The sequence below is a fragment of the Mycetohabitans endofungorum genome (genome assembly GCF_037477895.1).
In the GTDB taxonomy this organism is placed as follows: Bacteria; Pseudomonadota; Gammaproteobacteria; order Burkholderiales; family Burkholderiaceae; genus Mycetohabitans.
In genome coordinates this window covers 1,960,832-2,018,502 of sequence record NZ_CP132744.1, presented here as the reverse complement: position 1 = coordinate 2,018,502, position 57,671 = coordinate 1,960,832, and the positions used below count along the sequence as shown (strand labels likewise).

51 protein-coding genes, 3 tRNA genes and 3 pseudogenes (1 of these 57 cut by a window edge) are annotated in these 57,671 nt (G+C 61.5%); 44 read left to right on the top strand and 13 right to left on the bottom strand.

Going from position 1 to position 57,671, the window contains the following annotated elements:
• The first annotated feature begins 83 nt into the window (after nt 1-83).
• From RA167_RS08740 to RA167_RS08730, 3 genes and pseudogenes are all read left to right on the top strand, one after another.
• Nucleotides 84-1,505, top strand: a complete 1,422-nt coding sequence (locus RA167_RS08740; RefSeq protein ID WP_076785248.1) for a sodium:proton antiporter — start codon at nt 84-86, stop codon at nt 1,503-1,505.
• A gap of 31 nt (nt 1,506-1,536) precedes the next feature.
• Nucleotides 1,537-1,692, top strand: a pseudogene (locus RA167_RS08735) (D-glycerate dehydrogenase); the annotation flags it as partial.
• Nucleotides 1,693-1,763: 71 nt separating this feature from the next.
• Nucleotides 1,764-3,260: a DNA recombination protein RmuC gene (locus RA167_RS08730; protein ID WP_139336984.1), complete on the top strand. Its 1,497-nt coding sequence runs from the start codon at nt 1,764-1,766 to the stop codon at nt 3,258-3,260.
• Nucleotides 3,261-3,302: 42 nt separating this feature from the next.
• Here the strand turns inward: RA167_RS08730 and RA167_RS08725 are convergent, their stop codons facing one another.
• From RA167_RS08725 to RA167_RS08700, 6 genes are all read right to left on the bottom strand, one after another.
• A complete protein-coding gene (locus RA167_RS08725) occupies nt 3,303-3,437 on the bottom strand; it encodes a hypothetical protein (protein WP_255710674.1) in 135 nt (44 codons plus the stop codon).
• Nucleotides 3,434-3,709, bottom strand: coding sequence for a hypothetical protein (locus RA167_RS08720; protein ID WP_076785246.1), 276 nt, complete (start codon nt 3,707-3,709; stop codon nt 3,434-3,436). The genes RA167_RS08725 and RA167_RS08720 overlap by 4 nt, the downstream gene beginning before the upstream one ends.
• A 140-nt stretch (nt 3,710-3,849) precedes the next feature.
• The gene (gene glp / locus RA167_RS08715) at nt 3,850-5,145 is read right to left on the bottom strand and encodes a gephyrin-like molybdotransferase Glp (protein WP_076785245.1); all 1,296 of its coding nucleotides are present in this window, start codon (nt 5,143-5,145) and stop codon (nt 3,850-3,852) included.
• A gap of 57 nt (nt 5,146-5,202) precedes the next feature.
• Nucleotides 5,203-5,823 carry a molybdenum cofactor guanylyltransferase MobA gene (gene mobA / locus RA167_RS08710; RefSeq protein ID WP_235090200.1) on the bottom strand — a complete coding sequence of 207 codons (621 nt, stop codon included), beginning with the start codon at nt 5,821-5,823 and terminating at the stop codon, nt 5,203-5,205.
• Between the two features lie 81 nt (nt 5,824-5,904).
• The gene (moaA, locus tag RA167_RS08705) at nt 5,905-6,996 is read right to left on the bottom strand and encodes a GTP 3',8-cyclase MoaA (protein WP_076785244.1); all 1,092 of its coding nucleotides are present in this window, start codon (nt 6,994-6,996) and stop codon (nt 5,905-5,907) included.
• Nucleotides 6,997-7,222: 226 nt separating this feature from the next.
• Nucleotides 7,223-10,558 (bottom strand): Rne/Rng family ribonuclease, encoded by a 3,336-nt coding sequence (locus RA167_RS08700; protein WP_076785243.1) that lies wholly within the window; start codon nt 10,556-10,558, stop codon nt 7,223-7,225.
• A gap of 714 nt (nt 10,559-11,272) precedes the next feature.
• Between RA167_RS08700 and RA167_RS08695 the strand changes: the two genes are divergently transcribed.
• The 4 genes from RA167_RS08695 to RA167_RS08680 all read left to right on the top strand — a co-directional run bounded on the left by RA167_RS08695 (nt 11,273) and on the right by RA167_RS08680 (nt 14,425).
• A complete protein-coding gene (locus RA167_RS08695; protein ID WP_076785241.1) occupies nt 11,273-12,283 on the top strand; it encodes an RluA family pseudouridine synthase in 1,011 nt (336 codons plus the stop codon).
• Nucleotides 12,264-12,923, top strand: coding sequence for an HAD-IA family hydrolase (locus tag RA167_RS08690; RefSeq protein WP_076785240.1), 660 nt, complete (start codon nt 12,264-12,266; stop codon nt 12,921-12,923). The genes RA167_RS08695 and RA167_RS08690 overlap by 20 nt, the downstream gene beginning before the upstream one ends.
• 90 nt (nt 12,924-13,013) lie before the next feature.
• Nucleotides 13,014-13,412 carry a Rieske (2Fe-2S) protein gene (locus RA167_RS08685; protein ID WP_076785239.1) on the top strand — a complete coding sequence of 133 codons (399 nt, stop codon included), beginning with the start codon at nt 13,014-13,016 and terminating at the stop codon, nt 13,410-13,412.
• Nucleotides 13,409-14,425 (top strand): S49 family peptidase, encoded by a 1,017-nt coding sequence (locus RA167_RS08680; RefSeq protein ID WP_076785238.1) that lies wholly within the window; start codon nt 13,409-13,411, stop codon nt 14,423-14,425. The genes RA167_RS08685 and RA167_RS08680 overlap by 4 nt, the downstream gene beginning before the upstream one ends.
• A gap of 108 nt (nt 14,426-14,533) precedes the next feature.
• On the opposite strand, the gene RA167_RS08675 is transcribed toward RA167_RS08680, so the two are convergent.
• Nucleotides 14,534-15,244, bottom strand: a complete 711-nt coding sequence (locus RA167_RS08675; RefSeq protein ID WP_076785237.1) for an SAM-dependent methyltransferase — start codon at nt 15,242-15,244, stop codon at nt 14,534-14,536.
• Complete coding sequence (locus RA167_RS08670) at nt 15,241-15,888, bottom strand: Maf family nucleotide pyrophosphatase (RefSeq protein WP_076785236.1); 648 nt, start codon at nt 15,886-15,888, stop codon at nt 15,241-15,243. Before RA167_RS08670 ends, RA167_RS08675 begins: the two co-directional genes overlap by 4 nt.
• Before the next feature lie 240 nt (nt 15,889-16,128).
• Here RA167_RS08670 and RA167_RS08665 point away from each other — a divergent pair, with 240 nt between their 5' ends.
• From RA167_RS08665 to nagZ, 22 genes are all read left to right on the top strand, one after another.
• Nucleotides 16,129-16,803 (top strand): YceD family protein, encoded by a 675-nt coding sequence (locus RA167_RS08665; RefSeq protein WP_237574229.1) that lies wholly within the window; start codon nt 16,129-16,131, stop codon nt 16,801-16,803.
• A gap of 118 nt (nt 16,804-16,921) precedes the next feature.
• Nucleotides 16,922-17,101 carry a 50S ribosomal protein L32 gene (rpmF, locus tag RA167_RS08660; protein WP_076785234.1) on the top strand — a complete coding sequence of 60 codons (180 nt, stop codon included), beginning with the start codon at nt 16,922-16,924 and terminating at the stop codon, nt 17,099-17,101.
• 117 nt (nt 17,102-17,218) lie between these two features.
• Nucleotides 17,219-18,361 carry a phosphate acyltransferase PlsX gene (plsX, locus tag RA167_RS08655; RefSeq protein ID WP_076785233.1) on the top strand — a complete coding sequence of 381 codons (1,143 nt, stop codon included), beginning with the start codon at nt 17,219-17,221 and terminating at the stop codon, nt 18,359-18,361.
• Nucleotides 18,361-19,350, top strand: a complete 990-nt coding sequence (locus RA167_RS08650; protein WP_076785232.1) for a beta-ketoacyl-ACP synthase III — start codon at nt 18,361-18,363, stop codon at nt 19,348-19,350. Before plsX ends, RA167_RS08650 begins: the two co-directional genes overlap by 1 nt.
• Before the next feature lie 81 nt (nt 19,351-19,431).
• Nucleotides 19,432-20,364, top strand: coding sequence for an ACP S-malonyltransferase (fabD, locus tag RA167_RS08645; RefSeq protein WP_076787299.1), 933 nt, complete (start codon nt 19,432-19,434; stop codon nt 20,362-20,364).
• Nucleotides 20,365-20,413: 49 nt separating this feature from the next.
• Nucleotides 20,414-21,163, top strand: a complete 750-nt coding sequence (gene fabG / locus RA167_RS08640) for a 3-oxoacyl-ACP reductase FabG (RefSeq protein ID WP_076785231.1) — start codon at nt 20,414-20,416, stop codon at nt 21,161-21,163.
• A 132-nt stretch (nt 21,164-21,295) separates the two neighbouring features.
• Complete coding sequence (acpP, locus tag RA167_RS08635; protein WP_041754094.1) at nt 21,296-21,535, top strand: acyl carrier protein; 240 nt, start codon at nt 21,296-21,298, stop codon at nt 21,533-21,535.
• 102 nt (nt 21,536-21,637) lie between these two features.
• Nucleotides 21,638-22,876, top strand: coding sequence for a beta-ketoacyl-ACP synthase II (gene fabF, locus RA167_RS08630; RefSeq protein ID WP_076787297.1), 1,239 nt, complete (start codon nt 21,638-21,640; stop codon nt 22,874-22,876).
• On the top strand, nt 22,876-23,394 hold the full coding sequence (locus tag RA167_RS08625; RefSeq protein WP_076785230.1) for a protein YgfX: 519 nt from the start codon (nt 22,876-22,878) through the stop codon (nt 23,392-23,394). Before fabF ends, RA167_RS08625 begins: the two co-directional genes overlap by 1 nt.
• A 122-nt stretch (nt 23,395-23,516) precedes the next feature.
• Nucleotides 23,517-24,116 carry an RNA polymerase sigma factor RpoE gene (rpoE, locus tag RA167_RS08620; protein ID WP_041753171.1) on the top strand — a complete coding sequence of 200 codons (600 nt, stop codon included), beginning with the start codon at nt 23,517-23,519 and terminating at the stop codon, nt 24,114-24,116.
• Nucleotides 24,117-24,170: 54 nt separating this feature from the next.
• Nucleotides 24,171-24,845 carry a sigma-E factor negative regulatory protein gene (locus RA167_RS08615; RefSeq protein WP_076785229.1) on the top strand — a complete coding sequence of 225 codons (675 nt, stop codon included), beginning with the start codon at nt 24,171-24,173 and terminating at the stop codon, nt 24,843-24,845.
• A 4-nt stretch (nt 24,846-24,849) separates the two neighbouring features.
• Complete coding sequence (locus tag RA167_RS08610) at nt 24,850-25,896, top strand: MucB/RseB C-terminal domain-containing protein (protein ID WP_076787295.1); 1,047 nt, start codon at nt 24,850-24,852, stop codon at nt 25,894-25,896.
• 31 nt (nt 25,897-25,927) lie between these two features.
• A complete protein-coding gene (locus tag RA167_RS08605) occupies nt 25,928-27,424 on the top strand; it encodes a DegQ family serine endoprotease (RefSeq protein ID WP_076785228.1) in 1,497 nt (498 codons plus the stop codon).
• Nucleotides 27,425-27,440: 16 nt separating this feature from the next.
• A complete protein-coding gene (locus tag RA167_RS08600) occupies nt 27,441-27,737 on the top strand; it encodes a glutaredoxin family protein (protein ID WP_076785227.1) in 297 nt (98 codons plus the stop codon).
• A 99-nt stretch (nt 27,738-27,836) separates the two neighbouring features.
• Nucleotides 27,837-29,630: a translation elongation factor 4 gene (gene lepA / locus RA167_RS08595; protein ID WP_076785226.1), complete on the top strand. Its 1,794-nt coding sequence runs from the start codon at nt 27,837-27,839 to the stop codon at nt 29,628-29,630.
• 18 nt (nt 29,631-29,648) lie between these two features.
• Entirely contained in the window at nt 29,649-30,560 is a 912-nt protein-coding gene (lepB, locus tag RA167_RS08590; RefSeq protein ID WP_076785225.1) for a signal peptidase I, read from the top strand.
• A gap of 50 nt (nt 30,561-30,610) precedes the next feature.
• Nucleotides 30,611-31,768, top strand: coding sequence for a ribonuclease III (gene rnc / locus RA167_RS08585; protein WP_217697086.1), 1,158 nt, complete (start codon nt 30,611-30,613; stop codon nt 31,766-31,768).
• Nucleotides 31,769-31,890: 122 nt separating this feature from the next.
• Nucleotides 31,891-32,793 carry a GTPase Era gene (gene era, locus RA167_RS08580; protein WP_076785223.1) on the top strand — a complete coding sequence of 301 codons (903 nt, stop codon included), beginning with the start codon at nt 31,891-31,893 and terminating at the stop codon, nt 32,791-32,793.
• Complete coding sequence (gene recO, locus RA167_RS08575) at nt 32,780-33,691, top strand: DNA repair protein RecO (protein WP_076785222.1); 912 nt, start codon at nt 32,780-32,782, stop codon at nt 33,689-33,691. The genes era and recO overlap by 14 nt, the downstream gene beginning before the upstream one ends.
• A complete protein-coding gene (pdxJ, locus tag RA167_RS08570; RefSeq protein ID WP_076785221.1) occupies nt 33,688-34,452 on the top strand; it encodes a pyridoxine 5'-phosphate synthase in 765 nt (254 codons plus the stop codon). Before recO ends, pdxJ begins: the two co-directional genes overlap by 4 nt.
• Nucleotides 34,449-34,940: a holo-ACP synthase gene (gene acpS / locus RA167_RS08565; protein WP_237574231.1), complete on the top strand. Its 492-nt coding sequence runs from the start codon at nt 34,449-34,451 to the stop codon at nt 34,938-34,940. Before pdxJ ends, acpS begins: the two co-directional genes overlap by 4 nt.
• Before the next feature lie 29 nt (nt 34,941-34,969).
• Nucleotides 34,970-35,974: a beta-N-acetylhexosaminidase gene (gene nagZ / locus RA167_RS08560; RefSeq protein WP_076787291.1), complete on the top strand. Its 1,005-nt coding sequence runs from the start codon at nt 34,970-34,972 to the stop codon at nt 35,972-35,974.
• Nucleotides 35,975-35,989: 15 nt separating this feature from the next.
• Here the strand turns inward: nagZ and RA167_RS08555 are convergent, their stop codons facing one another.
• From RA167_RS08555 to earP, 3 genes are all read right to left on the bottom strand, one after another.
• Nucleotides 35,990-37,348: a sigma-54-dependent transcriptional regulator gene (locus RA167_RS08555; RefSeq protein WP_076785220.1), complete on the bottom strand. Its 1,359-nt coding sequence runs from the start codon at nt 37,346-37,348 to the stop codon at nt 35,990-35,992.
• Between the two features lie 285 nt (nt 37,349-37,633).
• On the bottom strand, nt 37,634-38,191 hold the full coding sequence (gene efp, locus RA167_RS08550; RefSeq protein ID WP_076785219.1) for an elongation factor P: 558 nt from the start codon (nt 38,189-38,191) through the stop codon (nt 37,634-37,636).
• Nucleotides 38,192-38,288: 97 nt separating this feature from the next.
• Nucleotides 38,289-39,500 (bottom strand): elongation factor P maturation arginine rhamnosyltransferase EarP, encoded by a 1,212-nt coding sequence (gene earP, locus RA167_RS08545; RefSeq protein WP_076785218.1) that lies wholly within the window; start codon nt 39,498-39,500, stop codon nt 38,289-38,291.
• Nucleotides 39,501-39,601: 101 nt separating this feature from the next.
• Between earP and uvrC the strand changes: the two genes are divergently transcribed.
• The 7 genes and pseudogenes from uvrC to RA167_RS15665 all read left to right on the top strand — a co-directional run bounded on the left by uvrC (nt 39,602) and on the right by RA167_RS15665 (nt 43,740).
• Complete coding sequence (uvrC, locus tag RA167_RS08540; protein ID WP_076785217.1) at nt 39,602-41,707, top strand: excinuclease ABC subunit UvrC; 2,106 nt, start codon at nt 39,602-39,604, stop codon at nt 41,705-41,707.
• Between the two features lie 98 nt (nt 41,708-41,805).
• Nucleotides 41,806-42,393: a CDP-diacylglycerol--glycerol-3-phosphate 3-phosphatidyltransferase gene (gene pgsA / locus RA167_RS08535; protein ID WP_076787289.1), complete on the top strand. Its 588-nt coding sequence runs from the start codon at nt 41,806-41,808 to the stop codon at nt 42,391-42,393.
• A gap of 136 nt (nt 42,394-42,529) precedes the next feature.
• A tRNA-Gly gene (locus tag RA167_RS08530) sits at nt 42,530-42,605 on the top strand.
• Nucleotides 42,606-42,627: 22 nt separating this feature from the next.
• Nucleotides 42,628-42,703: transfer RNA gene (locus tag RA167_RS08525), tRNA-Gly, on the top strand.
• Between the two features lie 8 nt (nt 42,704-42,711).
• Nucleotides 42,712-42,785: transfer RNA gene (locus tag RA167_RS08520), tRNA-Cys, on the top strand.
• A 142-nt stretch (nt 42,786-42,927) separates the two neighbouring features.
• A pseudogene (locus RA167_RS08515) lies at nt 42,928-43,321 on the top strand (GNAT family N-acetyltransferase).
• Between the two features lie 17 nt (nt 43,322-43,338).
• Nucleotides 43,339-43,740, top strand: a pseudogene (locus RA167_RS15665) (MarR family transcriptional regulator).
• On the opposite strand, the gene RA167_RS08505 reads toward RA167_RS15665, so the two are convergent.
• Entirely contained in the window at nt 43,673-44,302 is a 630-nt protein-coding gene (locus RA167_RS08505) for an SCO family protein (RefSeq protein ID WP_235090157.1), read from the bottom strand. The pseudogene RA167_RS15665 and the gene RA167_RS08505 overlap by 68 nt on opposite strands.
• 268 nt (nt 44,303-44,570) lie before the next feature.
• Here RA167_RS08505 and otsB point away from each other — a divergent pair, with 268 nt between their 5' ends.
• A complete protein-coding gene (gene otsB / locus RA167_RS08500; protein WP_076785215.1) occupies nt 44,571-45,350 on the top strand; it encodes a trehalose-phosphatase in 780 nt (259 codons plus the stop codon).
• A gap of 37 nt (nt 45,351-45,387) precedes the next feature.
• The gene (gene otsA, locus RA167_RS08495; RefSeq protein ID WP_076785214.1) at nt 45,388-46,788 is read left to right on the top strand and encodes an alpha,alpha-trehalose-phosphate synthase (UDP-forming); all 1,401 of its coding nucleotides are present in this window, start codon (nt 45,388-45,390) and stop codon (nt 46,786-46,788) included.
• 146 nt (nt 46,789-46,934) lie between these two features.
• Here the strand turns inward: otsA and RA167_RS08490 are convergent, their stop codons facing one another.
• On the bottom strand, nt 46,935-48,797 hold the full coding sequence (locus tag RA167_RS08490; protein WP_175972404.1) for an ABC transporter ATP-binding protein: 1,863 nt from the start codon (nt 48,795-48,797) through the stop codon (nt 46,935-46,937).
• Nucleotides 48,798-49,481: 684 nt separating this feature from the next.
• On the opposite strand from RA167_RS08490, the gene RA167_RS08485 reads away from it, so the two are divergent.
• From RA167_RS08485 to RA167_RS08460, 6 genes are all read left to right on the top strand, one after another.
• Nucleotides 49,482-50,546 carry a glycosyltransferase family 4 protein gene (locus RA167_RS08485; RefSeq protein ID WP_076785213.1) on the top strand — a complete coding sequence of 355 codons (1,065 nt, stop codon included), beginning with the start codon at nt 49,482-49,484 and terminating at the stop codon, nt 50,544-50,546.
• Between the two features lie 195 nt (nt 50,547-50,741).
• On the top strand, nt 50,742-51,506 hold the full coding sequence (locus tag RA167_RS08480) for a hypothetical protein (protein ID WP_076787286.1): 765 nt from the start codon (nt 50,742-50,744) through the stop codon (nt 51,504-51,506).
• 342 nt (nt 51,507-51,848) lie between these two features.
• On the top strand, nt 51,849-53,219 hold the full coding sequence (locus RA167_RS08475) for a hypothetical protein (RefSeq protein WP_076785212.1): 1,371 nt from the start codon (nt 51,849-51,851) through the stop codon (nt 53,217-53,219).
• 323 nt (nt 53,220-53,542) lie between these two features.
• Nucleotides 53,543-54,298, top strand: a complete 756-nt coding sequence (locus RA167_RS08470; RefSeq protein WP_076785211.1) for a papain-like cysteine protease family protein — start codon at nt 53,543-53,545, stop codon at nt 54,296-54,298.
• Between the two features lie 158 nt (nt 54,299-54,456).
• A complete protein-coding gene (locus RA167_RS08465; protein ID WP_076785210.1) occupies nt 54,457-55,263 on the top strand; it encodes an IS5 family transposase in 807 nt (268 codons plus the stop codon).
• 934 nt (nt 55,264-56,197) lie between these two features.
• Nucleotides 56,198-57,671, top strand: partial view of a Tc toxin subunit A gene (locus RA167_RS08460; RefSeq protein ID WP_076785209.1) — the beginning only. 2,054 nt of this gene lie beyond the right edge of the window; the window shows 1,474 of its 3,528 coding nt (coding positions 1-1,474); it begins with the start codon at nt 56,198-56,200; its stop codon lies beyond the right edge, outside the window.

Sequence of the window (57,671 nt, the reverse complement as noted above, 5' to 3'; positions counted from 1 at the left end):
ATTGTGCTAGGTGCGCATGATCCTTATTGCGTTCATGCAGTCGTTGTGCGTGACGCATAATTCCTGTTTTTCTGATACGACACATGACGAGGTTTTTTGCTGTTCTGCCGGCGGGTGTAGTACTCGCCTGTGTCCCGCTTGCCGTGTACGCGGCCGACGTCGATGGCTCGCAACTGGGCCTGCATTGGGCACTGCCATTTGCGGGCATGCTGCTGTCGATCGCGTTGCTGCCGCTGCTGGCTCCGACGTTTTGGCACCGCCATTTCGGCAAAGTCGCAGCGGTTTGTGCGCTGGCATTTCTGGTGCCGTTCGCCGCGTCGTTCGGTGCCGGCGCAGCGCTCGCGTCGCTCGCCCATGCCGTAATTGCCGAGTATGTGCCGTTCATCGTGTTGCTGGCCGCGCTGTATACGGTGGCTGGCGGCATCTGCGTGCGCGGCAATTTACATGGATCGCCCGCTCTCAATACCGGCCTAATCGCGCTTGGCACGCTGCTAGCAAGCATCATGGGAACGACGGGCGCGGCGATGCTGCTGATCCGGCCGTTGCTGCGGGCTAATGACAACCGCCGACATGCTGCGCATGTGGTGGTGTTCTTTATTTTCCTGGTCGCAAATGCGGGCGGTGCGCTGTCACCGCTCGGCGATCCACCATTGTTTCTTGGCTTCCTGAACGGTGTCGATTTCTTCTGGACGACCGTGCATTTGGCGTTGCCGGCCCTGTTCGTCACCGCCACGGTGCTGTCGGTGTTCTATGTGCTGGATAGCTATTATTTCAAGCGTGACGGCAACCCCGGGCCGGCGCGGGTGGCCCTGACACCGGACTTGCGCGGCGTTGCGATCGACGGCAAAGTGAATTTCGCACTGTTGGCGTGCATCATCGTCCTGGTACTGATAAGCGGCGTCTGGCAACCTCGCGTGCAATTCGACGTTTTCGGCGTGCCAGTCCAGTTGCAAAACATGCTCCGTGACGCCGGACTGCTGGTCGTGCTGTTCGTGTCGCTGCGCGTGACGCCATCCTCCGCGCGCGAGGGCAATGGTTTTAGCTGGGCACCAATCGATGAGGTCGCCAAGCTCTTCGCCGGCATCTTCGTGACGATTGCACCGGTAATCGCGATGCTGCATGCCGGACAGCGGGGTGCGTTCGCCGACGCGGTGCAGTGGACGCTGCAGGACGAGCAAGCCACCGTACCCCTATACTTCTGGGTGACAGGGTTGTTGTCATCGTTCCTGGACAATGCGCCGACTTACCTAGTGTTCTTCAACATCGCGGGTGGCGACGCGCAGACGTTGATGACGTCCGGTGCGTCAACACTCGCGGCGATTTCTGCCGGCGCGGTATTCATGGGAGCGAATACGTACATTGGCAACGCGCCGAACTTCATGGTCAAGGCCATTGCCGAGTCGCGTGGCGTGCGCATGCCGAGTTTTTTTGGCTTCATTGGATGGTCGGCCTGCGTACTGCTACCGGTATTCGTCATGACGACATGGCTCTTTTTTTGGCATTGAGCGCTGGGCGCAAACTTGGACTGGAACGGTGATGAAGCAAAAGGCTTGGGTGGCGCGGATGAACTTCCCGGATGTACGCGAAACGCTTGAGCAATATTTCGATGTCGATGTGAATTGCGACGACCCTCTGCTCACGCACGACGAACTGACCGCGCGCGTGGCGGATAAGGATGGCGCATTGAGCGCGTGTCGCGCCGCAAATCGAAGCCCAGTTGAATGCGGCTTATGGACCCAGGACGAGCTGGGGGTAATGCGCGCATGCTGACGATCATCCTAGCAGTCGCAGTAGCCGTATTGGCCGCCGCGCTGCTCGTTGTCGCGGCCACGATGCGGCAACGCGATGCCGGCAACGTGACCGACGCATCGCTGCAAGCGCTCGCGCAGCGGGTGTGCGAATTGGGCGATACGCACGCGCGCTCCCAGGAAAGGCTAGAGCGCGAGTTGCGCGCGGAGCTGATCGACAGCGCCCGCGTGTCGCGCGCCGATGCCGGCGCCGGCGTCACGCAATTACAACAGGCGCTTGCGGCGCAACTCACGAGTATCGCTACGGTGCAAAACAACCAGATTGATGGCTTCGCGCAGCAATTGGCCAAACTTACGCAGAGCAATGCGCAGCAGCTTGATGCGTTTCGTTTGTCCGGCCAACAGCAGGCGCAACATGCGCGCGAGGAGCAGGCTGCTGCATTGAAGCGATTCGGCGATACGCTAAACCAGCAATTGGCCGTGCTGTCGGAGAGCAACGAGCGGCGTCTTGCCGAAGTGCGGGCGACGCTCGAGCAAAAACTCAAGGATATTGAGGCAAACAATGCGGCCAAGCTCGATGAGATGCGGCGTATTGTCGATGAAAAGCTTCATGCCACGCTGGAGCAGCGCTTGGGCGAATCGTTCAAGCTAGTGTCAGACCGGCTCGAGCAGGTTCATCGTGGCTTGGGCGAGATGCAGATGCTCGCTGCGGGCGTCGGGGACCTAAAGAAGGTGTTGACCAATGTCAAGACGCGCGGTACCTGGGGCGAGGTTCAGCTCGAGGCGCTGCTCGAACAGATGCTCACGCTCGATCAATATGCGAAGAACGTGGCGACGGTGCCGCGCAGCAGCGAGCGCGTCGAATTCGCGATCCGGCTACCGGGCCGGGGCGAAAGTGAGCAACGTAATGCGCAGCCGGTATGGCTGCCGATTGATGCGAAATTCCCTCGTGAGGACTACGAGCGGTTAATCGACGCACAGGATCGGGCTGACCCCGTTGGCGTCGAGGAGGCGGCCCGCGCGCTGGAAACGCGTATCAGGCTGGAGGCCAAGGCGATTGCAGACAAGTATGTGTCGCCGCCGCATACGACGGACTTTGCCCTTCTGTTTCTGCCGACCGAGGGGCTCTATGCGGAAATTCTGCGCCGGCCTGGGTTGACCGACGCATTGCAGCGCGACTATCGGGTCACGATTGCCGGACCCACCACGCTGACCGCGTTGCTGAACAGCTTGCAGATGGGTTTCCGTACGCTGGCGATCGAAAAGCGCTCGAGCGAAGTCTGGCAGGTGCTCGGCGCGGTGAAAACGGAGTTCGGCAAGTTCGGCGACGTCCTGGCGAAAACGAAGAACCAGCTTGCGACCGTTGCGCGGTCTATCGAACTGGCTGAGACCCGGACACGGCAGATGCATAGGAAGTTGCGCGACGTCGAGGCGCTACCTGGCGAGCAGGCTGCCGAGCTGCTGGGCGATGAAGGGCAAGCGCAAGCGACGCCAGACGAGGGCAGTAAATAGGCCGGTGCGGCTGTGGTAGCGAGCGTAGTGGAAGCGGACCCGTCAGATCGACGAATTGTCAGGTGGCGCTTGCAGACCCGTGAGACGGTGCAGGGCTTCTCCGGTCACGCGCACGACGCGCCACTCGAAACGGGCGCATTGTCGCTCGATGGTGAGCGTGGCCAATGGTGACGTCATGCCTCCTCCGGTGCATCGGAGAGCACGATCTCGATGCCGCCGCAGCGCGATGCTACCCAGTTGTATGCGTGACATGCGATCCATAGCAGGACGAAGCCAAGCACGGCGTTGAGTATCAACGCGCTGAACAACGTTGATAGCTCAACAGCGCCGTAGCGCACGAATGCTACTAGCATACCGAGTAGGACGATCGGCACGCTGAAGGTCAGGTACACGAAGATCAGCGCCTTGGCAGTTTGCCCTGGGGCAATGTACGAGATTTGTTTTTTCATATCGAAGCGTCGGCGGTCATTCGCGAAAAGGGTCGCGCGGGGCGCGTGCTGAAGTTGTATGAAAACGGCGAGTATGCGTGAGTCCATCCGTCAAAAGGTGAGAGCAGCCCGCCAAAAGACCAGATCAGTCCGCCAAAAGCTTAGATCAGTCCGTCAAAAGGCATGATATCGACCGTGTCGCCCACGGCCACCGGCCCTCGTTGATGATCCAAAATAACGAAACAATTGGCATCGCTCATCGAGCGTAGGATACCGGAGCCCTGCGCGCCGGTCAGCGCGACTTCCCAGCGCCCGTCGTCGCGCCGGCGCGCAATGCCTCGTTGATATTCGGTCCGTCCGGGGCGTTTGCTGATCGGGTCCAGCGCGCTCGCCGTGATCAGCGGCACGGGCCGGGGCAGTGCACCGGTCATCGAGATCAGTGCGTCGCGCACGATCTGATAGAAGGCGACCATCGTGGCAACCGGGTTGCCCGGCAAGCCGAAGTAGAGCGCATCGTGGCCTTCGCCCACACGTTTGCCTGACCAAATGCGGCCAAACGCGAACGGGCGTCCCGGTCGCATCGCGATACTCCAGAATGCGACGTCGCCCAGCCGACCCATCAGTTCACGCGTGTAGTCCGCATCACCGACCGATACGCCACCGGAACTGAGTACGACGTCCGCTGACGCCGCCGCGTTGCGCAGCGCGGCTTCCAGCGCGTGCCGGTCATCGGGCACCACGCCGAGATCGATCGCCTCCACATTCAGGCGGCGCAGCATCCCGTACAGCGTATAGCGATTGCTGTCGTATACGCATCCCGGCGCAAGCGGTTGTCCCAGCGAACGCAATTCGTCGCCGGTCGAAAAGAAGGCGGCACGCAGGCGGCGCCGGACCGGTACTTCGCCGAGCCCGACGGAGGCGAGCAGGCCCAGATCGGACGCGCGCAGCACACGTCCAGCCAATAGGGCCGCATGTCCGCTGCGCAGGTCTTCGCCGGCGCGTCGGCAGTGGGCGCCGCGGGCCAGCGCGGCGGCCGAGAATTGGATCGAGCCGTTGCCGTTGATTGCAACCTGCTCCTGCGGGACTACGGTATCGCAGCCGGCCGGCAATATCGCACCGGTCATCACGCGGATGCAATCGCCGCTGCGTACCCGCGCATCGTATGCGCGTCCGGCCAGCGCCGTGCCCGCCACGCGCAACCGGATCGTGCCGCCGCGCTCGAGGGCGGCGCCGTCGAACGCATAGCCGTCCATGGCGGAGTTGTCGTGTGCTGGCACGTCTAGCGGCGACACCACGTCGTCAGCCAGCACGCGGTCCAGTGCGTCACGCAATGCGAGTCGCTCAATGGTGGCCACCGGCGTTGCCCACTGGGCCACAATAGCCCGGGCGGCATTTACCGGCAGTGCGTTTGGATCATAGTCGGCGATACAGCTTGCGATGGTTTGCAGCGAGGTCATGGCACGGGGACGGCGAAAATGGGGCGGGCGCAACCGGGCAAAGGATGCCGGGCACGCTCATCGCCCGGTGTCCGGCCGCTCGAGTTTGTATAATTCTTGCAGCGAGTTGACATTGTAAAACGCGTGCTCGTCGGCGAACGGCACTTGTACCGCCATGTGGCGTGCGTACCACGTGCGCACCCGGCGCTCGCCTTGGGCCAACTGCGTCGCCAGATCGCCTGCCAGCCCGGTGCGCAGTAGCGCGAATACGAAATGAGCACGCCCGGCTGCCGGCGTGTCGGCCGACGATAAAGGCGTGGCGGGCGTGCCCGGCGCAGTGGCATCGGGCGATGCGGTGCAGGCATAGGCAATCGGTGCGTGCGTGACTTCCAGCGCCTGGGCAAGGCGCTGAGCCAGGTTCAACGGCACGAACGGAGAATCGCATGGCGCGACCAGTAGCGCGCCGTGCATCAGCGCTTGGCTGTCGAGCGCATATAGCCCTTCGAGAATGCCGGCCAACGGGCCGGGGAAATCGGGCGTGGTGTCCGTTAGCACCTGATCGGCAAATCGAGCATACTGATCAACATGGCGATTGGCGCTGATTAGCAGGCGCGACACCTGTGGCCGCAAGCGCTGTGCGACATGCTCGACGAGCGGGCGCCCATGCAGCAGTTGTAGCCCCTTGTCTCGTCCACCCATCCGTGCGCCGCGGCCGCCGGCGAGAATCAGCCCGATGGTGCTGGCGCGCGAAATCACGTGCGGATCGTGCTGTGCATCGGTCTAGCCGCCGATGTATGACATTTCGACGCGCGGGCCGCCAGCGGCTTGCCCCCGCAGCTGAGAATAGCGGTCCTCGCGAGCTTGCCACAGTCGCGCGATCGCATCGGAGATCTGCTCATCGGTGACACCGCCGCGCAACAGCGCGCGTAGATCGTGGCCCGCGCTGGCGAACAGGCATAAATACGCCTTGCCTTCAGTGGACAGCCGTATGCGCGTGCAACTGGAGCAGAATGCACGCGTGACACTGGAAATCACGCCGATCTCTCCGGCGCCGTCCGCGTATCGCCAGCGTTGCGCGGTCTCGCCCGGATAATGCGCGTCCAGGGGCACAAGCGGCCAATGCGCATTGATTCGATCGATGACGTCGGCGGACGGCAGCACTTCGGCCATATTCCATCCATTGGAGCAGCCCACGTCCATGTATTCAATGAAGCGCAATACGGCGCCGGATCCGCGAAAATGTCGGGCCATCGGCACGATTTCGCTGTCGTTGGTGCCGCGCTTGACGACCATGTTGATCTTCACTGGGCCAAGGCCTGCCGCGTGCGCGGCCTCGATCCCGTCCAGCACACTCGAGACCGGGAAATCGGCATCGTTCATGCGTTTAAACAAGGTATCGTCCAGTGCGTCGAGGCTGACTGTCACGCGCGTGAGTCCAGCGTCTTTCAGCGCACGCGCTTTGCGGGCGAGCAGTGCGCCGTTCGTCGTCAGCGTCAGATCGAGTCCCCGTGCATCGGACGTGCGCAACGCAGCAAGGCGTTCGACCAGGTGTTCAAGGTGCTTGCGCAACAACGGTTCGCCGCCGGTTAGGCGGATCTTCTCGATTCCCTGTGCGACGAACAGCCGTGCCACGCGCTCAATTTCCTCAAAGGTCAGCAGCGCGTTGTGTGGCAGAAAGGGGTAGTCGCGGCCAAAAACGGTTCGCGGCATGCAGTACGTGCAGCGAAAATTGCAGCGGTCGGTGACTGAGATACGCAAGTCGCGCAGCGGGCGGGCGAGCCGGTCGACGACATACCCGCGCGGCGCTCCAGGGGCGCTCGAGAACGCCGGGACGGCGCTCAGTTCGTTCAGCGGGATGACACGTCGATTCATGGTTGCCGCACAGGCCAGTTCAGCTAAAGATTTTATCCGAATGCGCCGAGTACGGCGTTGCTGCGGTGCAATGTTGTCCTATATCGCGGTTGCGATGATCGGCGGCACGGCGAGTAGCGAGCTCGCCGGATAACCGGGAAAGGCCAATAAAAAGCCCTCGCCGAGGCGAGGGCCATCGATTATGAGCCGCAAAGCGGCGCACGACGGGTGCGACGTGCCCGTCCGGTTACACCTCGTGTCGGGTCTCGACCTGCTGCATCGGTTCCGTGGACGGCGGGGGCAACGGCTTGCGTTCACGGCCGATGCGCAACGGTTCCTGGGCAGCTTGCGCGGCTTGCTGCGCCGCGCGCAGCTTGTTGGCATCGGTGTTGACCCACACCAGTCCAGCGGACTCTAGGATTGGCGCCAGCGTGTCGATTGATAACGCGCCTGCCGATGGAGCCATTGGGGCGCGGGTGGCGACCGGGGCCGATTCGTCGGCATTGCGCGGTTGGGACGGCGCTTCGTGCGCGCCCGCCGGCGTGTTGCTGACGACGGCTTGCCTATGGCCCGCTTCGGCGCGGCCGGTTACCGTATCGTCCGATTGCGCGGCCGGGACCTGAACTAACGCAGCCGACGCGTGGGCGTGCGCCGGCATCGCCGATACCGGCTCGTCTGCCTTCTGCGGGCTTACCGGTGCCGGCTCATCACCTCGTACCGAAACCGGCTCGTCGCGTTGCGCCGGCGCTGATTCGAGCGGATCCGCTGTCGTGGCGGTGGTCACCACCGTTGACGTCACCGACGGCTGAGGAAGAGGCGTTTGCTGCCGAGTAACCTCGCCGCTGATGCTGGAGCCTGCACCTGAATCATGCGCCGGCTCGACAACCCGCGGCTGCGGCTGCGCCGCGACCGCAGCTGGTTGCACAGGCGTGGCTACAGGCACCTGCACCGTTGCCCGGTGTCCGCCAGCTTCGTTGGCTTCCCGCGACGCAGGGGATCGGGCCGCGGCGTGTTCGACCGCCGCTTCTGATCTTGGCACTGGCACGTGCTCGCGAGCCGACACTGCGTCATCTGTCATCGCGGTGGGGGCGCTAGCCGCGGCGTTCGGTGCAGTGGCATCCGCTTCGCCTTCTCCTTCGGCCACGTCTGCGGCATGAGTCAGGTTGATGCCGTCCTCGTCGCGTTCGCGGCGACCGCCGCGGCGTCCGCGCCGACGGCGGCGCCGCTCCTCGCCCTCACGGAGATCGGTTTCCGGTGCCGCGCCGGCACTCGGCGCCGCCTCTCGGCCCTGTTCGACCACCTGCTCGTCGCGTAGTGACTCGAACGGCGGCTGCTCGAGCTGCTTGCGCTCGCCACGGTCGGCCCGGTCAGGCCGCTCGACGCGCTCGTGGCGTTCACCGCGTTCGCCCCGATCCGCCCGTTCACCGCCACGCTCACCCCGGTCCGCCCGTTCGCTTCGTTCGGCGCGTTCACCGCGCGCTGCCTCGTTGCGGTCACGGCGCTCGCCGCGCTCGGTACGCTCGAAACGTGGCGGCCGTTCGGTGCGCGCTGGTTGCTCTGCCTCCACGCGGGCATCGGCTTGCCGTTCCTGGCGGGGGGCTCGCGTATCGCGCACGCTCCGCTCGTCGCGTGCAGCGCGTTCGTCCCGCGTATCGCGTTCATCGCGACGTGGCCCACGACCCGATTGCGCAGTGACGTCGCGTGGTGCCGCGTCACGGCCACCGGATTGCTGGCCGCGCCGATGGGGCCGGTTGCGTTCTGAGCCTTGACGAGCCTCGCCGCCGGCACGTTCCCTGGTCGGCCGTGCCGGCGTGGCTTCGCCAGTGGCCTGGGCCGGCGGGGCGGAAGGCTCGCTACTGAAGATGCGCTTGAGCCATCCGATGAATCCGCCACTTGCCACGGCTGCCGGTGCGACTGGTGTGCGCGGCTGGACTGTTGACACCGAGCGTGGCGCGGCGATGGGCGCCGGCATGTCTGGCGTAATGCCCTTGACGGCGGCTTCCTGCTTCGGCTTTGCGTTGCCGTCGCGCTTGCTGTAGCCGGTTTCCGATTCCAGTTCGCGCGCCGCTTCTTCGGCCATGCGCCACGACGCGCGCGGCTCGTCGAGTCGCACGTCGTCATGACGCAGTCGCTCGAGCTTGTAGTGCGGTGTTTCAAGGTGCTTATTGGGAATCAGCACCACGTTGACCTTGAAGCGCGATTCGATCTTATTGATTTCCTGGCGTTTTTCGTTCAACAAGAAGGCGGTCACTTCGACTGGCACCTGGCAATGGATTGCCGCAGTGTTCTCCTTCATCGCTTCTTCTTGGATGATTCGCAGCACTTGCAGCGCGGACGATTCGGTGTCGCGGATGTGGCCGGTGCCATTGCAGCGCGGACAGGTCACATGGCTGCCCTCGGACAGCGCCGGACGCAGCCGCTGACGCGATAGCTCCATCAGGCCGAAGCGCGAGATCTTGCCCATCTGGACCCGGGCACGGTCGTGCTTGAGCGCGTCCTTGAGCCGTTGCTCGACTTCACGCTGGCTCTTGGCCGACTCCATGTCGATGAAGTCGATCACAATCAGCCCGCCCAAGTCGCGCAGCCGCAACTGGCGCGCCACTTCATCGGCCGCTTCCAGGTTCGTGCGCAGCGCTGTTTCCTCGATGTCGGCGCCCTTAGTCGCCCGAGCCGAGTTCACGTCGATGGCCACCAACGCTTCCGTGTGGTCGATTACGACGGCGCCGCCGGAGGGCAGCGGCACGGTGCGGGAATAGGCGGTCTCGATTTGGTGCTCGATCTGGAACCGGGAAAACAACGGCACGTCATCATGGTAGCGCTTGACCTTGCCAAGATTGTCCGGCATCACCACTTCCATGAACGCGCGAGCCTGATCGTGGATATCCGGTGTATCGATCAGGATCTCGCCGATGTCGGGTTGGAAGTAATCCCGGATCGCGCGGATCACTAAACTCGATTCAAGATAGATCAGCAGTGGCCCGCGCGTGCCGTTCGCCGCTGCTTCGATCGCACGCCACAATTGCAACAGGTAGTTCAAGTCCCACTGTAGCTCTTCGGCAGAGCGACCGATGCCCGCGGTGCGCGCGATCATGCTCATGCCGTCCGGCAATTTGAGCTGCGCCATCGTTTCGCGCAATTCTTGCCGGTCGTCGCCCTCGATGCGTCGCGACACGCCGCCGCCGCGCGGATTGTTGGGCATCAGCACCAGGTAGCGGCCGGCCAACGAAATGAACGTGGTCAGTGCAGCACCCTTGTTGCCGCGCTCCTCCTTTTCGACCTGGACGATCAGTTCCTGACCTTCGTGCAGCGCGTCCTGGATGCGCGCAGAGCGCATGTCGACGCCATCCTTGAAATACTGTCGGGCGACCTCCTTGAATGGCAGAAAACCATGGCGATCTTCGCCGTAGTTGACGAAGCACGCCTCGAGCGACGGCTCGATCCGCGTGACGACTCCTTTGTAGATATTGCCTTTACGCTGTTCGCGCCCGGCGGTTTCGATATCGATGTCGATCAGCTTCTGCCCATCGACGATCGCCACGCGCAACTCTTCCTGCTGCGTCGCGTTGAACAACATGCGTTTCATTGAACGGCTCCAGTGCGGCTGCGCGTCCCGCCACGGTCCAGAATGGAACCGGAACGGGCAGCGGCGCGCCGCCTCTTTTTGTCAAAAAAAAGCACGCTGGAGCGGGAAACTCTGGCTGGGGAGAATTGCCTTGACCGGAACGCACGCCAGCCAAGGCGCGGCGTGCCGCGGGCACCTGCGAATAGGTCAAAACCACGGCAAAACACGGCGGTGCAGCCGCGCATTGCGCCATCAAGCGCGTGACGCGCGGCATTAAACCGTACGATGCACTGCTGCCGGCGGGCCGCCGTTACGCAATACGCGCGCGAACCGGATCCTGCGCGGGTGCGCGGACCATTGGCACCGTGGCCCGGGTGTCTCGCTCGTTCGCGCGCGCTGTCTCGATCCGACTGCTGCGCGCGTGTTATTCGCAATTCGTCCAGCTCGTGCGTGTCACGTCGGCCGACGTGGCGTGCCGTGAGCTGGGCGCAAAAAATTCTTTATGACCAAAATTTCCGTTACCGGCTTGCCGTCGACGATGCCGAATCCGCCTGTGGGCGATATCCCTGCGTCGTGCAACGACATGCGTGCAACTTGCTGCTCTCGCCTTCCAGGCGAGCAGCCGACCTGGGGTGCAAGGTAGAATAACGCACAGGGCGCTTGCACCGGAACAGCCCGTCGCTTGCCGGGCGGGTCGCCACCGGCGCACGGGCTGTCTGACAAATTATATGCAGAATGAATGAGTTAAGCAAAATATCGCAAAATGGTGCAGCTGCCGACCGTGTTTCGTGGCTGAACGTAGACGACGCGTCGGCCGGCCAGCGCATCGACAATTTTCTTCTGCGCGTATGCAAAGGGGTGCCAAAAAGCCATATTTATCGGATTTTGCGAAGCGGCGAAGTGCGGGTCAACAAAGGCCGGGTTGACGCTTCGTACCGGCTCGAGCATGGCGATACCGTGCGCGTGCCGCCGATACGGGTGGCACAGCCGGCTGGCTCCCCGGTGAGCGCGCCGGCTGCGGCGTTCCCGGTGTTGTATGAGGACGAGTGCCTGATTGCGCTGGACAAGCCGGCCGGCATCGCGGTGCACGGCGGCAGTGGGGTGAGTTTTGGCGTGATCGAGCAAATGCGTGCCGCGCGTCCTGCTGCCCGCATGCTGGAATTGGTTCACCGGCTCGACCGGGAAACGTCCGGTGTACTGTTGCTGGCCAAGAAGCGCGCTGCGCTCGTCAGTCTGCACGAGCAGATCCGCGAGGGCCGGCTGGATAAGCGCTACCTAGTGTGCGCGCGGGGCGCGTGGCCCGCACACTGGGGCGTGCGTCGCGCAGTGAAGGCGCCGCTGCACAAGTACTTAACCGCCGACGGCGAGCGGCGGGTTCGCGTGCAGCCCGACGGACTGGCCTCGCATACGATCTTTAACCTGCGCCGGCGCCTGGGCGACTATTTATTGTTGGAGGCGGAACTGAAGACCGGCCGGACCCATCAGATTCGGGTCCATCTCGCACATCTGGGCGTGCCGATCGTCGGTGACGACAAGTATGGGGATTTTCCGCTGAACAAGGATCTTGCTCGTCCCGGCGCCCGGCCTGGATTGCGCCGGATGTTCCTGCATGCGTGGCGGCTGAGCATTAAGCACCCGACTAGCGGCATGCCGCTAGCGTTCGAGGCGCCGCTGCCAGCCGAATGCGGTAATTTTTTGCAACAATTGACGGATACGTTGAGCGCGGATGACACGCAAACAGTTTGACTTGATCGTGTTCGACTGGGACGGCACGCTGATGGACTCAACCGCGCACATCACGCGTAGCATCCAGCGGGCGTGTCGCGACCTCGGCTTGCCAGTGCCCGACGCGTTGTCGGCGAGCTATGTCATTGGGCTGGGGTTGCGCGACGCGTTGCAGACCGCCGCGCCCACGCTCGATCCGATCGACTATCCGCGCCTTGCGCAGCGCTACCGGTTCCATTACCTGAGCGGTGACCCGCATATCGAGTTGTTCGCCGGCGTGCGCGAGATGTTGGACGAATTGCGCGGTGCGGGCTATCTGCTCGCGGTGGCGACCGGCAAATCGCGAGTCGGGCTGAACCGCGCGCTGGACTCGGTCCGGTTGATGACGATGTTCGATGCGACCCGCTGCGCGGACGAGACGTTTTCAAAGCCCCATCCGGCAATGCTGCATGAATTGACACGGGAATTGGGGCAAGGTGCTACGCGTACCTTGATGATTGGCGACACGACGCACGACCTGCAGATGGCGGCCAACGCTGGGGCCGCCGCCGTGGCGGTATCCTATGGCGCCCATCCAGCCGAACAACTGGTCAAGCTGGAGCCGCGCTTTTGCGCCGCCGATGTCACGTCGTTGGCCGATTGGCTGCGCGAGCACGGATGACCGGCGCGCGCGAATAGGTGATGACCGAGGCACGAGTGGATGCCCGTCGTCGCGTCAAGCCGGGGTTTTCACAGAAATTGCGCTAACTTCATGCAACCTGTTCGTATTTGCGCTTCGCACGAACTCGCCGAACGCGGCCGCGGCATCCGATGCGCCGCGCTGGCAGGTGGTGTGCTGGCAACCGTTTTCTTTGTCCGTTATAACGGCGTGGTCCACGGCTATCTAAACCGGTGCGCGCATGTGCCGATGGAGCTGGACTGGGCCGAGGGCGAGTTCTTTGAAAGATCGCGCTTATACTTGATATGCGCCACGCACGGCGCAACCTATGCGCCCGACACTGGGCACTGTGTCGGCGGCCCCTGTCGTGGTGGTCGGCTGCGCCCGCTTCAGGTTCAGGAGCGCGACATGGCCGATGGGCCAGCCGTCTTCTGGTTGCCCGACGATGAAATCCGACCTCTTTCCCTTGAAGCAGGACTTGATTGCGCATGACCGACTATTCGACTGACGACAACCCGCGAACCTCTACGCCCGCCCAGCAGGGACGGGCCGACGCCGTCGGCCGTACGCCCGACGATTGGCAGCGCGATGCGCTTGAGCGCGTCGCGCTGGCGGCCATCCGCGAGCAGCGGGCGGCGCGCCGCTGGCGGATTTTTTTTCGCGGCGCGTTCCTCGCCGTGTTGAGCGCGCTCACTTGGAGCGTGTTCAGCCTGTCGGGTGAACGTTCGGTTTCGGCCGCACGTCATACGGCACTGGTTTCACTGGACGGTGAGATTGCGGCGAACTCGAATGCGAGCGCGGAGAACATCGATACCGCGTTGCAAAATGCCTTCGACGACTCGCATACCGCCGGGGTGATTCTGCGGATCAACAGCCCAGGCGGCAGCCCGGTGCAGGCCGGCATCATCAACGCCGAGATCCGCCGTTTGCGCAACAAGTATCCGTCCAAGCCGCTATATGTGGTGGTCGAGGACATGTGCGCATCGGGTGGCTACTACGTGGCGGCGGCGGCCGACAAGATTTACGTGGACAAGGCCAGTATCGTCGGCTCGATCGGCGTGCGGATGGACGGGTTCGGCGTCACCGGGCTGATGAACAAGCTCGGTATCGAGCGCCGGATGCACACGTCCGGTGAGAACAAGGGGTTCTACGATCCGTTCTCGCCCGAGAGCGACAAAATGAAGCAGCATGCGCAGCGCATGCTCGATGACATCCATGCGCAGTTTATTACTGCGGTGCGACAAGGTCGGGGTAAGCGGCTGAAGGAAACGCCGGACGTGTTTTCTGGGCTATTCTGGACCGGCGATAAGAGCGTCGAACTCGGGTTGGCCGATGGGTTCGGCAGTACCGACTATGTCGCTCGCGAGGTCATCAAGGCACCGGATATTGTCGACTATACGGTCAAGGAGAGCATCACCGATCGCGTGGCCCGCAAGTTCGGCGCGGCGGTTGGCGGCGCGGCACTTCGTGTGCTGGCGCTCGGCGCCGCGCCAAACCTACGTTGAGTCTGGCTGTCAACTTGGACGTTGGGCCGTGGACCGGGCACAGTCTTGCTACGCGTTGACTTGGGAGGGGCATGCGGGGTTCGGTTGTCCCCGCGCGCCAAGTCGCTGTCAGTTCGCCAACATCAGAAAAATGGCCGGTCGTTTATGCAGTTCGATCGGCTCTTTACGCCACACTGACACTGGCCGGGTGACGATTTGCTCATCCGGTAGCGTCAGGTCGACGGCCACACACACGAGTGTGTCCGGCGCGCACGCGCTTGCCAGCACATCGAGCATCACACGGTTGCGATAAGGGGTTTCGATAAAAATCTGTGTCTGCCGGGCCCGGCGCGACTGCTGCTCTAGCTCGCGCAGCTTCTTCGTGCGTTGCGCGGCATCCACCGGCAGGTAGCCGTGAAAGGCAAAGCTCTGGCCGTTCAAGCCGGAGCCCATCAGCGCCAGCAGGATCGAACTGGGTCCGACCAGTGGCACGACCCGGATGCCGCGCTCGTGCGCCCGGCGCACCAGCAGCGCACCTGGATCGGCTACAGCCGGACACCCGGCTTCGGACAGCAGCCCGCCGTCGCAGCCTGCGATGATCGGTGCGAGCAGCGCATCGATTGCGTTCGCCGGCGTATTGACGTTCAATTCGCGAATCTCGATGTCCTGGATCGGAATAGTGCCACCCGTTTTTTTCAGGAATGCCCGCGTGCTTTTCGCGTTTTCGCCGACATAATAGGTCAGCCGCGCCGCGAGCGCGCGCACGGGTTCGGGCAGCACGCTTGCCAGCGCTGCGGTGTCGCCCAATGCATTGGGCACCAGGTACAGCACGCCAGTCATCGCGCCTGCTCCGGTGCTTCGGAGGCGGCGTCGGCGGTGCCCAGCAGCGTCACACCGGCCTGGCGCAGCATGTCGGTCAGCGCGATCAGCGGCAGGCCGATCAAGGCCGTGGGGTCGTCGCTGTCGACCGCCTCCAGCAAGGCGATCCCCAGCCCTTCCGACTTGGCGCTGCCGGCGACGTCGTAGGGCCGTTCCATCTGCAAGTAAGCGTCTAGTTCCGTATCGGGCAAATTGCGAAAGCGTACCCGTGTGACGACGTCGGTGCAGCGTGCGGTGTCGTTGCGCGGGTCATAGAGGCACAGCGCGGTGTGAAACTCGACGTCGCGCCCGCGCATCGTGCGTAGCTGCTCGAGTGCGCGCGCGTGGTCCCCGGGTTTGCCGATTTGCCGGCCGGCGAGCGTGGCGACCTGATCCGAGCCGATCACCAGCGCATCGCCGCTGCGCGCGGCCACGGCGCGGGCCTTGGCCTCGGCCAGTCGCAGGGCGGTGCCGGCCGGCGCTTCATGCGGCAATGGCGTTTCATCGATGTCTGGCACGTCGACGTCGAAAGTCACGCGCAACCGCTGGAGCAGTGCGCGCCGGTACGGGGAACTGGAAGCAAGAATCAGCCGGCGCGCGGCGATTGGAGCGGATAGGGGCTGCATGGGCGGAAGCGGTCCGGAATGCGCGATTTAACCACGGCCGGCACCTGGCGCGCGTGGCGCGCGGCGCGTTGCACGAGCGCGCGCCAGGTGCCGGCTTAAGTGTTTGACGCGTAAAGACAAAAGCGCTATGATACCGGGCTTTTCATCGGTGCGGTCCATAAATGTCTGTCGCGGCGCGGCGGCCGGCGATACCGGCTGCGCCTGTTAGCGGGATGAGGGATGACGCGGGAGGAGGTCCAGGTGGCGGAGTCAACGGACAAGCAAGACGCGTCGACCGGCCGTGAGGCGGCGCTCAACCTGCATGCGCTGGATCTGTTCGAGTTTGCTCGAACAGGTCGGCAAGCGATGGGACAGTTCGACGTTGGCGAGTTGGCCCGGCTGGCAGCCGAAGTGCCCGCCGACGCGGTGACGCTCGGCGATTATGATCCGGCGTTGCGCTGGCACGCGCAGGGTGGATCGGTGCGCGAACTGCAGCCCGATGGCACCGTGCTCGACGAGCCGTGTCTGCGGGTGGCCGTGCATGGCGCAATCTGGCTGCAGTGCCAGCGTTGCATGGAACCGTTTCGCGTGCCACTGGACATCGATGCCGAATACCGGATCGTCGAGAGCGACGACGAGGCGGATGAGCGTGCGCTCGACGACACGTCATTTGATGTGATCGTAGGTTCGCGTCAGTTCGATTTTGTCGAGTTGATCGAGGAAGAATTGTTGTTGTCGTTGCCGCTGGTACCGAAGCATAAGATCTGCAACCAGATACACGAGAGCCTGGTGACCGGCGCGGCGGGCGAGCATGCGCGCGCTCCCGATGCTGAGGCCGGCGAATCGCCGGCTGGTGACGAAACGCAATGCGAGCATCCATTTGCCGCGCTCAAGGCGCTCAAGGGTGGCGGGCCGAAGTCCGGACCGACGCATTGAGTGGGCGGGCGCGGCCCAGAGGCCAGGCCGGTCGCGCCGGCCTGTCATCAGCTGTTTGGCGGGTGGCAGGCGGGGTGGGGACCTGTGTTAAAATTGACGAAATTTTTCTGGAGTTACCATGGCAGTTCAGCAAAACAAGAAGTCGCCGTCGAAGCGCGGCATGCACCGCTCGCACGATTTCCTGGGCGCCGCACCGCTGGCCGTCGAGCCGAGCACCGGCGAAGTCCATTTGCGTCACCATATTAGCCCGAACGGTTACTACCGCGGTAAGAAGGTCGTCAAGACCAAAAACGACTAAGTGCCTGGCGGCAATGGTCGCCTGCCTCACCTTTCGTTCGCGATTGAATTGCCATCGGTTCGTCAAGAAAGCGGCATTGATCTGCCGCTTTTTTGTGCCTGAAATTCGCCGCATCCCATGACTATAAAGATCACAATCGACTGCATGGGAGGCGACCACGGTCCAACCGTGACGGTTCCCGCCGCGGTCAGTTTCGCGCGTGCGCATCCAGATGCGCAACTCGTGCTGGTGGGCTTGAACGACGCGATCCGCGTGCAGCTCAAGCGATGCAAGGCACTCGACATGCCGACGCTGTCGATCGTCGATGCGAGCGAGGTCGTCGCGATGGACGATTCCGTCGAGGTCGCATTGCGCAAGAAGAGGGACTCGTCGATGCGCGTCGCGTTGAACCTGGTGAAGGAGGGTCATGCGCAAGCCTGCATCTCGGCCGGCAACACCGGCGCGTTGATGGCGGTGTCGCGCTACGTGCTCAAGACGCTGGCCGGCATCGAACGGCCGGCGATCGCGTTCGCCCTGCCGAATCAGCATGGCTACACGACAATGCTCGACCTGGGCGCGAATGTCGACTGCGAGCCGCAGCACTTGCTGCAATTCGCCGAGATGGGGCACGCGCTGGTGTCCGCGATCGAGGGCAAGGACCGCCCGTCGATCGGGTTGCTGAACATCGGTGAAGAGGTGATCAAGGGCAACGATATCATCAAGCGCGCCGGCGAACTGCTGCGCGCGAGCACGCTCAATTTCCGCGGCAATGTCGAGGGCAACGACATTTACAAGGGCACGGTTGACGTGATCGTTTGCGATGGCTTTGTCGGCAACGTCGCGTTGAAGACGTCCGAAGGACTCGCGCGGATGCTTGCCGACATGATTCGCGAAGAGTTTAGTCGTTCGTGGGCCACGAAGCTCATGGCGCTGCTCGCGCTACCGGTGCTGTCGCGTTTCAAAAAGCGGGTCGATTCGCGTCAATACAACGGCGCCGCGCTGCTCGGCCTGCGCAATCTGGTGATCAAGAGTCACGGTTCGGCAGATGCGTACGCATTTGAATGGGCTATCAAACGCGGGTATGATGCCGTCAAGAATGGCGTTCTCGAGCGTCTGACGCGGGCGCTGGAGGAAAATGCCGACCCGCTCGCTCGCGCGGCCGGCGCTGGTTTTGGCGAACCTGACGTGTCCGGCGCACAAGCACTTTTCAATACGACCACCGGCGGCCCCGCGGGATCATCCGCGCCTGAGCCGTTGGCTGCGCTATCCCCGAAGGCATGATGGTTCATTCCACTATTTACTCGCGCGTGCTCGGTACCGGCAGCTACTTACCACCGACGCGCGTCACCAACCAGGCGCTGGCCGAGCGGCTCGCGCAGCAGGGGGTCGAGACGAGCGATGAGTGGATCGTGACGCGCACGGGCATCCGTGCCCGTTATTTCGCGTCGCCCGAGCAAGCCACTAGCGACCTTGCATTGGTGGCCGCACAGCGCGCGATCGCAGCGGCGGGCATCGATTTGCAGGCGATCGAGCTGATCATTGTTGCCACGTCGACTCCGGACTTCGTGTTCCCGAGTACGGCCTGCCTGCTGCAGGACAAGCTCGGCATCCGCAACGGTGGCGCGGCATTCGACGTGCAAGCAGTGTGCTCCGGGTTCGCTTATGCGCTGGCGGTGGCCGACGGGTTGATCCGCAGCGGCGCGCATCGCAACGCGCTGGTGATCGGCGCCGAAACGTTTTCACGGCTGCTCGATTTCAAGGACCGAACCACCTGCGTGCTGTTCGGCGACGGCGCTGGTGCCGTCGTGCTCGGCGCCTCGGACCAGCCAGGGCTGCTGGCGAGTGCACTGCACGCGGACGGCAGCCACGCGCGCATCTTATGCACGCCAGGCAACATCAACGGCGGTGTTATCCAAGGTAGTGCGTTTCTGCATATGGACGGGCCCGCGGTATTCAAACTCGCGGTAAACGTGCTCGAGAAGGTGGCGCTCGAAGCGCTGGCTAAGGCCGATATGTCTGCGGACCAGGTCGATTGGCTGATTCCACATCAGGCCAATATTCGAATCATGCAAGGCACGTGTCGCAAGCTCGGATTGCCATCGGAGCGCATGATTGTGACGGTCGGCGAGCATGGCAACACGTCGGCCGCATCGATTCCGCTCGCGCTGGACATGGCAGTGCGGGACGGACGCATCAAGCCCGGTGATCGGGTACTGATCGAAGGCGTTGGCGGTGGATTTACCTGGGGTGCGGCAGTCATCCGTATGTAGACGCGTGTACAGCATGCGCAGGTGCTTGGTGCGCTGTCCGAGCGCATGCCGTTTCGCTGCTTTTTTCTATTCGAGGACGATATGAAGTTCGCGTTCGTTTTCCCCGGGCAAGGCTCGCAATCGATCGGCATGCTCAATGCATTCGGTGATCATCCTGTTGTAAAGGCGACGCTCGAAGAAGCGTCCGATGCGCTGAGCCAGGATATCGGCCGTCTGATCGCACAGGGGCCGGTCGACGAACTGAACCTGACCACCCATACGCAGCCTGTGATGCTCACCGCCGCCTACGCGATTTACCGCGTGTGGCAACAAGCCGGCGGCGCGGCACCGGCGGTCGTTGCCGGCCACAGCCTCGGCGAATACACGGCACTGGTCGCCGCGGGCGCGATCACATTTCGTGACGCGTTGCCGCTGGTGCGCTTTCGCGCGCAGGCGATGCAACAGGCGGTGCCGGTCGGGGCCGGGGGGATGGCGGCGGTCCTGGGGCTGGATGATGACGCGGTGCGCGCCGCATGCTCGGAAGCGGGGGCGGCCGGCATCGTCGAGGCGGTCAACTTCAATGCGCCGGCGCAGGTCGTGATCGCTGGCCACAAGGCTGCCGTGGACAAGGCGTGCGAGATCGCCAAGGCCAAGGGCGCAAAGCGTGCGGTGTTGCTGCCCGTGTCAGCGCCGTTTCATTCGTCGCTACTCAAACCGGCGTCTGAGCGCCTGCGCGAGTATCTGGCCGATGTCGACGTGCGTGCGCCGCAGATTCCGGTGGTCAACAATATCGATGTGGCGATGGTGTCGGATCCAGCCGGCATTAAGGATGCGCTGGTACGCCAGGCCGCCGGGCCGGTACGCTGGGTCGAATGCGTGCGCGCGATCGCCGCGCAGCAGATCACGCATGTGATTGAGTGCGGCCCTGGCAAGGTGTTGGCCGGGTTGACGCGGCGCATTGATGCCAACCTGGTGGGCGGCGCAATCGTCGATTCGGCGTCGCTCGACGATACATTGAAACTGTTGCAAGGTTGAATGCCGGGCTGTCACCGGGATTCATCATTCGATTCGGAGCCAAGACGGGATGGAAAAATCGCTCGACAAACAGATTGCGCTGGTCACCGGCGCATCGCGCGGCATCGGCCGTGCGATTGCGCTCGTGCTCGGGCGTGCCGGTGCGACGGTAATTGGCACCGCCACGTCCGACAATGGAGCGGCGGCGATCAGTGACACGTTGCGCGCCGAGGGCATTGTCGGTCGCGGCGCGGTACTGGACGTCAACGACGGCCTCGCGGCCGATGCGCTGGTCAATTCGGTGGTCAAGGAGTTCGGGGCATTGAATATCCTAGTGAACAACGCCGGCATCACGCAGGACCAGCTTGCAATGCGGATGAAGGACGATGAGTGGGACGCGGTGATTGACACCAACCTAAAGGCTGTATTTCGCCTGTCGCGCGCCGTACTGCGGCCGATGATGAAGGCGCGCGGCGGGCGCATCATCAGCATTACGTCCGTCGTCGGCTCAACCGGTAATCCGGGGCAGGTCAATTACGCAGCGGCCAAGGCGGGGGTGGCCGGCATGACGCGGGCGCTGGCGCGCGAGATTGGCAGCCGTAACATCACCGTCAACTGCGTGGCGCCGGGTTTCATCGACACGGATATGACCCGCGTGTTGCCCGAGGCGCAGCGCGCGGCGCTCGACGCGCAGATTCCATTAGGCCGGCTGGGTGCGCCGGAAGACGTCGCCCACGCGGTTGCATTCCTCGCTTCGGCGCAGGCGGGATACATTACGGGCACGACGTTGCACGTCAATGGCGGCATGTACATGTCCTGACGGGTGCTGGCTGCACTTGCTGCGGTGCTCGCAAGGGTTGCGGCGAAACTGGTCGCGCGTCATTTTTTGCGGGACAAACCTGATAAAATGCGCGCACTTGCATTTTTGAACTCATTTTCCCTGGAGGGATGCATGGACAACATCGAACAGCGCGTCAAGAAGATCGTCGCAGAACAGCTCGGCGTGGCTGACGCGGAAATCAAGAACGAGGCTTCGTTCGTCAACGATTTGGGTGCTGATTCGCTGGACACTGTCGAGCTCGTGATGGCGCTGGAAGACGAGTTCGGCATGGAGATTCCGGATGAGGAAGCCGAGAAGATCACGACGGTTCAGCAGGCAATCGACTACGCTCGGGCTAACGTCAAGGCCTGAGCGTCTGGGTTTTTTGTCGCAGGTCGCGGCCACAGGGCTCACGGATTCCCGTGCGGCCGCTGTGGCTTTTGATTTTCTATTATGTATGAAAAAGGGAATATCGTGAGCCGTCGTCGTGTGGTAGTTACCGGCCTTGGGCTGATTTCGCCCGTTGGCAATAACGTTGTCGACGGTTGGGCGAACCTGGTTGCTGGCAAATCGGGGATCGCGAACATCACGAAGTTTGACGCATCGAATTTTTCGACGCGTTTTGCCGGTGAAGTTAAGGGCTTCAAGGTCGAGGACTACATGGCGGCCAAAGAGGCCCGCCACATGGATACGTTTATCCACTACGGCTTTGCGGCCGGCGTGCAGGCCATGACGGACGCGGGCATCGACACGGCAAGCGAGGACTTGGAGCGTATCGGTGTGGTTGTCGGCTCGGGCATTGGCGGCTTGCCGATGATCGAAGTCACGCAAACCGAGATGCTCAACCGCGGGCCACGGCGGATTTCTCCTTTCTTCGTTCCGGCCTCGATCATTAACATGATTTCCGGTCACCTGTCGATGCGCTACGGTCTCAAGGGGCCGAACCTGGCGATCGTGACTGCATGCACGACCGGCTTGCACTGCATTGGCGAGGCGGCACGGTTGATCGAATATGGGGATGCCGACATGATGCTGGCCGGCGGCGCAGAAGCGACCGTGTCGCCGCTGGGCATCGGCGGCTTTGCCGCCGCGCGCGCGCTGTCGCAGCGTAACGATGATCCGGCCACTGCCAGCCGTCCGTGGGACAAAGATCGTGACGGCTTCGTGCTGGGCGAGGGTGCTGGCGTCATGGTGCTCGAAGAATACGAGCACGCGAAGGCGCGCGGCGCGAAGATCTATGCCGAGGTCGCCGGCTATGGCATGAGCGCTGACGCGCACCACATCACGGCGCCACTCGAGGACGGTGACGGCGCGCGCCGTTGCATGCTGGCGGCGTTGAAGAACGCGCGCGTGAACTTGGATGAAGTCCACTACCTGAATGCCCATGGCACGTCGACGCCGTTGGGCGACCTGGCGGAGACTATCGGCATCAAGCGCACGTTCGGCGACCACGTGAAGCACATGGTCGTGAACTCGACGAAGTCGATGACTGGCCACCTGCTTGGCGGCGCAGGTGGTCTGGAGTCGGTGTTCACCGTGTTGGCGCTCCATCACCAAGTATCGCCGCCGACGATCAACATTTTCAATCAGGATCCGGCGTGCGACCTGGATTACTGCGCGAATACCGCGCGGGAAATGAAGATCGACGTCGCGCTGAAGAACTCGTTCGGCTTCGGCGGCACGAACGGTACGCTGGTGTTCAAGCGCGTCTGATGACGGATCGCGCCGTCTTCGCAGAGTCCCGGTCCGCGCCGCCGCCGCACTCCGGTATCGCATCGACGGCGTGCGACGACGCGATGGTTTTGCGGCACTCGCGGATGCTCGCGGCGTTGGGCGTGGCCGCCGCGTGCGCGTGCGCGCTGGCGGTGATGCTGGCGCTGGCGCCGCGCATCGGTCTCATCGCCGCCGCAGCGGCAGCGCTCTCGGTGGCGCTCATATTGGCTGTTTTTTCGCAGTGGCAGGAACGCAAGCGGCCTGTTGCGATCAAAGTCGGGCCGGACGGTGCGGTCACGTGGCACCGTCAGGGCGCGCCGGTGCGATATCACCGGATCCTTGGGCATGCGCGTCCTGCTGCTGGCCTGCTGGTGCTGCGCCTGGCGCCTGACGACGAGCGGGCGACGTGGCACAGTGCAGGACCGGGTTCGGTGCTGATCGCGGCGGATGCAATCGAGCCGTCCCATTTCCGCGAGTTGGCGATCGCGCTGGCACGTCAGCGCCGGCGGCCGGGATGAGTCGTTGCCCCGCAGTGCGCCCGCGCGGCCCCTTGTAACCGTTGTAACGCTTGCCTGCCCGCGGGGGCGCTACAATAGGCGTCCTTTCGCGTCGCAATCTATATAGACAACGGATTTTTCAGGTGAGCGAAAAAGAAATCGACCAGGCGCTGGTCGAGCGCGTCCAGAAAGGCGACAAAGCCGCGTTCGAACTCCTGGTCGCCAAATACCACCGCAAGATCATCAGGCTGATTTCGCGCCTCGTGCGCGATCCCGCAGAAGTTGAGGACGTCGCGCAGGACGCGTTCATTAAGGCATATCGAGCGTTGCCGCAATTTCGCGGCGAGTCCGCGTTCTATACGTGGTTGTACCGGATCGCCGTTAACACCGCAAAGAATTACCTTGCGACGCAGGGTCGGCGTGCGCCGACATCCACGGAAGCGGACGCGGAGGAGGCTGAAACTTTCTCCGATGCCGACCAACTAAGAGATATCAACACGCCTGAATCAGTGTTGATGAGCAAGCAGATCGCACAGACAGTCAACGCCGCGATGGCGCTGTTGCCCGAGGAGTTGCGCACGGCGATCACGCTGCGCGAGATCGAAGGACTGAGTTACGAGGAAATCGCCGAGATGATGGGTTGCCCAATCGGCACCGTTCGGTCGCGGATTTTTCGGGCTCGCGAAGCTATTGCGACAAGGTTGCGCCCGTTGCTGGATACTCCCGAAGGAAAGCGGTGGTAGCGGTAAGGGTCGAGCGGGGGAGTCTACGGGGTTGTCAGTCAGATGGGGAGCATCATGGGGTCCGTTCCATTGCAAATGAACGAGTCGGCGAGTCACATTTCGGTTGCCGAGCGTATTTCCGCCGCGCTGGATGGTGAATCGCTAGAAAGCGGCGGGCGCGCGGCGCGCGCGCGCGTGTCGCATAAGCTGGCCGAGTTCCTGTCGACGCTGGATGCCGACGGGCGGGCCCTGTGGATCGACTATCATCTGATTGGTGATGCACTACGCTCCGACGAGTTAGCCGAGGATGCCGTGAAGAGCGCAGCGTTCGTTGCCCGGTTTTCTGCGCGACTGGCCAATGAGCCGCACGTGTTGGCGCCGTCGGCATGGCGGACCAACATGCGGCGCACGCTGGCGTTACGACGCCGCGTGTTGCCAGTGTTCGCGGTGGCCGCTGCCGCCGCGACGCTGAGTTGGGTGGTCGTGCCGCAACTGCAGGGCCTTGGCAGTGCAGGCACAACGGCACAAGTTGCTTTGGTCAGCGAGCCGGGTTCGGATGCAATGCAGCGCGTCGCATTGGCGTCCACGCCGGTGGATGGCAGCGTGCCGCAGGGCATCCAGGATGCGAGCATTGTTCGCGATGCGGATCTAGATCAATATCTGGCCGCGCACCAGCAGTTCGCGCAGCAGCCGATGGTCCAATCCGCCACACCTTTGATCCGTGCCGCCGCGGTTTCCGAGGGCCAATAAACTGATGCAGCTTCAGCGGTCAAAAACAATCGACGCACGGGGGCGGCTGCGGGGAACGATGTTCGTCGCAGCCGTATTCATTTCGCTGGTCTGCGCGGCCGTCCACGTTCAGTCGCGCACCGACGACTCTCTCGTCGCACGGCGCCAGGCGGCCACTTGGCTGAATCGGATCCACCAGGCAGCACAGCAGCAGAGCTACGAAGGGATTTTCGTCTACCAGCGCGGTTCGGCGGTGCAGTCATCCAGCATCGTGCATTTCGCGGATCATGGTGACGGCGAATATGAAAGGCTGGAAAGCTTGGACGGCAAGCCGCGCCGGATGCTGCGGCACAACGACGAGGTCTACACGTTCGTGCCCGAGCGCAAGCTGTGCGTGTTCGAGCATCGGCAGAGCAAGGATTCGTTCCCCGCGCTATTGTCTGCGAGCAGCGACCGCGTATTGAGTGTCTACGATCCGCAGCTGCTGGGGGCCGATCGTGTCGCCGGACTTGACGCGACCGTGATCGAATTGCGTCCGAAGGACGCGCTGCGCTACACGTACAAGTTATGGGCCGACCAGAAGACCGGCCTGCTGTTGCGCGAGCAGACGCTGGACAGCGACGGGCAGGTGCTCGAGCAGGTTGCCTTTTCACAGGTCCGGCTCGGCGTGACGGCGGACCGCAACGCGATTGCCCAGGCCGTGCGCAACGCATCCGGTTGCGTGCGCCCCCCGGTGGAGCCGGTCAACATGGAAGCAGCGGGCTGGCAACTGCCGAATCAGATTCCCGGGTTTCGCAAGGTACGGGAACTGCGCCGGCCGATGGCTGCGCGCGATCCGTCGTCGTCGCCCATTGCCGTGGATCAGGCGGTGTTTTCTGATGGGCTTTGTGCGATCTCGATTTTCGTTGAGCCATTCGAGCGCAATTCCCGCAAGGAAGGCTCGGGTGCGAGCGGAGCCACGCACATCCTGGTCAAGCGTCATGGTGATTATTGGATCACCGCGTTGGGCGAAGTACCGATGACGACGCTGCAACAGTTCACTTCTGCCATAGAATATAAGGCTCCTCGATAGTTCGCGCGGTCTCTTTCTTTTTATCGACAATATGAGTATCCATCCGGTGCGCAGATTCCTGCTCGCGGCCGCCATGGCCATCTGTATCCCGTTGGTGTCCCCGTGCGCAGCCGCGGCGCCAGCCGCCGCCAACCTGCCCGATTTCACGGACCTGGTCGACAAGGTCGGCCCAGCGGTCGTCAATATCCGCACGGCGACGCATGCGCAGCAACAGGGCGCGACGGGCTTGCCCCCCGGGCTGGATGACGGCGACATGTCCGAGTTCTTCCGGCGCTTCTTCGGTATTCCGTTGCCACAGCAGCCAGGCAAGCCGAACCCGCCGCGCGGAGGGGGCGGGGGCGGCGATTCAGATCCGTCGGACTCGGAGCAGAGCAGCGGCGTGGGCTCTGGCTTTATCCTGTCGGCCGACGGCTATGTGATGACCAATGCGCATGTGGTGGATGACGCGGACACGATTTATGTGACGCTGACCGACAAACGCGAATTCAAGGCAAAGTTGATCGGCGTGGACGAGCGCACCGACGTGGCGCTCGTGAAGATCAATGCGGCGAGTCTGCCGACAGTGACGATCGGCGATTCGAACAAGGTCCGGGTCGGGGAATGGGTCGTGGCGATCGGTTCCCCCTTCGGGCTGGACAACACGGTCACGGCCGGCATCGTCAGCGCGAAGGGGCGTGATACCGGCGACTATTTGCCGTTCATCCAAACCGACGTCGCAGTCAATCCCGGCAATTCGGGCGGGCCGTTAATCAACATGCAGGGCGAGGTCATTGGCATTAACTCGCAAATCTATAGCCGTACCGGCGGTTTTATGGGGATCTCGTTTGCCATCCCGATCGACGAGGCAATGCGCGTCGCAGACCAACTCAAGGTCAACGGGCGGGTTGTGCGGGGCCGGATCGCGGTGGCGATCGGCGAAGTGACCAAGGACGTGTCGGACTCGCTGGGTCTGCCTAAGGCGCAAGGCGCGCTGGTGTCCAGCGTCGAGGCGGACGGCCCGGCCGACAAGGCCGGCGTGCAGCCGGGGGACATCATCCTGAAGTTCAATGGACGCAATGTGGACACGGCGACAGACCTGCCGCGGATGGTGGGCGAAACCAAGCCCGGTACCCAGGCGACGCTGACGATCTGGCGCAAGGGCCAAACGAAGGATTTGTCGGTCGTCGTGGCCGAGATGCAGCCGGACAAGACGGCGAAGGCGCAAACTAGCCGCCGCGCGCCGCCGCGCGAGCGTGCATCGAACCAGCTTGGGCTGGCGGTTAGCGACCTGTCGCCGGAGCAGCTTAAATCGATGAATCTGAAAGGCGGCGTGCAGGTCGATGGCGTGCACGGTCCAGCGGCCCGCGCAGGGTTGCAGCGGGGCGACATCATCTTGCGAATCGGCGATACTGACGTCTCGAATACGAAACAATTCGAGTCGCTCGTGCAGCAACTCGATCCGCAAAAGGCCGCGGCGTTGCTGGTGCGCCGCGGTGATAACACGCAGTTCGTCCCGGTCAGGCCGCGGCCTACGCCGGCGCAGAAGTAATGCGGGCTGACGCTCGATGATGGCGCACGGCTTGCACCGCCTGCCCCGCCTGACGCTGTACGGCCGCGCATGGTGTCATCTGTGCGACGACATGCGGGCGCAGCTCGATGCGATGTGGCCCAGCACGAGCGGCATCGCCGTCGAGGTGGTCGACATCGACGCGGATCCGGTGCTACAAGCGCAGTATGACGAGGCAGTACCCGTGCTGCTGTTAGACGGCGTCGAGTTGTGCCGTCACCGGCTCGACCCTGTGCGCGTCGCGCGGGCGCTGGCGAGCTTCGATGCGGGGCGATGGCCCGCGGGTCCAGCCTGATCGGATGCGTTTTCCGCTAAAATGCGCGGATTCTTGACTTTATCGCAAGGCGTGCTCCGCTTTTGTCCGAGCGCGCCTTTTTCGCTTGATCGACATTGAATGGATCATATTCGTAATTTTTCGATCATCGCGCACATCGATCACGGTAAATCGACGCTTGCTGACCGCATTATCCAGCTGTGCGGTGGCCTGTCGGACCGCGAAATGGAAGCGCAAGTGCTCGACTCGATGGATTTGGAGCGCGAGCGCGGCATCACGATCAAGGCGCAGACCGCCGCGTTGACGTACCGGGCGCGGGATGGTCGTGTTTATAACTTGAACCTGATCGACACACCGGGCCACGTCGACTTTTCCTATGAGGTGAGCCGTTCGTTATCCGCCTGCGAGGGTGCACTGCTGGTCGTCGATGCGAGCCAGGGGGTCGAAGCGCAGACCGTCGCAAACTGCTATACCGCGATCGAGTTGGGTGTCGAGGTCGTGCCGGTGCTCAACAAGATCGATTTGCCCGCGGCGAACCCGGACAACGCGATGGCCGAAATCGAAGATGTGATCGGCATTGACGCCACGGACGCAGTGCAATGCAGCGCGAAGACGGGTCTGGGCGTGCAGGACGTGCTCGAGGCGCTGATCGCCAAGGTGCCGCCGCCCCGCGGCGACGCGCAGGCGCCGCTGCAGGCGCTGGTCATCGACTCGTGGTTCGACAATTACGTCGGCGTCGTGATGCTGGTGCGCATCATCAATGGCGCGTTGCGCCCGAAAGACAAGATCAGGATGATGGCGACCGGTGCGCAGCATCCGGTCGAGCACGTGGGCGTGTTCACACCGAAGTCGCAAAACCGTGACGTCTTGTGCGCGGGCGAAGTCGGGTTCGTGATCGCGGGCATCAAGGAATTGACGGCCGCGAAGGTTGGCGACACGATCACCCATTCGGCAAAGCCGGCGGCTGAACCGTTGCCGGGCTTCAAGGAAGTCAAGCCGCAGGTGTTCGCCGGGCTATATCCGGTCGAGGCCAACCAGTACGATGCGTTGCGCGAGTCGCTTGAGAAACTCAAGCTCAACGATGCGTCGCTGCAATACGAACCCGAGGTCTCGCAGGCGCTGGGCTTCGGCTTTCGCTGTGGCTTCCTAGGCTTGCTGCACATGGAAATCGTGCAGGAGCGGCTCGAGCGCGAATTCAACATGGATTTGATCACGACGGCGCCGACCGTCGTGTACCAGGTGCTGATGCAGGACGGCTCGATGGTGATGGTCGAGAACCCGGCGAAGATGCCTGAGCCATCCAAGATCGCCGAGATCCGTGAGCCGATCGTGACGGTGAACCTGTATATGCCACAGGACTATGTCGGCGCGGTGATCACGCTATGCACGAGCAAGCGCGGCAATCAGGTCAACATGACCTACCACGGTCGCCAGGTGCAACTCACCTATGAGATACCGATGGCTGAGATCGTGCTGGACTTCTTCGATCGGCTCAAGTCCGTATCGCGCGGCTACGCGTCGATGGACTATGAGTTCAAGGAATATCGGGCATCGGATGTGGTCAAGGTCGATATGCTGATCAACGGCGACAAAGTCGATGCACTGTCGGTGATTGTGCATCGATCGCAGTCGCAGTATCGCGGTCGCGAGGTAGCCGCGAAGATGCGCGAAATCATCCCCCGGCAGATGTACGATGTTGCGATCCAGGCGGCCGTCGGCGCGCACATCATTGCGCGCGAGAACATTAAGGCGCTGCGCAAGAACGTGCTGGCTAAATGCTATGGTGGCGACATCACGCGCAAGAAGAAACTGCTCGAAAAGCAAAAAGAAGGCAAGAAGCGGATGAAGCAGGTCGGCAGCGTCGAGATTCCTCAAGAGGCATTTCTCGCTATTCTCAAAGTCGAAGACAAATAACCGAAAAACGGAATCTCCATGAATTTTGCGCTGATCCTCTTTATCCTGGTCGTGTTGACCGGCATTGCATGGGTAGCGGACAAGCTGGTTTTTCTTCCTCAGCGCCGGCGGGCCGCGGATGCCGCCGCGCACGCGTTCGATCAGCAGCAACAGCGCATGGATGAGCGCTTTCGCGACGAAAATGCCGCCCGCACACGGGCAAGGCTGCGCGAAGAACGGCTGCGCCAGCCGTGGTGGCTCGAGTATTCGGCGAGCTTCTTTCCGGTGATCCTGCTAGTCTTCGTGCTGCGTTCATTCATCGTCGAGCCGTTCAAGATTCCGTCCGGCTCGATGGTGCCCACGCTGCTTGTCGGCGACTTCATCCTGGTTAACAAGTACGATTACGGGATCCGCTTGCCGATCATCGATAAGAAGATCATCTCGAATCGAGACCCACAGCGCGGCGACGTCATTGTATTCCGCTATCCGAAGGACGAGTCGGTCGATTACATCAAGCGCGTTGTCGGCGTGCCGGGCGACGTGGTCGCGTACCAGGACAAGCGCCTGATGATCAATGGCGAGGTGGTGCTTAAAACGCCGCTGTCGGATTATCTGGATGAGGACCGGCTGTCGATGGGGCAGCCAGCCAAATACGTCAAGCAGTACAGCGAGACGCTCGGGGGCAAGCGCCATGCGTTGCTCAATGATCCGGCCGTGCCACCGTTCGTGATTGGCGCAGACGATTATCCCTATCGCGACAATTGCCACTACAACGACCGCGGTGTGATTTGCAAGGTGCCGCCGGGCCACTATTTCGTGATGGGCGACAACCGGGACAATAGTGCCGACAGCCGCTACTGGGGCTTTGTGTCTGACCGCAACCTGGTCGGCCGTGCGTTCTTCATCTGGCTGAATTTCTCGAACCTGAAGCGGATCGGCTCGTTCGAATGACGCCTGAGCGTTGCTCGGCTCAGGCTGCGGCACGCGTTATACTTCTATCCATGTCTTTGTCACCGCTGGAAAGCCGGCTGCACTACGAATTTCGCAATGCGGAATTGTTGCGGCAGGCGATGACCCACCGCAGCCACAGTGCCACGCATAACGAGCGGCTCGAATTCCTTGGCGATTCGGTCCTCAACTGCGTGGTGGCGGCCCTTTTGTTCCAACGTTTTGGCAAACTCGATGAAGGCGACCTATCCCGCGTGCGGGCAAACTTGGTCAAGCAACAGTCGCTATACGAAATTGCCCAGGCGCTGAATATTGCAGAGGCGTTGCGGCTCGGCGAGGGGGAATTGCGCAGCGGCGGCTTCCGACGGCCGTCGATCCTGGCTGACACGTTTGAGGCAGTGCTCGGTGCGATCTTCCTGGATGGGGGATTCGACGCGGCGCAAACGGTGATCAAACGACTTTATGTCCCCATTTTGGATCATATCGATCCTCGCACGCTGGGCAAGGATGCCAAGACGCTGTTGCAGGAGTATTTGCAGGGCCACAAGATCGCATTGCCGAGCTACGCGGTGATTGCGACCACGGGCGCCGCCCACAATCAGCAGTTCGAGGTCGAGTGCACGGTGCCGAAGCTCGAGGTCAAGGTGTTTGGCACCGGTGCCAGTCGGCGCGCGGCCGAGCAGGCTGCCGCAAAAAAGGCGCTTGAAGAAGTGATGGCGGTGGCGCCGCAGTTGCTCGGCAAGCCGAAGCGATCGAAGAGCGCGGCACGCGCCGCCAAGCGCGAATCTGAGGGCGCACCGTCGCATGGCACCGGAGTGCAGGGCGCGCTCGATTTACGCCTCAAGTCGGACCGCAAGGCCGAGCAGCTGGGCCGCGCCGAGCGCGCCGCGCATCCCGCCGAGCGGGCGATGCAGCCGATGGAGCGGGGGGGCAATCACCATGAGCGCGTGAGCAGCGCGCCGTCGTCAAATGGTGTGCCGAGCGCCGTCGCGATGATGCGTGCCGCGCATGCTGATCATTCGGTCGAGCGGGCGCCACGTCAGGCCGACAAGGGGGCTGCAGCGTCCGATGCGCCATTGGCCAAGGCGGCGGCAGCGATTGCCACCGCCACCGTGGTTGCTGATGTGCCGGCCGGGCCCGGAAAGGCGCTCGATGAGCCCCGCGATACGGCGCTTCATTCGACGCCGCGCAAGGCCGATGCCGGCGCGTGACCGTGACCGTGCCAAGGTGGCCTGTCGCAGCATGACCTGCCGCGCTTTACTCTTTGAACCCGACAGCCGAGGTCGGGCGCTACGCGCCCACGTCAGCGGTATTTTCTGCAGGTCCGCTTGCCATGAATTCGACTCTTGAACAAACCGGTTTCCGTTGCGGCATGATCGCGATCGTTGGGCGCCCCAATGTCGGCAAGTCGACGCTGATGAACGCTCTCGTTGGGCAAAAGGTCAGCATCACGTCACGCAAGGCGCAAACCACGCGGCACCGGATCACCGGTATCCGGACGTTGGGCGATGCACAATTCATCTTTGTCGACACGCCCGGCTTCCAAACCCGGCACGGCTCGGCGCTGAACCGTTCGCTGAACCGCGCGGTCACCTCGACGTTGACCTCGGTGGACGTCGTGCTGTTCGTGGTCGAGGCAGGCCGTTACGGGCCGGACGATCAACGAGTGCTGGAGTTGATCCCGCCGTCGGTGCCGACGGTGCTGATCGCCAATAAGGTCGACAAGCTTTCGGACAAGAGCGCATTGCTGCCATTTTTGAAAAGCACAGCGGCGCTGCGCGCGTTCCGTGACGTCGTACCGATGAGCGCGAAGCAGCCGGACGACATCACGCGGTTGTTGAAGATCTTGCGGCCGTCATTGCCGCTCGGTGAGCCGATCTATGGCGAGGACGAGCTGACCGACCGCAGCGAGCGATTCTTGGCGGCCGAGATCCTGCGGGAGAAAGTATTCCGCTGGACCGGAGACGAGTTGCCCTACACGAGTACGGTACTGATCGATAAGTTCGAGCAGGAAGGCCGCCTGCGGCGGGTCTTCGCAACGATTCTCGTCGATCGTGACAACCACAAGGCGATGATCATTGGGCAGAAGGGCGCGAAGCTGAAGCAGATTAGCACCGAGGCGCGCATCGACATGGAAAAGCTCTTCGATGGTCCGGTTTATTTGGAGACGTTCGTGAAGGTCAAGAGCGGCTGGGCGGACAACGAGGCGGGATTGCGCGCCTATGGGTACGAATGACGTCTGGCTGGGTCATCCAGATCATGCCAGGCAACCCGACGCCGGCGCAGCACCCGAAAGGGTGCCCGACGGCGTGCCGCCGGGCGCGTCGGATGCGTCGGGCAATGTAGCGCAGTCCGCGCCAGATTACGCTGCATCGACCCGCCGCCGCGCCGCCGCGCCGCGCTCGAGCCCCCGTATCGATGAGCAGCCGGGCTTCGTGTTGCACGCCTACCCGTATCGTGAGACGAGCCTGATTATCGACGTGTTCACGCGCACGCACGGCCGTCTCGCGCTCGTCGCGAAGGGGGCAAAGCGGCCGCATTCGGCGCTGCGCGGCGTGCTGCAGACGTTTCAGCCGCTCGCGCTGTCATGGACCGGTAAGTCCGAAATGCGGACGCTGACTAAGGCTGAATGGGTCGGCGGAATGCGTCCGCTCGCTGGCGATGCACTGCTGTGTGGCTTTTACGTCAATGAATTGCTCGTCAGGTTCTGTGCACGGGAGGATTCGCATACCGCGTTGTTCGACCATTACTTGTTGACGTTGACGCGGCTCGCGCATGACGAACCGGCGGTGCAGGTATTGCGCTCGTTCGAGCGCGTCTTACTGCGTGAGACCGGCTATGCCATGTCGCTTGATCGGACCGTAACGAGGCAGAATGTTGTGGCCGGACGCTCGTATGTGTTCGACCCCGAGCGGGGCGTATGCGACGTCGAAATGCTTGACGGGGCTCAGGCGGATGCGTTGCACGGGCCGGTCATTGCCGGGCAAACGCTGCTCGACATGGAGCGCGACGACTATTCGCGTGCGCAGACCGTCGCGCAGAGCAAGACCCTGATGCGTTTTTTGCTGAATACTTATCTTGGTGGCGCGCCGCTTGCGACGCGCCAGATCTTGATCGACTTGCAAAACCTATGAACATCTTCTCGTCGCCAATGCCTGTCATCGAGCTGGGGGTCAACATCGACCATGTTGCCACGTTACGCAACGTGCGTGGTACGGCGTATCCTGACCCACTGCGCGCGGCGCTGCAAGCTGAGGCTGCCGGCGCCGACGCGATCACGCTGCATCTGCGTGAGGACCGCCGCCATATCGTCGACGCCGACGTGCGCGCGTTGCGGCCGTTGCTCAAGACCCGAATGAACCTGGAGTGCGCGGTGACGCAGGAAATGCTCGACATCGCCTGTGACGTACGCCCACACGACGTTTGCCTGGTACCGGAAAAGCGCGCCGAGCTGACCACCGAAGGCGGATTGGACGTGGTCACGCACTTCGACGCGGTCAAGGCGGCGAGTCGGCAACTGGCCGATGCGGGCGCGCGCGTATCGCTGTTCATCGACGCCGAGCCGGAGCAGATCCGGGCGGCTCACGAAAGCGGCGCGCCGGTGATTGAGCTACATACCGGACGCTACGCCGACGCGGATGACGACGCCCGGCAGTCACAGGAATTCGAGCGGATTGCCGCGGGTGTCGACCTGGGACGGTCGCTGGGCCTGAAAGTCAATGCCGGTCACGGCCTGCACTATACCAACGTACAGCGCATTGCCGCGCTCGAGGGCATCGCCGAGCTGAACATCGGCCATGCCATCGTCGCGCATGCCATTTTTGCGGGATGGGACAATGCCGTGCGGGAGATGAAGGCAATCATCGTCGCGTCGCGCGTCGGCGCGCGTGCATGAACACCGGGGCCGCGCCGATGGTGCACCGCGCCGTCTATGGGATTGGCACGGACATCGTGCAAGTCAGCCGCATCGCCGCCGTGATGGAGCGTACCGGCGGCCGCTTTGCCGAAAAAATCCTCGGTCCGCAGGAACTCGCGGTCTATCGCGCGCGCGCGGCACGCTCGGAAGGGCGCGGCGTGGCGTTCTTGGCCACGCGCTTTAGCGCGAAGGAGGCGTTCTCTAAAGCGATCGGGCTCGGCATGCATTGGCCGATGACGTGGCGCGCGGTGCAGACGCTCAACGAGAAAAGCGGCAAGCCGGTGATCGTCGCGACCGGTGAGCTGGCCCGGTGGATGACCGAGCGCGGACTTAGCGCACGCGTATCCGTCAGCGACGAACGCGATTATGCGGTGTCGTTCGTCATCGCCGAAGTCGATGCGTCAATGGATGGTTCCGGTGCCGGGTTGATGGACCGGCACGCGACTGACCTCAGGAACCCGAGTTGAACAACCGCAAACGCAAATATGGTCCGGTGATGCTCGACGTCGCCGGCACTTCGTTGAGTCGTGACGATGCCCGTCGGATCGCCGATCCGCTGACCGGCGGCGTGATTTTGTTCGCCCGCAATTATGCGAGCCGCGCGCAACTGCTCGAGCTGACTGGCGCAATCCGCGATGTGCGCGACGATGTGATCATTGCGGTGGACCAGGAGGGCGGGCGCGTGCAGCGTTTCCGGGGTGATGGGTTCACGTCGCTGCCGCCGATGCGTGCCCTGGGCGCGTTATGGAACGACGATGCGCTCGCGGCAATCCGAGTAGCCACGGCGATCGGCTATGTGATGGCATCGGAGTTGCACGCGAGCGGTGTCGACTTGAGCTTTGCGCCGGTGCTCGACCTAGACTACGGACGTTCGAAGGCGATCGGCGATCGTGCGTTCCACCCGGATCCGCGCGTCGTCGCGCTGTTGGCTAAAAGCGTCGCGCATGGCTTGGCGCTGGCTGGGATGGCAGCCTGCGGTAAGCATTTTCCGGGGCACGGCTACGTGGAGGCGGATTCGCATGTCGAGGCGCCTGTTGACACCCGAGCGCTCGACGAGATTCTCGCCTGCGATGTGCAGCCGTATCAATGGCTCGGGCTGTCGCTGGCCGCGGTGATGCCGGCCCACGTCGTCTATCCGGCCGTCGATGCTCGGCCGGCCGGTTTCTCGTCCGTATGGTTGCAGCAGATCCTGCGCGGTAGGCTTGGTTTCAATGGCGTGATCTTCAGCGACGATTTGTCGATGCAGGCGGCGCGTCAGGCCGGGACCACCGCCGAGGCCGCGCATGCGGCGCTCGATGCTGGATGCGACATGGTGCTCGTGTGCAATCGTCCCGAGGACGCCGACGATGTGCTGCAGCGCCTGCGCGCGCGCGACATCGATACCGCGTCTCGGCGTCGCATCAAGCGGCTCGCACCGCGCGGTGACGCGCCGAAGTGGAGCGAGCTGATGTGCCAGCCCGACTATTGCCAAGCGCGCAAGCTGATCGACAGCCTACGGTGAACGGGGCGGACCGGTTTAGGTCACCTTCATTCGCTGAAGCTTGTTGTACAGTGTCTTGGGACTGATGCCAAGCAGTGTCGCTGCACGATGCCGGGTGCCACCCACCGCATCGAGCGTGGCACGGATCAGCATCTCCTCGACATCGGCAAGCGGCGTGCCGACCGCGATCTGCACCTGGTGGTTCGACCGCGAACGGCTAGTGCGGCCGCCTTCGTTGTCCGGCGACAAGCTTTCGATCATGTCCTCGGATGCCTGATGTGAGCGCTCGATCACGTCGCGCAATTCGCGCACATTGCCTGGCCACTCGTATTCGATCAGCTCGCGCACGCACAGCGGGCTGAGCCGCTTGACCGAAGCGTGGCGTTGATTCAGCACGTCGACGAAATAAGTGGCCAGCAGTTCGATGTCCTCGCCGCGCTCGCGCAGCGGCGGCAATGTCAATGGTGCCACGTTCAACCGTTGCAGCAGGTCGGTGCGCAGCGTGCCGCGGGCCAGCGCCTGCTGCGGCGATTCGACGGTGGCCGCCACCACCCGGAAGTCGGCGCTCAGATCAGTGGTGCCGCCCATCCGGCGAAACGTGCGCGCCCCCAGCGCTCGTGCGAGTGCCTCCTGCTGCGCGGCCGGCAGCAGATCGACACGGTCGATGAACAGCGTGCCGCCGGCTGCCCGCTCCAGCACGCCGGCTCCGCTCGTTTCCGCCCCATCAAATGCGCCGCGCTGGTGACCAAATAGCATGCTTTCCCACGGCTCAGCGCCTGCGTGACTGGCCGCCGCGCCGTCCAGCTTCACCAGCGGGCCTTTCTTGCGACGGCTCATCTCGTGCAGCGTTCGCGCAGCGATCTCCTTGCCGGTTCCCGGCTCGCCAACAATCAGCACTGCTGCCTCCGTCGGCGCGATACGCTCGATCGTGTCATAGACCTGTTGCATTGCCGCACCGCGACCGATCATTGAACCAAAGCGGCCGACGCGCCGCAATGCCGCACGCAGGTTCTGGACTTCCTCGGTAAGCTCGTATGGGCGCGGAATGCGTGCCAGCAGGCTGCGCAATCGCGGGATATTGACCGGCTTGAGTAGATAGTCCCAAATGCCGTGGCGCAGCCCTTCAATCGCGCTTTCCACCGTCGCATTACCGGTCATCACGATGACCGGCGTCACGCCGTCCGGCTGTGACGGCAGAGAATGCAGCACGTCCAGCCCGCTGCCGTCGGGTAGGTTCAAGTCGACCAGTACCACATCGGGAATGAACCGCTGCAACGCGGCGCGCGCTTCTGCGAGCGTGGCTGCAGTGTCGACGGAAAAACCATCGGTACTCAGGATGGCCGACAACCCTGACAGGCTGTTAGGGTCATCTTCAACGATCAGGGCGTGTGGCATAGCGCGACGAGGGATTATCTGCGGCGAATTTTTGAGCGCTGCGTTGGCGGTTCGGGGTGAGCATGCTTCGTGCCAATTCGTCGTACTTTACCAATCAACGCGTTGCCGTAACAGGGTGAGCTGCGCATGTTCTCAATGCGGCAAATTTTTCCCGTTTGGCGCGTAAATTTTTCCACCGCCGTGCAGCAGTGTCGCGTCGCGTTGGCTCCCGTAACTCCCCCGTAAACAAAAAAGCGCTCCAGTCGGAGCGCTTGCGTTGTGGCATTGAGAACGTTCGAGGCGCTGTTACGCGCGGCTACGGTACTCGTGTGTACGCGTGTCAATCTCGATCTTGTCGCCGATGTTGCAGAATAGCGGCACTTGCAATTCGAAGCCGGTAGCCAGCTTGGCATTCTTGAGTACCTTACCGGACGACGTATCGCCCTTGACCGCAGGTTCCGTATAGACGATTTCGCGCACTAGCGTGGTCGGCAACTCGACTGAGATCGCCTTGTCGTTGTAGAACACCACTTCGCACGCCATGCCGTCCTCGAGATAGTGCAACGCATCGCCCATCATCTCGCTTTCGACCTCGTACTGGTTGTAGTCCGCATCCATGAAAACATACATCGGATCAGCGAAGTACGAATAGGTGACCTCTTTGCGGTCGAGCACGACCACGTCGAACTTGTCATCGGCCTTATACACCGACTCGTTGCCCGCGCCGGTCAATAGGTTCTTCAGCTTCAGCTTGACGACCGCGGCGTTGCGGCCCGACTTGTTGTACTCGGTTTTCTGTACAACCATGGGATCGTTGCCGATCATTATGACGTTGCCCGTACGCAGTTCTTGAGCGGTCTTCATAACACTGTCCTGTCCGATAAATGGGTATGGCGAATGGCTGACGGCACGCCCCCACATTGGGCAGTCCGGCAGGCAAGCCTAAGCTCTTGAAAACCCATCATTTTAACGTATTTTGGGCAAATGCGGCCAGATGCCCGGCTAGATCACCAACAGCGGCCAGCTCGTCCGCCCATGCGTGTGCACGTGCCGCAAACGCTTCCCGGTGCTGGATGAAATCGTGCCAATCGGGCAGGCCATGCATTGGATTGCCGTTCCATGCGTGCCAGAAGCGCGTCAATGCGTCGCGCGCGCGCGGCTCCAGTGCCGAGCCGATATGCGCGAGGGCCGCGTCCAGCTTCGGCAGATGCGCATCATCCGCCTGTGGATAGATGTGCCAGACGAACGGCTTGCGTGCCCATTGTGCGCGCACGAACGAATCCTCGCCACGCACGAAGTTGATATCGGCGCTCCACAACAGTCGGTCGTAGCCGCGCTGGTCGGTGAACGGCAACGCATACGCGCTCAGCGCACCTGCGCTCGCGCTGGTGCCCGCCGCGAATGCGCGCGGTCCTGCGCGATGACCGAAAAACCGCGCTACGGAGCTGGAGACCCGCCCCTGTGGAACCAATAGTACCAACGGATCCGGCGCATCACGCCATTGCTCGAGCAGCGCGTCGAGGGCAGGATTCTCGTAGGAGAACAGCGATACGACCGTGGCGGCCGGATCGGGCTGCGGCAGCCCGAGCGCCGCCCACCAGCCCGCCCGTTCGGCCGCCGATTCGACGAACGCGCGGCGCTGCGAGTCCAGGTCTTGCTCGCGAAGCACGCCGCCAGTGTGGGCGTCGAGGCCGGGGAAGAAGAACGTCTTGGTCAGTGCATGGCGGGGATGAGGCGACGCACGCAAGTGAAAGTTCGCCACCCAGTCTTCCGACGACAGGTATTCAAGGTTGATCCAGGCTACCCGCGATGAGCGTTGCGCCATCGCAGCAACGTATGACGCTGGCAGATCGCAGGCGAATGCCTCGATGACGACATCGGCGATGTTCAGTGCCGCCGCGCCAGGCCCAGCGAACTGGGATTCATGCCAATGTTCGATGGCGACACCGGCCAGCACTTGCCGCTCACACTCGATATCCAACCCAGGCGCCAGACGCGCGAGCGTGGTCAACTCATCGATGAACAGACGCACTTGCCAGCCGTATTCATTCGCCAACTGCCGGGCCAGCCGCCAGCAGACGCCGGCGTCGCCGAAATTGTCGATTACCGTGCAGAAAATGTCGCATGTGAGCGGCGCACGCGCGTCGGCAAGCAGGGCGGGGCAGGAGGACATGGGACGCGCGCGACGCGCAGGCCGCTTGGCGAATGATCTAAACTGCTTATTTTAAAGCACAGATCCCGTGCGCCGCACGGGACTGATCCGGTATTGGCTACATGACTGAACCGTCTGCTCCTCCGACCGTTGCCGAGCCCGACGCGGATTTTGACCCTAAGCGTGTCATTGCGCAGCTGCCGCACCTGCCCGGCGTGTATCGCTACTACGATGTACAAGGCGCCGTGCTGTACGTGGGCAAGGCGCGCGACTTGAAAAAGCGTGTATCGAGCTATTTCACGAAGACGCTGGTCTCGCCGCGCATCGCGTTAATGGTCCAGCGCATCGCGCGCATCGAAACCACGGTGACGCGCTCCGAAACAGAGGCATTGCTGCTGGAGAACAACCTGATCAAGGCGTTGACGCCACGCTACAACATCCTGTTTCGCGACGATAAGTCGTATCCGTACCTGAAGCTCACTGGGCATCGCTTCCCGCGCATCACGTCCTATCGCGGCGCCGTCGACAAGCATAACCAGTATTTTGGCCCGTTTCCAAGTGGCTGGGCGGTGCGCGAAAGCATCCAGATCCTGCAGCGCGTATTCCAATTGCGGACCTGCGAGGACTCGGTCTTTAACAACCGTACCCGTCCCTGCCTGTTGCATCAGATCGGCCGGTGCACTGCGCCTTGCGTTGGCGCAATCAGTGACGAAGACTATGCGCGTGATGTGACCAACGCGGCGCGCTTTCTGCAGGGGCGTCAGCGCGAGGTAATGAAGGAACTGGAGGACAAGATGCATGGTTACGCGGCCGAGTTGAAATTCGAACAGGCGGCCGCGGTACGCAACCAGATGAGTTCGCTGTCCAAGGTGCTGCAACAGCAGGCGATCGAGGTTGGCACCGAGCGTGGCAGCGGCGATGCCGACATCCTGGCGGTGGTCGCACAAGGAGGGCGCGTATGCGTGAACCTAGCCATGGTGCGTGGCGGCCGCCATCTCGGCGACAAGGCTTACTTCCCGTCCCACGTCGAGACCGCGTTGGCCACGCCGGACGAACTGCCGGAAGCCGGCAATGGGTCGGAAGTGACGACGGTCGCCATCCCGACACCCCGCGCTGAGGCAGCTGCCGATGTCCTGTCGGTGGACCGTGACACCCAGAAGGCGGCGCGGGATGACATCGAGGCAGCGGTGCTGGATGCGTTCATCGCACAGCACTATATCGGCCACCCGGTGCCGCCAGTGATTATCGTCAGTCATGCGCCGGCCACGCGTGAGTTGGTCGACGTGCTGGCGCAGCAGTGCGGGCACAAGGTCACGCTGATCCGCCAGCCGCAAGGCCAGAAGCGGGCATGGTTATCGATGGCCGAGCAGAATGCACGACTCGCGCTCGCCCGGCTGCTGTCCGAGCAGGGTTCCCAGCAGGCCCGCACGCACGCGCTTGCTCAGGTGCTGTCGATTGACCTGGAGGACTTGTCATCGTTGCGTATCGAGTGTTTCGACATCTCGCACACGATGGGCGAGGCCACCCAGGCCTCCTGTGTCGTCTATCACCATCATAAGATGCAATCCGCCGAGTACCGGCGCTACAACATCACGGGGATCACGCCGGGCGATGACTACGCCGCCATGCGGCAGGTGCTCACGCGGCGCTATGAGAAGATCGTATCGCAGTTGGCCGGCGCATCATCGGCTTCGCCGGCCGACGTGCAAACGGCTGGCGGCGCCGCGCCCGCCCATGACGCGCAACCCACGGCGCAGGCGGGCGCGGTCGCGGGTGCTGGCGTGCTGCCGCATATCGTGCTGATCGACGGCGGCAAGGGACAAGTGGAGATCGCCCGTCAGGTTTTCACGGAACTGGGACTGGACGCCAGCATGCTGGTCGGGGTCGCGAAAGGTGAGGGTCGCAAGGTCGGTCTTGAGACCCTGGTCTTCGCGGACGGGCGGGCGCCGCTCGAGTTGGGCAAGGAGAGCGCCGCGCTGATGCTGGTCGCGCAGATTCGCGACGAGGCGCACCGCTTTGCCATCACCGGGATGCGGGCCAAGCGCGCCAAGGCGCGTTACAGCTCGCGTCTGGAGGAACTTGAGGGGGTGGGGGCGAAGCGACGGCAGCGATTGCTCGCGCGCTTTGGCGGGCTGCGTGGCGTGATGTCTGCCAGCATCGATGAATTGGCCAGCGTCGAAGGCGTGTCGCGCACGCTGGCCGAGCAGATCTACCGTCAATTGCACTGAGCATGGTGGCCGGCGCGCGCGAGCTGCTTGCTTGTGACGCGCCGGATCACGCGGCACAATGGCAATTTTGCGCAACCTTTCATCACCAGTTCGCTTCGATGCCTTTCAATTTACCGATTTTCCTGACGTGGCTACGGATCGTGCTGATCCCGTTAATCGTTGGCGTGTACTATCTGCCGGACACGATGTTGGTCGCGCAGGACAAGAACGAAGCGGCTGCGGCCATCTTCATCCTGGCGGCGTTGACCGACTGGTTCGACGGATTTCTTGCGCGCAAGCTAAATCAGACCTCGGCATTCGGCGCCTTTCTCGACCCGGTCGCGGACAAACTGATGGTGACCGCCGCATTGCTGGTGCTGGTGCACTTGATGCGGCTCGATTCGGCCATTGCGCTGGTGATCGTGGGCCGTGAGATCACGATTTCTGCGCTACGTGAATGGATGGCGCAGATCGGCGCATCCAAAAGCGTCGCTGTCAATTCGCTGGGCAAGTTCAAGACCGCGTGCCAGATGATCGCGATTCCGATGCTGCTGTATTACGCGCCGATTGGCGTGCCGGGGCAGTTCGCGATCAACACGCGCGTTGTGGGCGAGTGGCTGATCTATTTGGCGGCCGTGCTGACGATCTGGTCGATGCTCTATTACATGAAGCTGGCCTGGCCGCAGATCCGCGATCGGGCCACATGATAGGGTGGAGCGGAGCGGGCATCCGTGCTGATGGCACGGATATTTTATCGGCCTCTATCCTTGACACTGCGCGCCACTTTCAGCATAATCTCGAACTCTGCTGAACACGCCAACGCGTGAACGGCGACAGCATCGTGCGGGAGTAGCTCAGTTGGTAGAGCGCAACCTTGCCAAGGTTGAGGTCGCGAGTTCGAGACTCGTCTCCCGCTCCACGACGCACAGTAGTTGATGCTTGCGGGAGTAGCTCAGTTGGTAGAGCGCAACCTTGCCAAGGTTGAGGTCGCGAGTTCGAGACTCGTCTCCCGCTCCAGGTGCCATGGCGCGATAGCAAAGCGGTTATGCAGCGGCCTGCAAAGCCGTTTAGGCCGGTTCGACTCCGGCTCGCGCCTCCAGACAACCCCCTAGTTTTCAAGGGGGTTTTTTGTTTGTGCCACAGCCGCGCGAGCCTGTTTAAGGTTGCCGTCCTCGAGTTCGTCAATAAGTGCGTTCGCATAGAGTCCTCCATTGAGATCGGTTTGGGGACATGTACGACTCATGCACGCTGGGACGGATGAAATGATCAAATGGAGTTTCCGGCGCTTCGTCGAGTTGAGCGCGGCTGACGTCTACGACATGTTAGACGTGCGCAGCGAGGTCGGGCCATCCACTCGCGGGTTACCTCCGGGTGCTGTCCGCCGCGCAGCACGATGATTGCGCCGATTGTGTCATCGGCCGCGTGCTGACGTCGCCGCGCCATCGCGGCAATGGGTTGGGCCGTGCGTTAATGGCCCATGCGCTTGACCAGATCGGCTAGCGCTGGCCCAACACGGCTGTGCGACTGCATGCACAGGCACACCTGCAGCGCTTTTACCTTGGGTTCGGGTTTAAGCCGATCTCCGACGAGCATGATGACGATGGCATTGCGCACGTCTGGATGCGCCGCCCCTGACCGATGACTACCTTCGCATCAACAAGAACGCCGCTACAAGCGCTGTCCTGACCAAACAGGTTTTTGAAGCGTTGTCCGAGTTCCGCGACCAGGTGCGGCGGTTCCAGCGTTTCTCGGAAAACGCTGCGCAAAGTGAAGGCATTACGCCACTGCAATACCTGCTGCTGCATGTCGAGGGTTTCCCGGGTCGCGAGTAGGCAACCATCGGCGAGTTGGCCGAGCGGCTGCAAGCCCAGCCGCATGGCGTGGTGGCGTTGGTCACGCGCTGTGAGGCGTTGGAATGGGTCAAGCGCGTGCTGCTTCATCTTGCGTCGCTGCGTCGCGCGAACACAGCTCAACGATGGGGCTGCGTCAGGGCGTTTGCTCAATCAGACGCTTCAAGTCGTCGGCGATCATGTCTGCGGAGTCGGATGCGGTAGCGAGCAGACGCGCGCGGCCGGTACGATCGAACACATAGATCGCCGAGCTGTGTGTGACCTCGTAATTTCCGTTGCCGTCGGGTTTCTCGGTCTGATACGCGACGCGATAGCGTCGCGCTAGATTAGCAATCTGTTTTTCGGAGCCGCTCAGTCCGACCACGTGCTGCGGATCGAACGCCTGCACATAGGTATGCAATGTCTGCGGCGTGTCTCGGTGAGGATCGACCGAAATGAATAGAATGCGCACGTCGCGGGCATCGTTGCCCAGTTGCTCGAGAACCTGCATTAGCCGGGCCATGGTCTCTGGGCATACATCCGGACAATGCGTGTAGCCGAAAAAGACTAGCGTAGTCTTGCCGGCGAACGACGCGCCGGACACGGTCTGCCCATTGTCCGCCTGCAGCGAAAAGCCGAGATCCGGCAGGTGGCCAGAGACGTTGGTCAGTTTCCACTGGCCGTCATCCCGCATGCACGCCGACAATGTAACCGATAAGCCGACGCACGCGGCGAGCACGGCGTGGCGCAGCACCGATTGACGGCGGGGCGCGCGCGGAATTCGCATACGCGATCGAGGCAACGGGATGGACATCGGAAAACGGAACAGGGGTAGGGCTTGGCGCGGAGCGTATCGACGCATCCACCGAATAAGATACTGTAGCGCATTTCGTTGCGCACGGCGACCCATGCACAGCGGTGGGGCAATATGCCGCGTGTTGCCGTTGCGGTAAGATGCCACGACAATAGGGTCGGACGATGCAGCAACGTACATGATGCGCGTCGAGGGTTCATCGTCCTGTGCCGCCGTCTCTTTAATCCAAACTATCCGTTCGATGCAACGCTTATCCGATTCATTGGCTGCACTGTCTCGCGTCAACCCGCTCGATGCAGCATTTTTCTTCGATTTCGACGGCACGCTGGTTGAACTGGCCGGGGCGCCGGATCGTGTGGTCGTTGAGCCGGTGCTGATCCAGTTGCTGGATGGGCTGCGGCAAGCGTCGCATGGCGCGCTCGCGGTGGTGTCCGGGCGCGGCATCGACAGCATTGACACGCTGCTCGCGTCGGACGCACTGGCAAACCTGCCCATCGCGGGGTTGCATGGCGCGGAGCGGCGCGATGCGAATGGCGACGTGCTGCGTGTGGGGTTCAACGATCCACGACTCGCGCGCATCGGACGGGAGCTCGAGCGCGTAGTCAGTGACAATCCCGGCATGCTGCTCGAGATCAAGGGCGCGGCGCTGGCGCTGCACTATCGGAATGCGCCGGATCGAGAGCGGGTGGCACGACGCGAGACCGAACGGTTGTGCGTTGAATACAGCGACGCGTATGTGCTGCAGCCCGGCAAGATGGTGTATGAAATCAAGCCGAAGCATGTCGACAAGGGGCGGGCGATCGCGGCATTCCTCGACGAGCCACCGTTCGTGGGTCGCGTGCCGGTTTTTGCCGGTGATGACCTGACGGATGAAAAGGGCTTCGACGTGGTCAATGCGCGCGGCGGCGTATCGATCAAGATTGGTGACGGCAATACGCGGGCCGGCACCAGACTCCCTTCTGTCGCCGCGTTCCGCGATTGGCTCGCAACGCTGATTAGCGCGCGGCCGTCGCACGCATGAACTGCCGGATGCACGGCGACGACCTGTACGGTGCCGCATGAGCCGGTTGATCATCGTGTCGAATCGGGTTGCGCCGATTTCCGAGGGGGGACCCGCCGCCGGCGGATTGGCGATCGGCGTCTATGATGCGCTAAAAGAGACCGGCGGCATGTGGTTCGGCTGGAGCGGTGACACGCAGTCCGGCCCGATCGGGCCGATCAAGCTCGACGAGCGTGGCCCGGTGACCTTCGCGACGATCGCGCTGTCCCGGCGCGACTACGAGCAATACTACCGCGGCTTTTCGAACGCGGTGCTGTGGCCGACGTTCCACTATCGCTGCGACCTTGCCCATTTTGAGTGGCAGGAGTTTGACGGCTACTGTCGGGTCAACCAATGGCTGGCGGATCAGTTGGTGCCGCTGATCCGGCCCGATGATGTGATCTGGGTCCACGACTATCATCTGATTCCGTTTGCCGAGGCACTGCGTGCGCGGCACGTGGCAAACCGTATCGGCTTCTTCCTTCATATTCCGTTCCCGCCCGCGCAGTTGCTGTTGACCGTCCCGCCGCATGAGAAACTGATGCGGGCGTTGTGTTGCTTCGATCTGATTGGTTTTCAGACTGAAGGGGATTTGCGCGCATTCGTCGACTACATCGAGCATGAGGCACATGGGCAGGTCGAACACCGCATCGACGCCAGAGTATGCAGCGTGCGGGCGTATGATCGCACGCTGCGCGCCGGCGCCTATCCGATCGGTGTTTACCCGGATGAGATCGCGCAATTGGCCGCGGCTGGCGAGAGCGCTAGCTATGTGCGCAATCTGAAGGCAACGCTGCACGAACGGCAACTGATCATGGCCGTGGACCGGCTGGACTATTCGAAAGGGCTGGTGGAGCGGTTTCGTGCGTTCGAGAAGCTGCTCGAGACGACGCCTGCGCGCCGCAACCAAGTGTCATTCGTGCAGATCGCGCCACCGACCCGCGCGGACATGAATGCGTACCAGGACATCCGGTTGCAGCTCGAGGCGGAAGCGGGCCGGATCAACGGACGTTTCGCCGAATTGGATTGGGCGCCGATCCGCTACATTCACCGGCAGTACGAGCGACAGGTACTGGCCGCGTTGTTCCGGATATCCGATGTCGGCTACGTTACGCCGCTGCGCGACGGCATGAATCTGGTGGCTAAGGAGTATGTGTCCGCGCAGGATCCGGATGATCCAGGCGTTTTGGTGCTGTCACGCTTTGCCGGCGCCGCGCAGGAACTGCACGGTGCGTTGATCGTCAATCCTGCCGATCTCGCGGGCATGGCTGAGGCATTGGATCGCGCGCTGAGCATGCCGCTGGCTGAACGGCGGCAGCGTCACGCGGATATGATGACGCAGTTGCGTGAGAATAACGTGTCTGTGTGGCGTGATCACTTCCTCGGCGACCTGCGCTTGCCGGCGCCGGGCGGAGGCTGATAGCGAGCGCGCCGTCAAAGAGGGTGGCAGCGACGCACACGCGGCGGCGTACACCAGCGACGCCCACACGCAGCGGTGGGTTGACTGCGCGGGCCGGGCCCTGCCAGAGATGCGCCAGTCTCGTTGCCAAGGACGCGCCAGCTTCGTTAAGCGTGCTCGACGAGTCGCAATTCGTGGTCATGGACCGCTGCGCGCCCCGATTGCTTGATCAATAGGTCTCGATACGGGCCGGGTCGGTTCTTCAGCTCGTCCGGCGTGCCATCGTCGATGACCTTGCCCGCGCTCATCACGATGATGCGGTCAAAGTTCTGCAGTGTCGAGAGCCGGTGCGCGATCGCCACCACGGTGCGGCCCCGCATCAGCCGGTCCAGCGCCTGCTGGATCGCTTCCTCAGAGGCGCTATCCAGTGCGGACGTTGCTTCGTCCAGCAGCAGAATCGGGGCGTCTTTCAGGATGGCGCGTGCAATCGCGATGCGTTGACGCTGTCCACCGGAGAGCTTGACGCCACGGTCGCCGACGATTGTCTCGAACCCCTCCGGCATCGCCTCGATGAAGTCCGTGCAGCGGGCTTCGCGCGCTGCGGCGAGCACTTCCTCGCGAGACGCATCGGGCCGGCCATAGGCGATATTCTCATACACGGTTCGATGGAACAGCGAAATATCCTGCGGCACCAGCGCAATGGCACTGCGCAAGCTGTCCTGCGTGATGTGTGAGATGTCCTGTCCGTCGATCCGGATCACGCCGCCCTGCGGCTCGTAGAAGCGCTGCAGTAGCGCCAGTACGGTGGACTTGCCGGCGCCAGACTTGCCCACCAGCCCGACTCGCTGACCTGGTTCGATATGCAATTCGAAATGATCGAGAATCGGGCGGCGTCGCGGATACGCGAACGTGACCTGCTCGAAATCGACGCGCCCCCCATTCGTGCTTAGCTCGATGGCGTCGTTGCGGTCGGGCATGTCATGCGGCTCGAGCAGCGTCTGTACGGCTTCGGACAGCCTCGCCACGTGCTGCGTGATATCCACCAGCGCGACCGCGAGGTCCCGCGTGCCGTGCAGGATCGTGAAGCCTAGCGAGCTTACCAGCACGATGTCGCCGGGGGTTGCCTGCCCGCGCGTCCATAACCACAGTGTCCAACCGAGCAGCCCGGCCGAGAGCAGTGCCGTGATTACCGCGTGCAACAGCCGTAGCTTCTCCAGGTACAGCAGGCTTTGCTGGCGTGCGGTCATCTCGGCGCGCACGGTCATGCCGAAGCGCCGCTGCTCGCGCAGCGTCATGCCGAAGGCGCGCACCAGCGCCATATTGCCGATCACGTCGACTAGTTCGCCGTCCACTGACGCGGCGTGTGTCGCGAAGGCCTGGTGACGCGCGCTGCCGCGTTGAGCCAGCTTGAACAGTACGATCGCCAGCATGGCGGAGGCTACTAGCAGTGTGCTGGCCATCAAAGGGTTGACCGCGAAGATCATCACGATCGCACCGCATACGGCGATACAAGGCGGCAGCACATTCCACGCCATCATGTTCTCGGCCGTGTAGACGGCATTAGACGTGGCCGTGATGCGGCTGGCTAGCATCCCCGGCTGTTTCTCGGCGAAATAGGTCGGCGAATGGCCGCTCAGATAGCGGAACAGGTCCTTGCGCAAGTCGCCTGTGACGACGACGAACGTATGCGCGGCGATCCAACCGCCGACCCGCCATAGTAGGTTGTCGGCGGCAATCAAGCCGACCAGCAGCCCGAACGCGCCCCATAGCTCGAGCGGGTGATGGCGGCCGTGGCTGAGCACATCGATCAAATGCTTGATCGCATACTGCGACGCAAGCGCGCAGCCGACTGCTGCGAGTACGCTTGCCAGTACGGTGGCATGTGCGACCGGATGATGCCGGATGTAGCGAAACAGGAACGCCAGTGGCCGATGGGCGTAGCTCGCCAGCCGCGTATTGCGCGCATTGCGTTCGGCCGTGGTTAGGCGCTCGATCTGGTCGGGGTAAAGCGTCGAATCGGTGTTTGCCATGGCGAGTGCGGTGGCCTCGAACAGTGGTGACCTTGGCAGACGGACTGCCAAAGACGGGATTGTAAACGCGCCGGGAACGGTTCAGTCGGGCGATGTGCGAATCGGCAGGCCAGGGCACGTATGGCGATGGGCCCAGACGGCAGCCGATCGGGCGTGGCAAGCAAACGACATCCCATGTCCGTAGGTGAGTGTATTTTAAGATACAATGACACGTCAGCCTGCGATAAGTGACAGCGCGTTGTATTGCGTTGCGTTAACTCGCGCGGCCTGACCTCCGGCCCGCGTTGCCAGCCCTCTACACAATCTAAAACAGCCTTTTAGAACAAGACTTAGCAAAGTGTATCAATACTGTAACAAGGTAAAGACTTTGAAAGGCAGGCCTGGATTTGTGCTATGCGGCATCGATAATCGAGTTCGGCTCAGCCCCTAGGCAGTTTTGCCAAACAGTCAACGGCTTGACGTTTTGAGCGTTTATGGCTTGCACACCGTCGGAAGGCGATGGCATTGAGCGCGGCAGACGGATCAAACCGAGAGACTGTACAACCGTACCGCACCGTTGCAGCAAGACCGGCACGCGCTTGCGCCGATGGCACAGGCGGGGCGGTCCGGGTGGCAAACTGGGTGGCCCGAGCCGTATTAAACCGAAGCAGTCACTTCGCCGGACTTTTTTAGGAGTTTACCGACATGCGAATCGCTCAAATCGCGCCGCTGCACGAGGCCGTTCCCCCAAAGCTGTACGGTGGGACCGAGCGCGTCGTGTCCTATCTCACCGAAGCGCTGGTTGAACTCGGACATGATGTGACGCTGTTTGCCAGTGGGGATTCGCAGACGTCGGCCAAGCTCGATGCGGTATGGCCGCAGGCGTTGCGACTGGATCCGTCGATCCGCGACACGATGGCGCCACACATGTTGCTGCTCGAGCAGGTGCGCCGACGGTCGGAAGAGTTCGATGTACTGCATTTCCATATCGACTACTACCCGTTCCCGCTGTTTTCGCGCCAGCCGGTGCCGCATTTGACGACATTGCACGGCCGGCTCGACTTGCCCGAGTTGCAGCCGATCTTCAACGTGTTCGACGACGTGCCGGTTGTGTCGATCTCCGACAACCAGCGCAACCCGTTACCGCAGGCCAATTGGCTCTCGACCGTGCATCATGGTTTGCCCATCGATCTGCTGACGCCGCGCACCGACATCGAGCCGAGCTATCTGGCTTTCCTGGGTCGTATTTCGCCGGAAAAGCGCGTGGATACCGCGATTCGGATCGCCCAGCAATGCGGCATGAAGATCAAGATCGCCGCGAAGCTCGATAAGGCCGATCGCGCATATTACGACGAACAGATCAAGCCGCTGATGTCGCTGCCGCACGTCGAGTACATCGGCGAGATCTCGGAAGCCGAGAAGGCGCAGTTCCTGTCGGGCGCGCATGCGTTGCTGTTTCCGATCGACTGGCCGGAGCCGTTCGGTCTGGTGATGATCGAGGCAATGGCTTGCGGCACGCCCGTGATCGCATTCAAACGCGGGTCGGTGCCGGAAGTGATCGAGAATGGCGTGTCGGGCTTTGTCGTCGAAGACGAGTTGAGCGCAGTCGCCGCGGTGAACCGGCTGCACACACTGTCGCGCGCCGGCGTGCGGGCGGCATTCGAGGCCCGTTTTACATCGAAGGTGATGGCGCAACGCTACGTCGATGCGTACGAGGCACTGCTGCGCCTCAGCCGTCGCACGGTGCTGCGCGAAGTCGCCGCCGGCTAAGCAAGCCACATCGGGCCGGTTAGGCGAGCCCGCTGCCTCCCTCCAATGCCTACGGCTGTCGATGCCGTGGGCGTTTTTGTTTGCGTGGCGATTGCCGCGTTGCACCGTAAGAGTCCTTATAATGTGCCGCTGGTGCAATTGCGACGGCCTGCAGGGCGGCTGTGCGACAAACAGGAGAGTAACTTGCCGAAGGTGATGCAGCCGAGCCACCATACTGTGCCGGGCGCCGCGACGATCTTCGCGCTGCGCGCGATCGGGCTCGCGTTGCTTGCACGCTGGTTGCACTCAATGTCGCAAATGGGCTTCGTGCCCGTGTTGACTGACATTGCGTCGTCACCATGGGCATGCCTGAACGTCATCCTGCTGTTCCTGCTGATCACGCTGCCCGGCGCGCAGGCACGGGCTGAGCGGCCATTCCATCCGTTGCCACAATGGTTGCGGCAGGCATTGCGCTGCTTCTCGCTCATTTGCTTTTTATTTGCCGCATGGTCGATTGGACTGTTTATCTGCGCTGCGGGGCCGAAGGCGGCGCTGCGCGCGATGGCCGACAGCAACGGATGGCTCGCCGTATCGCCGGGGCTATATATCGTGGTGGCGTGGATTTGCCGGCCCCGGCCACTGTGGCGGTCTAATTTTGCTGCGCGGCGCTTTGCGATCGGCCGCTATGCGGTGTCGCTCGACGTCGCCACGCGTACCGTCGTCGTTTGGGCCGAAAGCCGGAGGGTTGGCCAGTACGACGGTCGCGAATTGTCGGTGCGCATCGTCCACGAGCATGTGCCGATCCGCGCATGGCGGCGATGGGTTCGCGCGGCACAGCCTTGTGCCGATTTGCTGTGGAACTCGCCCGCCGCGGCTGGCCACAACCGGCAATTGGTGATGCACGCAGTGCTCAAAAACGATGCGGATCGTACCGCTAGCAGGGCTTTGGAGAAGGCGCTTGCGTCGCTCAATGCTGGGTGATCCCTGTCTGTCAACAAATTGGGTTGAACTGCTAATTGTACCGTCAGCGTGCCTTTCGTTTGATAAGGTAGCAAGCTTGCAAGCCACCGATTGGTTTTAATTTTTCATCGCCACGTGTAACGTGCCTTATTGGACTGCTTCGTCGCGGCAAACCAACATAGGCGTGACGAATAGCGTTGTGACGGGCATACGCTTGCAAGCACGATGCTCTGGTCGGCATAGTGTTATCCGACTCGATTCTAGCGTGTGCGACGCACTGTTGTGTTGTAGCGCGTGCTTTTAGCTAACCTGCGATGTAGCCGCGTCTTACGCTGTGTTTGCCTCTCGTTGCCGAGCTTGCCAATGGACCTTGATCTGAACGCCGCCTTAAATGATTACCGAACCTATGTTTATGCGTTGGAGGTTTATCAAAAACCTTCGGCCGCGTCGATGCCGCCACAACAAAAGCCGGCAGACGTTGCGTTGACTGATTTGCCAGCCGACAGGCCGACTACGTATAACGATTTACCGCCTGAAGTGATCCTGCGAATTGGCAGTCATGTGCCGATCCAGGATGTTGGCAGCTTTGGAGCGGTTAATAGCCAAACTTACTATTTAATGAAGGATCGGCGAACGGTTTGGCGATTCTGGAGGCGTGCTGAAAGGGCTGTTAGCCTTTCGGCGGTAAAGACCATAATTTGGGACCTTAGCGGTCTTATCGAGGATCCCGAGCAGCGGGTCGAACCCATTGAAATGCTGCGGCAACGTCTGATGGCGCTGCCCCGCGCGGAGCGAGTCGAAGCCTTTCAGCGACTGTATTCGGCAGCTGATGGGATACCTAAAGAAGGAGCGCAGATACAAAGGGCAATGATGGCAATGCTCGGTGATTTTCCGATCCCTGAACGTGCTCGGTTGTTCAACTATCTAGGCATTGAGGTGGAACACCGCAGTCCTGATCAGGAAAATCTCTGGCCGGAACTTGCACTCCAGTTACGGTCTTTTCCGCTGACGTCGCCCAAAATTTTAGAAGGTTACCAGTTTATTTTGGCCAAAATGCCAGGCTTATCTGAGTCACAGCAGGCAGAGCTGATTCCGGTCTTGGCTGATTTGCTGTTCCAGTTTTTGGACAAGTATGGGTACGCTAACACGCTCGTTTCGCAATTGTATGCTGAGTTACGCGAAAGGATGTTTCGGCTGTCAATGCCATATCAAGGTGCATCGATCGGCGCATTAGCGGCGGTCGTATCGGCATTGCCGGAATCCGAGCGGCCTGTGCGCTACGCGGAAATGCGCAATGTGGCGATGGCATTGCCTGACGAACCATGGAGCACTGCACTCCACGGTTTATTTTTAGGATTGCTTGCGTTGCCTAACCATCGGTATGCTGATGAAATGCGTGTGCTGGAGCGAGGATTTGCACGCGTGCCGTTGGCGCAGCGCACGCAGGTGGCAGCTGGCTTGCTGGAGTGTGCTTTTCTCATGGATGACACACTATCTAGGCAGGTTTGGCAACAAGCGCTAGCCTTGCTCAATAGTGCCGACGAAGAACAACTATATCGAGTTTTCGAAGTGCTCAAAAGGAGGGGTATTATTCTCGCTCAGATGTCCAATGCTAAACGAGACTTAGCGATCAGCGAGATTATATCGTATATGAAATACAACAGATTTTCCGAGCAGGGATGTACCCGGATTCTCGACAATTTAGGGTATGGCAAGGCCTTTGCCCGAGAGTAACCTGGATCCGGATGGTTGCGCTGCACAGCTCGCTATATTTATTGCGGGAGCCGTAAGATTTTATCGCGATTCGAATTTGATCTGCTCTTAGGGTCGTTGCTTTTCCTAGAGCGACGATTCTCTTTTTATCCAGCCCATGCTGGATATCAAAGTTCTGCGGATCGGGACGGTATGGGAGCATACTTCCACTCCTTCAACTTGCGCAGGACCACTTGCGTAATGCAGCGCTTCGTAATTCCATAGTTGACGTCGGAATGCGCGCACGTGGCCGTGTGCTTCACGTCAGCATCGCAAGGGCGAGGTCGTGCGAAGGAGACGCATGTATGAAGCTGGTCGGGATCGCGGCAAAATTACTGAACTTCGAAGACAAGGAACCGGTTAGTTCGGTGTTGATATCACAGCCATACAATGTGAAGGGTCGCGTACATGGCGAACTGGCAGGGCTTGAACGACTACGAAAAGCATCTGTTCAGCCGGAGGCTGGCTCCATCGACAAAAAATTGAGCCAAGCAGAAGAGCAGCCGGTGCCCGGTCCTTGGCAGGCGCGGCAGTTACAAGAGAAGTATGCTTTTTTCGATGTCAAATATCATCACCAGCAGCATGTGAATATGTGTGGCGACGCAAGCGCAGCAATGCTGTTGAGCTTCTTTGGAAAGAAGCCGGTTGATTTGGACAAAAACCCACGGCGTTTATGGGAGGGCTTGAACTCTACTCAACTGATGAATCTATTAGAAAGCCACGGCTTCCGGGTCTCATCAATTCCGATGCCGCCCCGATTTGAGCGGCATCCGAAGGATGGGACGACGAAGGGAGGTTGGGAAAGCGCACAATTATGCTCGCTGCTTAATGGTTTCGGCCCAATTATCTGTGGCGGCCGTTGGCCAAGGCATATGTCCGGCCATTGCATATTGTTAATTGGAGCAACGGAAAATACAGTCGTTTATCATGATCCATGGAGTGGAGCTAAGCGGACTAGAACCTTGCAGCAGTTCAATGGTTTTTTAGATTGGGACGATCCCAATGCAATGATCGTGAGCGATAAAGGGTTAGCCGCGATGCACGATATACCGCTGAGCTAAAACGCTTAAAATTTGCCTTGCTAACCATGAACCGTGCGCCTGCACGAGTGCGCCCGAATCTCCCCGTACGCCCGTTCGGAAATATCCTCAAAAAACAGAAAACGAGCCGGGGCTAGAGCGTGTTAGGCAGTTTTGGTCAGAGTTGTTACCCTATCGGGATGACAGAACGCAAGCCTTACCCGACAGAGGTATCGAACGAGGAATGGAGCTTTGCCGCTCCCTACCTGACTTTAATGACTGAAGACGCACCGCAGCGTCGATACGAACTGCGTGAAATGTTCAACGCGCTGCGCTGGATGGCGCGAGCAGGTGCATCGTGGCGTATGCTGCCGACCAACTTCCCGCCGTGGGAACTAGTCTACCAGCAAACGCAGTGTTGGCTGAACGCGGGTTGCTTCGAAGCGATGGTCAACGATTTGCGTTCGGTGCTGCGCGTGGCGCAACAGCGCCAGGCGCAGCCCAGTGCAGTTATCCTGGATGGACGCACGTTGCAGTCCACATGCGAAAGCGGCCCGCGTGCGGGCTACGATGGTCATAAGCGCAAGCGAGGCAGCAAGGTTCATATGGCGGTGGACACGCTGGGCCTGCTGCTGACGGTGCACATTACGCCGGCCAACGAGCAGGAGCGCACACAGGTGGCCGAGCTTGCGCGTCAGATTCAGCATGTCAGCGCTCAGACAGTGAAACTTGCATTGGCTGACCAGGGCTATACGGGCGACACGCCTGCGCGGGCTGCTCGCGATGAGGGCATGGAACTGCAGGTCATCAAACTGCCCGAGGCAAAGAAGGGCTTCGTGCTGCTGCCACGCCGCTGGGTGGTCGAGCGCAGCTTCGCCTGGCTTAACCGGTTTAGGCCACTGGCACGCGACTACGAGCGCCTGCCCGAAACCCTGGCCGGCCTGCATTTCGTCGTTTTCGCTATGCTCATGCTCGTTCATGCTGTACCCATTATGAAAAATGCATAACATGCTCTAGTTGATTCTATTGATGGTGTACTGCAGCTATCATGCGAAAAATCCGATTCTTGACGGCGCACGGGTGGGATAAAAATACCCAACATCAGGTATTTCAGTGCGCTTAATGAGTGGATTTTGGCGGATTGATGAAAGATGGAAAGCTTGGTTCTTCTTAGCCCTTGTCTTATAGTGGTCTTTATCTCATTAATTAGTCTACGTACATGAGGGCAGAGGCTTTATGCCCGGGCGCGTAGCGAGACTGTGGTAGAACGATGGGATGCTTCCGGGACAGGCGTATCTTGGCGCTTGGTTCCTGTTTCATAGAAGTGCTGTCTGGAGCGAATAAGAATGACGAAGTACCCAGTCTCACACAAATGGCGTCGTACCCATGCGACGCACCCGCTTTCTCTTCTTTCTAGTCCCCAAGCCGCTTATACACCGCACGCTATGTGATGTGTCCATGGCACGTCATTGTAACGATTGGCATTGAGGTGCGGATACGTAGGTCATCATCGTTGGGATGATCCGATTTCGACATAGCATTGTGTGCTAGAGCGGTAAACGCTTGTGTTTAAGGGCGGCTACCCATTTGATGCATCTGGCTTGACCACACGTAACCGGTGAGTGCGTGCTAATGGGATGAAGTGTGTTCCAGACCCACAATAATGGTGACACCACAGCCTTGCCGGTCATGCCTGTATTTTTGTGCTCAGTCAATGCATGGCTGCGATCCGCGGCGATTGTTTGAACCTGGTACACAACATAGATTACAAATGGAATGGCGCCACCGGCTGTGTTTTGCTTACGTGGTGTGCTGTAGCGCTAGCTATACGCGGTCTCCAAGCCTGTCGTAACGGTGTGTCTGACTGGAACGTACGGTCACGGCTGCCAACCAACATGGTTCGCGCTATGCGCGTAACCAAACTACCAATAAAGGAGTCCTATGGACACATTAACCAGCCGCTTAATCGCCCGCGTCGAGCAACTGCATGAGCTTCCCGAGGAACTGGCCAAGCTAGGCTACCACTCAGTGTTCGATGTGGTGCATGTGCCGCGCGAGCGGTTTATTCGCCTGCATCGTAATACGTTAGGTCGCCGCGCGGAAAAGATGTATGACTTGGCCATCGGCTATGCACATCAAGTCGTCCACCATTTTCGGTATAACCGTGTGACCCGCGCGGTCAAATCGACGTTACGTGGTCCGTTTTCGGTGGCCGGGCCGGATTTCAAAAATCAATTTCAAGACACAGATTGGCAGGAAAAAGCGCCCAACGGTGCGCTTGAGGCGAATGATGGGCCGGCTGCGTATTTGACCCACCTCTATGCATTGGCTCTTAAGCAGGAAAAGACAGACGATAGTCAGCTGATGAACACGTTAGCTGATCGACGTCCGGATCTAGGTGAACTAAAGGTGGATGATGCCGCGCTCAACGAAGTTATTCCACAGCTGCAGCTTGTCAACGAAATCCTTGCGGCAGCAATCAAAAAGAGTCCTGATGCGATCAAAAAGAGTCAGCTTGCAAAAATTCAAAATATAGAACAATCGAATGGCCTCGACACGGTGAATGAGTTGCTGGCCATCACCCGCTATCCAAACAATTTGCCGTACCACTATGGGCATCAGCAGATCCAGGCTGCCCAATCGGTGCTAGGCTTGACGTTGCAGGAAGTGCTACTGCCGCACACGGGCTCTTTTCCGCGGAGATTTTGGAACGTTACTGACGCGTTGCTGGAGAAAGATGTCGAGGCTTTGAACCGCCTGCAGATCATGGCCAGTCAGCTCGCACCGGAACAGCAAAAAATTATTATAGAAAAAACTTCTGACTGGTCTAAGTTTTATCAGGAGAACTATGGAGAAGCGTCTCTACATGCTAATAGCTTTGCTGACATGGACGTTTTCACTGCTCGTACTGGCCTTACTGTACCGCAGGTTGAACAGTTGCTGTGCACGACGGCGGGTGGTGCTACGGTTGTTTTGTCTGAGAACTTTAAGGAGAAGGATAAAGTTGTTGGACAGTATACGTATGGTGCGTGCTTTATCCATGCTGGCGAAATCCCGAGCATTGCCATGAGCAAAAAAGACTCCGGGGCGCTCACGCTCGACGACTCGGCTTTGACTGACGATAGATTGGACCGCATCAATCGAATCGTGCGGTTGCAGAAGTGGCTCGAGCTGCCGTATGAAGACGTCGATTTGCTCGTAACTTCCGCGATGCGAGCCGAGGGGGAAGCCAATAACGCGTTGTCGATGAACGTCAACACGCTGCGCATGTTGGGAGTATTTAAGCATTATCAGACGGCCTATGGCGTGTCGGCTAAGCAGTTTGCTGCGTGGCTTTATGAGGTGACGCCCTATGCGATTTCACCGAATACACCGTTTTTCGACCAAGTGTTCAATGCAAGTGGCGCGTTCGATA

Coding starts and splice junctions, on each gene's coding strand:
- RA167_RS08740 (WP_076785248.1), top strand. CDS start 84: ATGACGAGGTTTTTTGCTGTTCTGCCGGCGGGTGTAGTACTCGCCTGT.
- RA167_RS08730 (WP_139336984.1), top strand. CDS start 1,764: ATGCTGACGATCATCCTAGCAGTCGCAGTAGCCGTATTGGCCGCCGCG.
- RA167_RS08725 (WP_255710674.1), bottom strand. CDS start 3,437: ATGACGTCACCATTGGCCACGCTCACCATCGAGCGACAATGCGCCCGT.
- RA167_RS08720 (WP_076785246.1), bottom strand. CDS start 3,709: ATGAAAAAACAAATCTCGTACATTGCCCCAGGGCAAACTGCCAAGGCG.
- glp (WP_076785245.1), bottom strand. CDS start 5,145: ATGACCTCGCTGCAAACCATCGCAAGCTGTATCGCCGACTATGATCCA.
- mobA (WP_235090200.1), bottom strand. CDS start 5,823: ATGGGTGGACGAGACAAGGGGCTACAACTGCTGCATGGGCGCCCGCTC.
- moaA (WP_076785244.1), bottom strand. CDS start 6,996: ATGAATCGACGTGTCATCCCGCTGAACGAACTGAGCGCCGTCCCGGCG.
- RA167_RS08700 (WP_076785243.1), bottom strand. CDS start 10,558: ATGAAACGCATGTTGTTCAACGCGACGCAGCAGGAAGAGTTGCGCGTG.
- RA167_RS08695 (WP_076785241.1), top strand. CDS start 11,273: ATGAATGAGTTAAGCAAAATATCGCAAAATGGTGCAGCTGCCGACCGT.
- RA167_RS08690 (WP_076785240.1), top strand. CDS start 12,264: ATGACACGCAAACAGTTTGACTTGATCGTGTTCGACTGGGACGGCACG.
- RA167_RS08685 (WP_076785239.1), top strand. CDS start 13,014: ATGCAACCTGTTCGTATTTGCGCTTCGCACGAACTCGCCGAACGCGGC.
- RA167_RS08680 (WP_076785238.1), top strand. CDS start 13,409: ATGACCGACTATTCGACTGACGACAACCCGCGAACCTCTACGCCCGCC.
- RA167_RS08675 (WP_076785237.1), bottom strand. CDS start 15,244: ATGACTGGCGTGCTGTACCTGGTGCCCAATGCATTGGGCGACACCGCA.
- RA167_RS08670 (WP_076785236.1), bottom strand. CDS start 15,888: ATGCAGCCCCTATCCGCTCCAATCGCCGCGCGCCGGCTGATTCTTGCT.
- rpmF (WP_076785234.1), top strand. CDS start 16,922: ATGGCAGTTCAGCAAAACAAGAAGTCGCCGTCGAAGCGCGGCATGCAC.
- plsX (WP_076785233.1), top strand. CDS start 17,219: ATGACTATAAAGATCACAATCGACTGCATGGGAGGCGACCACGGTCCA.
- RA167_RS08650 (WP_076785232.1), top strand. CDS start 18,361: ATGGTTCATTCCACTATTTACTCGCGCGTGCTCGGTACCGGCAGCTAC.
- fabD (WP_076787299.1), top strand. CDS start 19,432: ATGAAGTTCGCGTTCGTTTTCCCCGGGCAAGGCTCGCAATCGATCGGC.
- fabG (WP_076785231.1), top strand. CDS start 20,414: ATGGAAAAATCGCTCGACAAACAGATTGCGCTGGTCACCGGCGCATCG.
- acpP (WP_041754094.1), top strand. CDS start 21,296: ATGGACAACATCGAACAGCGCGTCAAGAAGATCGTCGCAGAACAGCTC.
- RA167_RS08625 (WP_076785230.1), top strand. CDS start 22,876: ATGACGGATCGCGCCGTCTTCGCAGAGTCCCGGTCCGCGCCGCCGCCG.
- RA167_RS08615 (WP_076785229.1), top strand. CDS start 24,171: ATGGGGTCCGTTCCATTGCAAATGAACGAGTCGGCGAGTCACATTTCG.
- RA167_RS08610 (WP_076787295.1), top strand. CDS start 24,850: ATGCAGCTTCAGCGGTCAAAAACAATCGACGCACGGGGGCGGCTGCGG.
- RA167_RS08605 (WP_076785228.1), top strand. CDS start 25,928: ATGAGTATCCATCCGGTGCGCAGATTCCTGCTCGCGGCCGCCATGGCC.
- RA167_RS08600 (WP_076785227.1), top strand. CDS start 27,441: ATGATGGCGCACGGCTTGCACCGCCTGCCCCGCCTGACGCTGTACGGC.
- lepA (WP_076785226.1), top strand. CDS start 27,837: ATGGATCATATTCGTAATTTTTCGATCATCGCGCACATCGATCACGGT.
- lepB (WP_076785225.1), top strand. CDS start 29,649: ATGAATTTTGCGCTGATCCTCTTTATCCTGGTCGTGTTGACCGGCATT.
- rnc (WP_217697086.1), top strand. CDS start 30,611: ATGTCTTTGTCACCGCTGGAAAGCCGGCTGCACTACGAATTTCGCAAT.
- era (WP_076785223.1), top strand. CDS start 31,891: ATGAATTCGACTCTTGAACAAACCGGTTTCCGTTGCGGCATGATCGCG.
- recO (WP_076785222.1), top strand. CDS start 32,780: ATGGGTACGAATGACGTCTGGCTGGGTCATCCAGATCATGCCAGGCAA.
- pdxJ (WP_076785221.1), top strand. CDS start 33,688: ATGAACATCTTCTCGTCGCCAATGCCTGTCATCGAGCTGGGGGTCAAC.
- acpS (WP_237574231.1), top strand. CDS start 34,449: ATGAACACCGGGGCCGCGCCGATGGTGCACCGCGCCGTCTATGGGATT.
- nagZ (WP_076787291.1), top strand. CDS start 34,970: ATGCTCGACGTCGCCGGCACTTCGTTGAGTCGTGACGATGCCCGTCGG.
- RA167_RS08555 (WP_076785220.1), bottom strand. CDS start 37,348: ATGCCACACGCCCTGATCGTTGAAGATGACCCTAACAGCCTGTCAGGG.
- efp (WP_076785219.1), bottom strand. CDS start 38,191: ATGAAGACCGCTCAAGAACTGCGTACGGGCAACGTCATAATGATCGGC.
- earP (WP_076785218.1), bottom strand. CDS start 39,500: ATGTCCTCCTGCCCCGCCCTGCTTGCCGACGCGCGTGCGCCGCTCACA.
- uvrC (WP_076785217.1), top strand. CDS start 39,602: ATGACTGAACCGTCTGCTCCTCCGACCGTTGCCGAGCCCGACGCGGAT.
- pgsA (WP_076787289.1), top strand. CDS start 41,806: ATGCCTTTCAATTTACCGATTTTCCTGACGTGGCTACGGATCGTGCTG.
- RA167_RS08505 (WP_235090157.1), bottom strand. CDS start 44,302: ATGCGAATTCCGCGCGCGCCCCGCCGTCAATCGGTGCTGCGCCACGCC.
- otsB (WP_076785215.1), top strand. CDS start 44,571: ATGCAACGCTTATCCGATTCATTGGCTGCACTGTCTCGCGTCAACCCG.
- otsA (WP_076785214.1), top strand. CDS start 45,388: ATGAGCCGGTTGATCATCGTGTCGAATCGGGTTGCGCCGATTTCCGAG.
- RA167_RS08490 (WP_175972404.1), bottom strand. CDS start 48,797: ATGGCAAACACCGATTCGACGCTTTACCCCGACCAGATCGAGCGCCTA.
- RA167_RS08485 (WP_076785213.1), top strand. CDS start 49,482: ATGCGAATCGCTCAAATCGCGCCGCTGCACGAGGCCGTTCCCCCAAAG.
- RA167_RS08480 (WP_076787286.1), top strand. CDS start 50,742: ATGCAGCCGAGCCACCATACTGTGCCGGGCGCCGCGACGATCTTCGCG.
- RA167_RS08475 (WP_076785212.1), top strand. CDS start 51,849: ATGGACCTTGATCTGAACGCCGCCTTAAATGATTACCGAACCTATGTT.
- RA167_RS08470 (WP_076785211.1), top strand. CDS start 53,543: ATGAAGCTGGTCGGGATCGCGGCAAAATTACTGAACTTCGAAGACAAG.
- RA167_RS08465 (WP_076785210.1), top strand. CDS start 54,457: ATGACAGAACGCAAGCCTTACCCGACAGAGGTATCGAACGAGGAATGG.